This window comes from Hyunsoonleella jejuensis (genome assembly GCF_900111025.1).
GTDB classification, from domain to species: domain Bacteria; phylum Bacteroidota; class Bacteroidia; order Flavobacteriales; family Flavobacteriaceae; genus Jejuia; species Jejuia jejuensis.
The window spans coordinates 1-57671 of record NZ_FOFN01000002.1 but is presented as its reverse complement, the minus strand read 5'-3'; the positions used below and the strand labels follow the sequence as shown (position 1 = coordinate 57671).

Here is a 57671-nt window from a genome sequence, read left to right as displayed (position 1 = left end):
CCCGATTTTTAATAATCGAATCTATATGTGGTGAAATAGCGTTAGCTAGTAATATGGAATACATAACCCCTTCTGACAAACCACCCCAAATTCTGATAATAATAGTTAGAACACCAATAATGCCCCCATAAATCCACAAACCAAGTGGTGTAATTGGAGATGAAACCATATCAGTTGCCATATATACCGCACCAAGCATCAATCCTCCAGATAAAAGCATAAAAACAGGTGATGGATATAGTTCACTATTTAATAAATACAATACGCCACTTAATAAAAAGGCACTTAATAATACTGCTACTGGAATTCTCCAAGACATCATATTTCTTGCAATTAAATAGATACCACCCAAAGCAATAATTATGGCACAGGTTTCTCCTGTAGAACCACTTATCTGACCAAAGGCCAATTCTGCTGTTGATGTTGTTATGCCATCAAATTTAAAAGCCGAAAGTGGGGTCGCTCCTGAGACAGCATCATATTGAGGTTCCATAAATGGCCATGTAAGTATGGATTCTGAAATCGTTGAGAATCGGTTGGTTAGAAATGCAGGGTGCCATGTGGTAATCGCCACTGGAAAGGCGGCCTGCAAAACGGCTCTGGCCACAAGTGCTGGATTAAATACATTGTAGCCCAACCCTCCAAAAATATATTTACCCAATGCAATCCCGATAACACCACCTACAAAAGCCATCCATAACGGAAAACTTGGAGGTAAAGAAAGCCCCAATAGTAACCCTGTAATTACCGCTGAATAATCATTAACAGTAGTTTCTTTTTTGGAAATTTTACACAAAAAATGCTCGGTTAATACACTGGCAAAAGTTGCCGTAAATATGACAAGTAGCGCATTTAAACCAAAAGAATACACAGAGAAAAATACAACTGGCAATAATGCCCATACTACATTTTTCATGATGTCTTCTGTACTTCGCCCTTTAACTATATGGGGCGATGAGCTAATATCTAAGGTTTTTTTAAGCATCTATTTTTTCCTTTTTGTTAGCTTCACGCTTTCTTACAATTCGTTTTGCCAATCGAAAATACTGCACAAGTGGAATATGGGATGGACATACATAGGTGCACGATCCACATTCAAAACAATCCATAAGATTAAAATCTGAAGCCATTTCATTATAAGCTTCAAACTTGGCCAATATGCCTAATTTTGATGGATTTAATAATATTGGACAAGCATCTAAACAAGCTCCACATTTAATACAGGGATATACTTTAGGCGTTCTATAAACATCTTTATTGGTAAATACTAGAATTCCCGAAGTGCCCTTTACTATTGATATGTCGAGATTTGAAACGGCTACTCCCATCATTGGGCCACCCATATAAACTTCACTGATGTCTTCATCAACGCCCACTTGTTCAAGAACAAAGCGTAAAGGCGTGCCTATTGGAATAGTATAATTTCCTTTCTTTTTTACCCCAGGACCCGCAATGGTAATAACGCGCTCCTGAATACCTTGACCATGAGGCAATAATCTCCCTATCTCTGCAGTTGTTGCAACATTTACAACAACAACACCAACTTCTATAGGAAGCTTTCCTGATGGAATTTCTTTACCCAAAATGGCAGTGACCAACATTTTTTCTGCACCCTGTGGATATTTTACTGGGAGTACTTTTACGGTAACAGGTAAACCTTTAGGGATATGCTTTTTCAAATGATCAGCGGCATCTTGCTTATTAGCTTCAATACCAATAACAACTTTTTGTGTACCTGTAGCCTTCAATAAATATTTAATACCTGTAAAAATATCTTTTTCCTGTTCGAGCATAACTCGGTGGTCGGTTGTCAAATAAGGTTCACATTCAATACCATTAATAATCAAAGTGTCGCATTTTTTTCCATCAGGAACTTTCAATTTTACATGTGTTGGAAATGCTGCACCGCCAAGTCCTACGATACCAGCATCCTGAATGCCTTGTAAAATTTCTTCAGATGTAGCTGTATCAGGGTCAATTGGCTTTCCTTCAAGTACTTCCTGAGTTGAAAAAGGAAATGCTTCAAGGAAGATACCGGCAGACATTTTACCAGAAATAGTTGGGACATTGGCAATTTTTCGAATAGTCCCAGAAACTGGAGCATGCATAGGTACAGAAACATAACCACCTGCTTTTGCCAATAATTGCCCCCGATGTACTTCCTGACCCTCCCTCACAATGATTTGCGAAGGTGCACCAATATGTTGCGCCATTGGCAAAATAATGACTGGAGAAAAAGGAAATTGCTTTATAGCCAAACTACGAGTTTCGTCCTTGCTCTCAGGCGGATGGATACCATGTTTAAAAGTATCTTTATGAAAATTAAAAAATGCCATTATGCCATTTGTATATTAATTATACTTTTCACCTCGGCTTATCCATTTTTCCATATCCTTTGCCAATTGGTCAGCTGGTAATCCTGGATGAATAACACCAGCTGTACATTTTTCAGCAGCTTTAACCAGGTCTTCATAAGGTCCTGCCTTTGGGTTTTTTATGAATGCCTTATTGTCTTCGTTGTAAGCAAAAATATTTGGGTTAAGCTTAATGCACTCATCACACGAAGTACACTCGTCTGTTTCCAACCATGGCGCCATGTATTCTCCGTTTGAAGGCTTTTCTTCTACTGAAATCTCACCATTTGTTGCTGGTTTTTCCATTGCCATTTTAAGAATACCATCACCATTTCCACCGGCCAGTTTCATTAACCCTTGTGCTATATTTCCAACCACCTCGTTTCTTATTTTTTCTTCAAGGTTTTCTTCCTCTGGCTTTTCTGCTTCTACTCCGGCAATATCACGCAGCATTAACCAAAAATCGCGTCGTTCTTCGCATGAATCAACAATCGGTTTTGCTACCAAAACGCGGTTGAGCTTTTGATTTCTATCTACCGCCCAGATATAAGGGAATTTACCTTCACGTTCACTGTCATTCAATTCTAAAAATTCTGCCAATAGCATCATATTTTCATTCCACGCATTACGAGGCACTTTTCTAAAGTGTTTTCTAAATCTCGCTTCTGTTAATGCAAAGTCTGCAAACGTCATTGGTAATGTCATACTTTGTTCCTGACCATATTCTAGATATTTCAAATTATATGTTGGCCAAATTTGATCTAGTGCAGGGTTACCGGATAAGTCAAAAGCCTCTTTGGCTTTTATACCATTATCTGGATTGTACTTAAAAATTGGGTACGCTCTAGATTCTACAGCAAGTTTTGCCTGATGCACTCCTAAATCGTCGCCTACACCATGTTCAGGTTGGCACGTAGTATATAGATTGAAAAGCGCAGGGCGTTTCGTCATTAAACCATCAATAAACCCTTCAATCATTTGGCTTGTATTAGCTAATGTGCCTTGTAAAACGTAGGTGTTTCTGTGCGCCATTGCAATAAGACCAATCTCTTTTCTAGGTTCACTTTTACCTTTCCATACCTTACCGTATTGTGCCATGTCTGAAACCTGACCGATAAATCCTGAAGTACAAGCTTGCCCGCCTGTATTGGAATATACTTGCGTATCAACAACGATTACTTTTATTGGTTTTCCTGATGCCATTAAACGTGATAGATTTTGAAACCCTATATCGTACATGGCGCCATCACCGCCAAGTGCTACCACTGGCGGACAAAGTAGCCATTCCTCATCCGTAAATTGCTGCCAGTTGAAATACGTAAAGAATTCATCATGCTCGCTGGCATCGTATTTGCCTTCAAGTTCCAATTCTGCTTTACGAATAGCTCTAAAGCCATCTGCCATTTTAGCCATATGGCCTTCAAAGATTCCCATTGCCATTGAAGTGGAATCTTGGAATAAGTGGTTTGCCCAAGGGAATGGATACGGGTTAAATGGCCAAGTACTGCCCCAAACGGATGTACAACCCGTAGAGTTAAGCATACCCATATTGGATCTTCCTTTACCTGTGGCTCCATTGGTGTATTTCCACTTTAGCTTTTTTAATTGTGCTAAAAGCTGCGTTACATTACGTAGCCATTCTTGATCAACAGGTTCGCCACCTTGTTCAGATTCCAACCTACGGGTAATTTCAGCCATGGTTAAATCTGAATTTTGCATTTCTGCAACAATTTTAGACATGGTATCAGAATCTGTCAAATTTACCCGATTCATCAATTTAACTTGAATGTGTTTTTCGAGTTTATCCGTCAATTCTTCCAAATGAGCCATGTGTTTTGCAATACGTGGTTGCATGAGAGACTCTACTGTTGCAGTAAAAATATGTACCACTGATTTTTCAGAACAGCCCAAGCAAGCTCCATCGCCACTTGCAAAGTTCAAATAAGCCTCTTTGTTTAATAAAATGGTTTCGAGTGGACCGATTTTTTCCTCGAGGTCATCAATACGATTAAACTTTTGAGGGGTATTTGGTAAGTCTAACCAGAAGTCCCATTCCTTGTTCAACCTAGCAACAGAGCCTTCGGTTTGTGGAATTGTAATAAGTGCTCCGTCATTACAAACTTGCACACATTCCATACAACCTTTGCAGGTAGTTGGATTAATGGTTATACTGAATAACCCTCCACTATGTTCTTCTTTTTTCTCATGTAAATCATAATATGGTCGAGTTAAAGCAAATTTAAATTCTCCCAATTCCTCTTTAAACCAGTCAAATTCTTTTGTTAATTCTTTGCTGTTATCAAACTCGTCTAGGGTTTTATCAATGGCATGATGCATAAAATCATTCACTGTTGCTCCATTTTTTGAGCTTGAAAATAACTTTCTAACATGGCCTTCTAGTTTTCTAACAGCTTTTGGTAAATACTCAACTTTGCCGTGGTTCTTTTTAACCCGTTTTACAATGGTATCAAACACATCAGACACTTCACTTACCAGCCCTGGAATAGCTGTATCTGGACAAACAGTATAACAGTCTCCACAAGCCGTACAATTATTTGGAATCCATTCTGGATGTTCAAACCGAATACCTGTCATATCTCTAAATACAGATGAAACTGCTGGCATAACGCTTAGCCCGATAAACGGGTCGGTAAGGTTATCATTTCCCATACCTCTTAAATAGAAATTGCCTGTTTGTTCCCAAAAACGATGAATATCACTAAGTTTAGATTCACTTTGAGGCATTTCTTTTATCATTCTTGGAATGGGCACACTTTCAGAAACATTACCATTTGTTTTGTTTTTGGTGCTCAATTCCTTGTTGGTAATTTCATGAACTTCATCGAAGCCACGTTTTACTACGCGCATATTATCGTCAACCACACGTTGACCTTTTGAACCGAATTTATGCTGTAATTGATCTTCAATAGCTTTTAAGAGTTTTTCTTCTGAAAGACCAGATTTCTTCATTAGTGGAGAAGCGGCGAAAAATGCCCCTTGAAAAGCAATTCCTTGCATACGTAATTGCAATTCAGTGTCAGTAGCTTCTTCTCTTGCAATTTTAAATCCATCGATATAAAATATATGTATATCATTATCAATTATTATTTTTTGATAATGTTCAGGGATTTCAGCCCAAACCGCTTCTGGAGAATTTTTATCACTCTGAATAATAAAGCTACCTCCTTTTTTAAGTCCTGCAAGAGCATTAGTATGTTTAAACACATTAGGATCGGGCGATAGCACCACATCAACAAAGTAATATTCACAATTTATACGAATGGGTTCAGCCGCAGCGGCTAAATAATATGTGGTAGGTTGCCCTTTTTTCTCCGACCCGTATTTTGGGTTCGCTTTAATATTATATCCAAGTAATTCATACAAGGTCATTGCAAGGTTTTTACCTGTGGTAATGGCACCCCAGCCACCAATAGAGTGGAAACGTACCGTAATGGCATCTTTTGGCATAAGGTTAGGGTTCTCCGACCCCCGAACAGCTAATTCCTTAACCTTTGGATAAGCGTCTTGAATGGTTTCTTGATATGCTTTTTGTTTAGGGGAATTAGGTATTTCCTTAATAAAGTCTATGGACAGATAAAATTGCTTTTTTTGTTTGCCACTAGGCAACATGTTTTCAATTGCTCCAATAATACCTTCTGGTTGCAAGTCTCGGCTTCCCAAACCAAAGGCTCCTGAATAGATAGCAGGAATATCGCCTAAAGTGTAAGAAGTTAATTCAGGGTACGGTTTTTGTTTTTTATTTATACCATTTTCTATACATTTATTTAAAACAGAACGCACTTCGCGAGCAATCGGTGAATCAACAGCCAAAGGTTGGTCTAATCGTTCTAAAATTGTAACTGCTTTTTTACCTTTTAATATTTCTCCTAGCATGTCAGAAGGAAAAGGTCGGAACATCACCAAATCAACTACACCCACTTTAATACCTCGTGTTTCACGTAAATAATCTACAACTACTTCTGCGCTTGGTACCAGACTGCCTTGTCCTAAAATTAAATAATCAGCATCTTCTGCTCGGTACGTCATTACGCGTTGGTAGCGTCTGCCCGTAAGCTCATAGTATTCTTCAAAAGCGCGATCCGTCAGCTTTTCAATGTGATCAAAGAAAAATGGACGTTGTGCAGCAACACTTTGCATGTATGAATCTTGGTTTTGAACGATACCAGCCATCAATGGGTTGTCTACATCCCAAATTTCAGGAATACGGCGACGTGTATCCCCATAAATAATACGTTGCGCAGGTGTTGGCGTTTTTATAATATCGTCAGGCCGTCCTAGGTATTCTTTTATCAATTCACGCTCTGGCAAAAGAAATGATTCTATTAAATGCGTGGTTAAAAACCCATCTTGAGCTATTATTCCAGGTGTAAGTGCTAACTCAGCAATGCGATGTGCAATAATATTAAGGTCTGCTACATGCTGTGCTTTTTTTGCAAACATTTGAAAAAAACCAGTATCATCAACCGCATGGTAATCATCATGACCAGCATGTACATTTAGCGTAGATTTGGTCATTGCACGTGCACCAATATTCAAAACATAAGTAAGACGTTTGCCTACCGCTGCATATAGCGATTCGTGCATATACGCTATACCCTGGCCAGATGAGAAGTTAGCCGCACGCAAACCAGTCATAGATAAACCTGCGGTTACAGCAGCAGCGGCATGTTCACCCTCGGGTTCAATAAATATTAATGGTCTATCTGAAATATTCAAATGTCCTTTAGCAGCTGCATCTGCCCAATACTCACCCATTTGGGTAGAGGGCGTAATTGGATATGCGCCAGCCGCATCTGTAGATTCACGTTCGCACATAATTGCTGCGGTGTTTCCATCTGTGGCAATTGGCTTGCCTGGGTATTTAAAGGTTTTTGACTTGCTTTTCTTTTCTGTTTTTTTCTGAAATATGGACGTGCTCATGAGATGAGAAATTTTGATGTTCTTTTTTCGTAATACTTAATAAATTAATTCATTAGTGTAAATTATTAAATCGATACACTGTGATAATTAATTATATATGATATACTTATATCTTCTGTAAATGTTATTGACTAAAAATCAAATCATTACATTAACTTCAGATGGTTTTGCTTTTTAAGTAAAGCTTCTTTTTTTCCTCTTCAATGAACACCGCTTATTTAGAAGCTGCTTTTTAATATTTCGAATCGTTCTAAAAGAATTATAAATTCAAAATAATACTGATGTTAAAGCTACATGAATAGAAGGTCTTATAATATGACTTTTGTCATTAAAAATAATTATGAGCTATTAATAATCGTTTTAAACTAAAATGTGTAGCGTACTGAATTAAATTCACCTACATAAAAATATAGGTTAAACCATACTCTAAAATGAACAGGAGACTTAAATGAAATTTATTGTTTAAAAGTATTAGCAGAGGAAAATAACTGGAAATATTGCACTTACGTGTATTTGAGTTTTAGCCAGCAATTATTAGTTCGTGAAGACAAAACTAAAAATCGCTTATAAAAGGTTTATACTTAATTTAATATATGAGGGTTGTATGCGCAACTACAGGCACATCCATAAAAAGGTTTATATAAGGCTGGATATACTCAATAAAAAAACCTGAAAATCATAAGATTAACAGGTTTTTGGTAACAATTGATTGTTATATTGTCGGGGTGGCAGGATTCGAACCTGCGACCTCCGCGTCCCAAACGCGGCGCGATAACCGGGCTACGCTACACCCCGGGCTGAGCGTTTAAAAAATGTCTAGTAGACATTTTTAGCGAAAGAGCCAGCTGGCGCGCTGGAATTTCTAAACAACCCTTGCGGAGAGACCGGGATTCGAACCCGGGCAACACTTACGCGTTGACAGATTAGCAATCTGCTCCATTACCACTCTGGCACCTCTCCTATTCTTTAAAGAACTTTCGCAACCTAAAATTGCGGATGCAAATGTAATTTAAACATTATAAGAACGCAACTATTTATTTATATTTTTAAAAAATTTATTCTGGATATTCTATCCTTAAATGGTAAATATTTGCAAGCTTGTGTTTTAGCACTTTCTTTATAGATTGAATTTCCTTAAATGTAATATTTGCATTTAAAAATTGTTCCTCCTCAATCTGTTTATTGATAATGTTCTCAACAAAAGCATCTATTTTAGTAGAAGTAGGTTTTTTTAAGCTTTTTGATGCTGCTTCTACACTGTCGCACATCATTAAAATTGCTGTTTCTTTACTAAAAGGTTTAGGTCCCGGATATCTGAACAAATTTGGATCAATATCCTTATCCATTTCCTTAGCTTTCATATAAAAATAATACACAGTACTAGTGCCGTGATGTGTTCTAATAAAATCTATCACCCGGTCTGGTAAATTATTCTTTTTTGCTATTTCAATACCGTTAATCACATGGTCCGTTATAATCCTTGCGCTTTCTTTTGATGAAAGCTCATCATGTGGATTGATTCCTGTAGACTGATTTTCTATAAAATAGTTTGGAGTAATCATCTTACCAATATCATGATATAATGCCCCAACCCGAACTAACATGGCATTGGCTCCAATTTCATTAGCCGAAGCTTCGGCTAAATTTGCTACATTTAGGGAATGATGAAATGTTCCAGGAGCCACGTTAGACAACTCTTTTAAAAGTTTTGTATTCGTATCTGAAAGTTCTAATAAAGACACATCAGAAACCAAACCGAATAACTTCTCGTAGGCATAAATAAGCGGTTGCACAAAAAGTGTTGCAAGTCCACATAATATAAAGAGTAAAAATGTATTCCAATCAATAGTTTCAATACTACCTTCATGAATTACGAAAAACGCAAAATATGCCACAATATAAATTAAGGTAATTTGCCCTACGGAAATAAATAAATTTGCCCGTTTGTATAATTCTGAAACTGTTAAAATTGTTACAATTCCTGCAAGTATTTGTAAAAACATATACTCGTAGCTATTGGGTACTATCGAGCCTAATAACAGAACGGTGATAACATGTGCAAACATGCCTAATCGCGCATCAAAAAAGGCTTTTAGAACAAGCGGTAACACACAAATGGGAACTACATAAAGATATTCAGAATTATAATTAACTACTAGAGTGGTAATAAATACCATCAATAGAATATTGAAGAAAATAAATGTAACTTTTGTATTGTTCTCGAAAACTTCTATTCTATATTTTCTTAAGAATAATAGTAGCATTAATAATGCAAGTGCCACCAGTAAGGTATAAGCGAATAAAATCCAATTGTAGTTAGCTTCACTCCAAACCTGGGATTCATATTCAGACTGTAGCGATTTTAATTTTTGAAACTTATCACCTTCAACTACTTCTCCTTTTGAAATGATTAGCGTACCTCGTTCCACGCTACCTCTAGTATAGGATATTTTGTTCAGTTCGTTTTGGAGTACCTTTTCAGTAAACGATTTATTATACGTCAGGTTTGGCTCCACAACATCAAAAAATAAGGATGTAAACTTAGAATTGTAGTCTTGTATCCCTTCTGCCTTTAGCTTCTTTTCGATAAATGCTTTCACATCATCTTGCGCTACGAGATCGCCGTAAACGGCATTTTGCTTTTTTACATTACCGCTAAGTATTTCAACTATTCTATCGTTCTCAAAAGTATAGGTATCGGTAAGCACGCCATAATTGTATAAAGCTTGTAAAACTGCCTTTCCTTTTGTTTTCAGCTTTACTTTTTCAGATTTTGAAATAAGCGAATCTGCAAACGTATTATCAAATACATTGTCATAAGCATTTAATGCGTTTTCTGTAACGGCTTCATCAACATCAAAATATATAGGTGCTTGGTCTTCAATAGCTTCCTTCTCATTTTTAATCTCTTCTTCCGCTTTCTTTATTGCAAAATCGAAAGGCGCATATAGGTTTTCAGATTGCCATGGCTTACCTCGTTCAAAACTATATTTAAACTTTCCACTTTTTGGAAATAAATACACAATTAAAAACGTAGTACATACAAACAATAGAGCCTTGTAAATCAATGAATGATTTCTGTAGAGCTTATTTATAAAGTCTTTCATGTAAAGATTATATATTTTCAAATGTAATAAATTTAGGGGTTATCAAGAATCTTATAATCTAATTAATCCTTATCCTATCTGTCAAAAAATGATTATTTTCGCCTTAGCTAATTTTAAATTTTCATTATGAACTCAGAAGTTGTTATTGTCTCCGCAGCAAGAACGCCAATAGGCAGTTTTTTAGGTGCATTATCAACGGTACCAGCTACTAAATTAGGTTCGGTTGCCATTAAGGGTGCGTTAGATAAAATTAATTTGAAACCAGAAATGGTTGATGAAGTTGTTATGGGTAATGTTGTTCAAGCAGGAAATGGTCAAGCACCAGCTAGACAAGCTGCATTGGGCGCAGGCATACCCAATAGTGTTCCATGTACAACCATTAATAAAGTTTGTGCCTCTGGTATGAAAGCTGTAATGCACGGTGTACAAGCCATTCGCTTAGGAGATGCAGAAATTGTTGTGGCCGGTGGTATGGAGAATATGAGTTTAATTCCGCACTATTTATATGCTAGAACCGGTACTAAGTTTGGCCCAAATACATTAATTGATGGTTTGCAACGCGACGGATTGGTTGATGCCTACGATCAAAATGCTATGGGCGTATGTGCTGATGCTTGTGCTAATGAATATGCGTTTTCTCGTGACGACCAAGATGCTTATGCCATTCAGTCTTACAAGCGTTCTTCTGAGGCATGGAGCTCTGGAAAGTTTAAAAATGAGGTTATTCCTGTAGAAGTACCACAACGTCGCGGTGAACCTCTAATTGTTGATACAGATGAAGAATTTACCAAAGTAAAACTTGATAAAATCCCTAGTTTACGTCCTGCATTTACAAAAGAGGGTACTGTAACTGCGGCTAATGCCTCTACCATTAATGATGGTGCTGGGGCTGTAGTGTTAATGAGTAAAGCGAAAGCTGAAGCACTTGGGTTGGATATTTTGGCAACAATAAAAAGCTATGCCGATGCTGCACAAGAACCAGAATGGTTTACAACCGCCCCTGCCAAAGCATTGCCTAAAGCACTTGCCAAAGCTGGTATATCGCAAGATGATGTAGATTATTTTGAGTTTAATGAAGCCTTTTCGGTTGTAGCATTAGCTAACATGAAAATATTAGGATTAAAGGACCATAACGTAAATGTAAATGGTGGTGCCGTTTCTTTAGGACATCCATTGGGATGTTCTGGTGTTAGAATTATAATTACACTACTCAATGTTCTAGAACAAAACAATGCCAAAATTGGTGCGGCAGCTATTTGCAATGGCGGAGGCGGCGCTTCTGCTATGGTTATTGAACGCAACTAAACTAAGTGAATGCAATACGGAATTTGTAATTTAAGTATCGTTCCTTTAAGATTTGAGGCCTCTGATAAAAGTGAATTAGTATCACAAGTCTTGTATGGCGAATGGTTTAAAGTGATTGAAAAACGAAAAAATTGGAGTAAAATCCGATTGGCTTTTGATAAATATGAAGGCTGGATTGATAATAAGCAGTATTTGGAAATTGAAGCCGAAGATTACAATCAACTTGATACACAAACCCCTAAACTTTCTAAGGATTTGGTAGAATTTGTGCAAGATGAAAACCAACAACTTTATCCTATTCAATTAGGTGCTACCCTAAATGGCTTATCTATTTTAAAACATACGTTTGATGGTCACCTTATTGAAGGCGTGATTCATAAGAGTAACATTGTAGAAACTGCTTTTTTATATTTAAATAGCCCATATCTATGGGGTGGAAAAACACCATTTGGCATTGATTGTTCCGGTTTTACACAAATGGTATATAAATTGAATGGTTACAGGCTACTGCGCGATGCGTCTCAACAAGCTACGCAAGGTGAAGCCCTAAGCTTTATAGAGGAAAGTGAACCTGGAGATTTAGCTTTCTTTGACAATTCTGATGGTGATATCATTCACGTAGGTATTATTATGAAAGATAATTATATCATACACGCTCACGGCAAAGTAAGGGTAGATCGTCTAGATCATTCTGGAATTTATAATGTGGATAGAAAGCTTCATACGCATAAGTTGCGGGTGATTAAGAAGGTGGTTTAGAATAGCTTGTTTGAGGGTTTTCGTATGCGCTGAATGACAAAAATTACAAAAACCTAGCATGCCAACTTTCACTTGCAGGGACTTCCCAATTCTCCTTAAATTCAGCAATGTTATTCACTAGATTATTAAAAACTATGGTATTTTTTGAAACCGCACGTTGTTTTGCCATCTTTTTAAATTCTACTAATGGCTTATAAGCGATGAATTCTCCTTGTTTGTAAGATACATTCATTTTATCCATTAAATCAACATTATACTCTTTTTCTAACTGCTGAATAAAATGTACAGAGGCATCAATGGAACAGCCTGTGGCTACATTTAAGTTTTGATTTAAACCTAACACTATAAATCGCTTGTATTTAATAAGGTAGCCTGCTTGCAAGTCGCTACCGTGTGCTGTCCAGTTTTCAATAAAAACATTTAACTTATCTTCTATTTCAGCAATTTCTTCTGAAGTTAAAGACCGGTTGGCTTGATATATCCAAACTCTTGATTCTTCTGGTAATGTGTTAAAATCTACTAACATTATATGTATTTACGATTTTGGAATGTCGATTTATGATTTAAAAAACGCTTCGACTGCGTTCAGCGTGACAATATTTTACAAATTTCCTGTATTAGCAATTAATTCAGCAATATCTAAAACTTGAATTTCTGCCTCTTTTTCTTTAGCTTTAATACCATCTGTCATCATCGTATTGCAATATGGGCAGCCAGTTGCAATAATATTAGGATTGGTTTCTAGTGCATCTTCAGTTCTTAGTACATTAATATCCTTGTCCCCTTTTTCAGGTTCTTTAAACATTTGAGCTCCTCCCGCGCCGCAGCACAATGCCGTACTTTTATGGCGTTTCATTTCCACTAAGTCTGCCTTAGTGTTTTGCAAAACATCTCTTGGGGCGTTGTATTCGTTATTGGCTCTACCTAAATAACAAGGATCGTGAAATGTAATGCGCTTGCCTTTATAAGTGTCACCAGACACTTTTAATCGACCAGATGCTATTAAATCTTTGATGTATTGTGTATGATGTAATACCTCATAATTACCGCCTAAACTTGGATACTCATTCTTAATGCAGTTATAGGAATGTGGATCGCAGGTTACTATTTTCTTTATCTCATAGCCATTTAGCAATTCTATGTTCATTACGGCCTGCATTTGAAACAAAAACTCGTTTCCTGCACGCTTAGCAACATCACCGGTACTGCTTTCTTCTTGACCAAGAACTGCAAAATCAACATTTGCGGCATTAAGGATTTTTACAAAAGCTTTGGTTATTTTTTTAGCACGATCATCATAACTTCCAGCGGAACCTACCCAAAATAAAATTTCTGGTTGTTTACCTTCTGCCATGAATTCTGCCATTGTTTTTACTTTGAGTGTTTCGCTCATAGTGTATGCTTTTTAAAAGTTACAATATAAATATTGTAGCCGTTTGTGTTATGTTTTGGACGGTACTCGCGTTAGGGATTGAGGCATTTGTTGAAGCTCCTCGACGCAGGAGAGAGCGACTGCCGAAAGCCCGACCCTTTATGGGTAACGCCCTAATTATTCGTCCTTCCAGTTTAATCTGTCCATTTGATTATAAGGCCAAGGCGCACCGTTGTTTTCGATGTTAGACATCATATTATTTAATTCTGAAGGCGCTGCACTTTGCTCCATAACCAAGTAGCGACGCATGTCTAAAATAATAGACAATGGGTTGATGCTTACCGGACACTCCTCTACGCAGGCGTTACAAGTGGTGCATGCCCAAAGTTCTTCAGGAGTGATATAATCACCCAATAATTGTTTGCCATCGTCTTTAAATTCGCCGTTATTGCCATCGATATTTTTACCTACTTCTTCTAGCCTGTCTCTAGTGTCCATCATGATTTTTCTAGGTGACAATTTCTTACCAGTTAAATTAGCAGGACATGCTGATGTACAGCGGCCACACTCTGTACAGGTATAGGCGTTTAACAATTGTATTCTGCTTAAATCTTGCACGTCGCTCGCTCCAAATTTTGCAGGTATTTCGTCTTCTGCTCCTTCGGCTGGAGCAGCAAAAGGGTCGGCATCTGGATCCATCATAAGCTTCACCTCCTTGGTTACAGCTTCTAAATTATCAAACTGTCCTTTGGGTTTTACACTGCCATAAAAAACGTTTGGAAATGCCAAAAGGATATGCAAGTGCTTTGAAAAATAGAGGTAATTAAGAAATACTAAAATTCCAAGAATATGCAACCACCATGCACCACGTTCTATAATATGCAGCGTTCCTTCAGTTAATCCTGAGAACCAAGGTGCTATGTATTGGCTTATTACATTTCCTGAATTTAATGCTTGGAATTCTGTGTCGGTAGCATTCATGACTAAAAATAGCGTCATTAATACAACCTCAAAATATAAGATTAAGTTCCCATCTGTTTTCGGCCACCCTGTCATTTCGCTTTTCATAAAACGAGCCAACTTTAAAACATTTCTTCTCAACCAAAAGATAATAACTGTAATGAGCACCAGGCAAGCCAATATTTCGAATGTGCCGATTAAAAAACCGTAAACAGATACAGGCAATACTTTTAAACCTATACGGTGTGTACCAAACAACCCATCAACAATAATTTCTAAAACTTCAATGTTAATTACGATGAAACCGATGTATACAATTACATGCAGAAGGCCCGAAATGGGACGTTTTACCATTTTACTTTGCCCTAGTGCTATATTTACAAGGTTTTTCCAGCGTTCTGGTTTATTATCGCTAGCATCAACTTCTTGCCCCAATTTGATATTTCGAATAAGCTTTTTAACATTTTTGGTGAAATAGCCAACTCCTAATAAAAGTGCAATAGCAAAAAGTATATTGGGTAAATAGGTCATATTAAAATTTAGTTCTGTTTAGTATCAGCTGGTTCCTCATAAGGAATTTCTTTTTTAGACAAGATACGTCTATACCGTGCTGGATGTAATTTTATATCACGTATTAAAGCTTCCATTTCTCTTGATGCGCCTTCTAAGTTGTTATAGAGCGTTTTATCATTGAGTAACTTTCCGATTGACCCTTCACCTTGATTTATTTTACCACTAATACTTTTGAAATTTTGAATAGTAGCTTCAAGAGTTTCAATAGTTTGCTTTAAATCTGCTTCCGCAAGTTGTTCAGTTGTTTTTGATAAGTTTGAAGAAATATTATCTACGTTAGTAAGGGTGCTATTTAATTTTTTTTCATTGCTAGCGACAAGTAAATCAATTGATTTTGATGCTTCCTTGAAGTTTTGAATTATATCGTTTAAGCCTGATATGCTTGATCTAAGATTTGCTTTGGTTTGTGCATCAAAAACATCATTAATGTTGCTTAACAATGAATCCGTGCCTACCATCATAATTTCAATCTTTTCTTGTAGCGGTGTTAGGCGCCGGTTTACTAATTCTGTTAAACCCGGCTTGACTTCACCTTTAAGAAAATCGCCATCTTCGGCTTTTTCAGCTCCATCAAATGCGGGTATTATAGCAATAGCTTTTCCTCCTATTAAGCCGGTTTCGTATAATTCTGCCGTACTGTTTTTAGAAAATTCGAAATCGCTATTAACCATTAATTCAATAGTCAATTTACCTGTCCCATCTCCTTTAAATCCAATGCTAGTAACCTTTCCAACGCTAAGACCATTTATAGTTACGGGTGTAGAAGGTACTAAACCTTCAACATTACCATATTCGGTGTAGTAAGTGTCTGAAGCACTAAATAAATCTTTACCTTTTAAATAATTAAAGCCATAAATAAAGAGCACGATGCCAGAAATGACCAATGCTCCAACTTTTACTTCTCTAGAAATTTTCAAAATTTGCTTTCTTTTAAAAACAAATTTAAAATAAATTTAGTTAGTAACTTGTTAATTCTATCTTGTTTTTAGGACATCGGCAAGCGGAACTTTATTGCCGTCTTTAAAAGCAACGACAAAACTAGTGGCGTAACCTTTGGCTTTAGCGTCTTGAACTAACGATTTCGCCTTATTGTAGTTTGAAGTGCTGCCATAATAATATTTATAGATATTGCCTTGGTGGATTCTAGAAATATCTGAAAGCCCTTTAAAATTATACGGTTTAGGTTCTAATTTTCGAGAACTAGCGGCAATTTGCACTTTAAAGGTTATATCATCAAAGTTCAATTCGTCTTCATCAACCAAGTCCTTATTGTTTATTTCATTCACAATATTCAAATCAATGGATTTTTTATACTTTAAAATAGCATCGATAATAGATTTGGACATTTCTAATTGTCCTTTTCTGGAATTCAAATAGCTTCCTTCCCTATTATTTGTTAAAAAGCCAAGTTCTACCAAAACACTGGGCATCACGGTTTGGTGCAACACAATAAAACCTGCTTGTTTTACTTTTCTATTTTTGCGCTGCAGTTTAACAAAGTTATCTTGAATTAAACTAGCTAAATAAATACTTTGATCTAAATATTCTTCGAGACCTAATATAATAGAAATGGCATCTTCAGGTGCGTTAGGATTAAAACCGGCGTAGTTCTTTTTGTAATCTTCCTCCATAAAAATTACAGAGTTCTCTTTTTTGGCAACTTCAAAATTAGTTTTATTTCTATGCAACCCTAGAACAAAAGTACCCGCACCATAGGCTTGTGAGGTATGGGAATCGCAATGTACCGAAACAAATAAATCGGCCTTAGCCTTATTTGCAATTTTACCTCTAACAAATAAATCTACAAACACATCTGTTTTTCTTGTGTAAACGACTTCAATATCAGGATTCTTTTCTAGTTGCTTACCTACTTCTAAGACTACCTTTAATGCAATGTCTTTTTCCCTATAGCCATTCCCAAGATTTCCAGGATCTTTGCCACCATGGCCTGCATCAAGAACAACTACAAATTTATCCTTTGCCTGTGCATTAACAGTTGGGGCAAATGTTAATACTATTATAAAACATACGAAACCCAATAATGTCTTCGTTTTCATGTGGTATTTGTTAAATTTTAAATCAATAATTCAATTTTAACGAATAAGGCTTAGTTTTTGATTACCTGTAAAGCTTAAACGACTAAATAAATGGGTTTATTTCAAATGAAAATTTTCCATGTATTATAAATTAAACCCAAAAAAATATATGTAATTTTGGCGTTTCAAAAACCGAGCCATACTTTTACAAAAATACATTTAAAAGCGTTGCGTACAAACCAATTTAAAATACTTTTTGCTTTGAGTTTTACAGTGTTTATCAACACTTTTAGCTTCGCACAAGACATCCCAAAAAAGGGAGACCCCATTGAAGCCAAACCTGAAAAAAAACTTGATACTGTAGTTAAGCTTAAGGATAGTATTGTAAATTTAGAATTACCAAACGTAGAAAAGGACACAACGGTTACAGATTCTATAAATCCAAAAAAGAAAGAATTTCTAGATAATATTGTTACTTATAAAGCAATAGACTATACTTCTCTGAACCAAAAAAAGCAAAAGTTGTACCTCTATAATGAAGCTGAAATAACTTACGGCGACATAAATATTAAAGCAGGAGACATAACTATAGATTATAAGAAAAACGAAGTTTATGCTAGAGGAATCATTGATTCTTTAGGTGAGTATTTGCAAGCACCTGTGTTTGATCAAGGAGGCAATGTAGTAAAGCCAGATTCTATATTATTTAATACGAAAACCCAAAAAGCACTTATATACAACAGTCTCACAGAACAAGGAGAGGGTACTGTAATTGCCAAGTTAACAAAAAAGGAAAATGATTCGGTGTATTTTATTAAAGATTCTAAGTACACTACTGCCGAAAATTTAGATGACCCTGAGTATTATATACTTCTTAAAAAAGCTAAAATAGTACCCAAGAAAAAAATTGTGACAGGGTCTGCACAAATGTTTATATACGATGTGCCAACGCCTATATGGATGCCCTTTAGTTTCTTTCCGCAACGGCCTGCAAACACAGCGGCGTCTGGTGTGCTAATCCCTACATTTGGACAGCAGAACGAACGTGGTTACTTTTTACAAAATGGAGGGTATTATTTTGCTGTTAGCCCCCATGTAGATTTAGCACTTATGGGAGACTACTATACCAATGGCAGTTATGGTGTAAGAGCTGAAAGCACATACGCCTTAAAATATAAATTTAGAGGGAATTTTGGATTTAGATACGAGAACCTCATTACAAGTGAACGCGGTTTTCCAGATTATGCCAGAACTACAGTTTATAACCTCAGATGGTCACACAGTCAAGATGCAAAAGCAAGCCCTAACTCCCGTTTTTCAGCCTCGGTAAACCTTGGTAGTAGTACATTTTATAGAGCTTCCCTAAATCAAGCTACAACGGGAGCTTTTCTAAATAACACTTTGGCATCATCAGTTTCCTATTCAAAAACTTTTCAAGGTGAACCACAAGTAGATTTTAGTTTAACCGCTACGCATTCACAAAACACGCAAACCCAACAAATAAATATGACGCTTCCAACATTTCAAGGAAATATGGGTCGCGTCTTCCTCTTTGCCCCAAAAAGTGGCTCTAAAAAAGGACTTATTCAAAATTTGAGTTTTCAGTATAGCGTTCGGGGCGAAAATAGAATTCAAACGACAGACTCTCTATTCTTTAAAAAAGAAATGTTTAGTGATGCTAAAGCAGGTTTTCAACATTCGATTCCTGTTAGTACAAACTTTAAGGTTTTTAAACATTTTAGTGTTAGCGCGAGCACTAACTTTAATGAAGTTTGGACATTTAATACTATTGATAAACGCTTTGACTTAGAAAATAGAGAAACTATAACAGACACCATAAGAGGATTTGATTCTTACAGAACCTATAATTTCAGTACAAGTATTGGTACTACAATTTATGGTATGTTTAATTTTGAAAAGAAAGGTGAGGATAAAAAACTTAAAGCTATTAGACACGTGCTGCGACCTTCAGTTAGCTATAATATTAATCCTGCTTTTGATAAATATTACGATTCTTATGAAGGTGATTTTATTATAGATGCAGATGGTACTACAAACACCCAAAGAGAAATCGAAGAGTTTACGAGGTTTGAGCAAAGTTTGTTTGGGGTTCCAAATAAACGGTTTTCTAGCTCTATGGGCATATCTCTATCCAATAATTTTGAAGCTAAAGTAAGAGATAAAGACACTACGAAAACCGATCCGAAAAAAATTAAACTGCTGAATAACCTCAATTTTTCAACAGCTTATAATTTTGCGGGAGACTCTCTACAATGGAGTCCTGTTAGGATGAACGGTGGTACTCAGTTTTTCGATAATAAACTTAGTGTGAATTTTAACGCTACATTAGATCCTTATGCTCTTGATAACAATAACCGAAGGATTGATAAGTTTAATATTGATAATGGTGGAAGTCTATTCAGGCTTACCAGTGCAAATCTTAATGCGAGCTACACAATTTCAGGTGGATCTGGTGACAATAAAAAAGGTAGCTCTGAGAAAGAAAGAGATCCAGATATAGAAGAGAATATTAGAAATGGAGGAAGGGCCGATGATTTGTTTGGGCGCTCTGAGGATTTTACAAACAAACGCTTAGATGCCAATAAAGATAAAAATGATGAAAACAAGGAGTTTTATAATTTTAAAATACCTTGGAGTTTGAGGTTGGCTTATGCAGTAAATTACTCTAATCAAAGACGAAATAGCGAAATATCCTCTCATTCTTTAATGTTTTCTGGAGATGTTGAATTATCTCCAAAATGGTCGGTTGGTGGATCTTCTGGCTACGATTTTAAAAATAATGGATTTACGTTTACACAGTTGCGCTTTGAACGTGACTTATTAAGTTGGCGTATGAATTTTAGTTGGGTACCCTTTAGCGCTAGAAGTTCTTGGAATTTCTTTATTGGTATTAAATCTAACTTGTTAAAGGATTTAAAATACGAGCAGCGTAGACAACCAGATCAAATTCTAAGATAATATATCAAAATATAAAATACCTTAACATTGAAAAAAATAATTACTACAGATAAAGCCCCAGCACCTTTAGGGCCATACAATCAAGCTGTTTTGGTTGGAAATACGTTGTACATTTCTGGACAAATTGCCATAGACCCCATGTCTAATAAATTAATTTTAAATGATATTGAGTCTGAAACCTTGCAAGTGATGCAAAATTTAAAAGCAGTTTTAAATGCTGCAGACTATTCGTTTGAAGACGTAGTGAAATCCTCTATATTTATTAGCAATATGGATGATTTTTCATCCATTAATCAAGTATATGGAAGCTTTTTTGATAACGCTACGGCGCCAGCTAGGGAAACCGTACAGGTGGCAAAGTTGCCTAAAAATGTTAATGTAGAAATCAGTATGATAGCTGTAAAATAACTATTTAAGAAACCTGCTCTTCATTTTTTAGAGTATACTTTCGTAGCACATTAGTTAACTTATCATTATCAATAGGTTTGGCTAAAAACTCATCCATACCTGCTTCATTGGCTTTTATTATATCCTGCTCAAATGCACTGGCTGATACTGCGATAATAGGAATGTTATTTTTAGCATACTTATCAGAGTTTTTTATGATTTTAGTGGCCTCATAACCATTAATTTTTGGCATATAAATATCCATAAAAATCATATCATAATTAATAACTTTATATAAATTAACAGCATCTAAGCCATTTGTTACAAAAGTACATTCCGCGCCATGTTGCTCTAATAAAAATTTAATAACTTTTTGGTTCATAATATTATCTTCTGCAACAAGTACATTAAACCGGTAATCAAATTTATTTAGTAAAATCGGTTTTTCCTTAGGTGGCTCTACAATGACATTTAATGTTTTTTGTAACTGTAAACTAAAATAAAACGTAGATCCTTCATTTTCCTTGCTTTCAAACTTAAGCTCTCCTCCCATTAACTCCACAAGCTTTTTTGTCACGAAAAGACCAACGCCAGAACCTTTGTAATGTCTTAAATTATTTGAGCGACGTTCATGGAACGTTTTAAAAATCTGCTTTCTTTCAACATCACTAATTCCAACACCTGAGTCTTTAACGTAAAACGAAACTACCTGAAGATTATCATAAGTCACTGTATGATCTATCGTAATCTCTATTTTTCCGGTATTCGTGAATTTAATAGCATTATTAACTAAATTAATAAGCACCTGCTGAATTTTGGCAATATCGCCTAATAGCAAGAAATCATTCTTTTTATCAATCGAAAATTTGTAATTGAACTCTAAACCTTTCTCCCAAGCTTGATATTCAAATATTTTGAAAAGCTTAGTTAAATCAGATTCTAAATTAATAGGAACACTTTCTACTTTTAAGTTTGTATCAACACCTTTTGAGTTGTTGAGAATCATATTTATAAGTTGCAATAAATGTTCGGATGAGTATTCCGCAATCTCAACTTGCGCTTTTTGATCTAAATCTAAATCTGTATTCTTCAGCATTTTAATCATTCCTAAAATCGTGCTTAAGGGAATACGAATTTCATGACTTATATTTTCTAAATAAATAGATTTATGATCTGAGGTCTCTAACGTATTTTCAAGCTCTAATTCTAATTTATGAATTTTACTGTTTAAATAAGATTCTACTACATCATTATCTATTTGTGTTCTTATGGTGTACAATAGTGCCGCCAAAATAACAACTAAAAGAATTAAAAGTAATAAAGAAAAGATTGAGAAGTAATCTGGATTATCTGAAATGCCCTTACCAACAAAAAATAAAATCCCAAGAACAAATAGACCTATTGTAGAACCAATTGTCCAAAGTTTAAATCCTAATTTCGATTTTGGGGGAAAATCCATCAGTAATAATCAGTTAATTATTAAAGATACGAAAGAATATGAATTTTTAGCGCTTATCGAATATAATTTCGTTATAGTGATTAAAAACTCTAATTTTGATTTCAAAAAAAATAACTACTACATGCGCATTGAATATGATATTAAATTAGGGTTTAAAGATGTGATGATTCGCCCTAAGCGATCTACCTTAAAAAGCAGAAAAGAAGTGAGTTTAGAACGAACATTCAAACTCTTACACAGTCCTATAACTTGGTCTGGAATACCTATAATTGCAGCAAATATGGATACGGTTGGCACTTTTGAAATGGCAAAAGCCCTTTCCAAAGAAAAATTGTTTACCACCATACATAAACACTATACAACAGACGAATGGTCTAATTTCTTTAATAATGCACCAAGTAATATAGAAAATCGTGTTGCTATTAGCACGGGTATTGGTAAACAGGATACTATTCGACTTTCAAATCATATAAAATCTAATCCAAAACTTCAATATATATGTATTGATGTGGCCAATGGGTACTCTGAATATTTTGCAGATTTTGTAAAGAGCGTTAGAGAAACATATCCAGAAAAAGTAATTATAGCTGGAAATGTAGTAACTGGCGAAATGGTTGAAGAGTTGCTTTTATCTGGAGCAGATATCGTAAAAGTAGGTATAGGCTCTGGTTCAGTATGCACAACACGTGTAAAGACTGGTGTTGGATATCCACAACTTTCGGCCATTATAGAGTGCGCCGATGCAGCTCATGGTTTAGGTGGACAAATTATTAGCGATGGTGGTTGTACAACCCCAGGTGATATAGCCAAAGCTTTTGGAGCTGGAGCAGATTTTGTAATGCTCGGTGGCATGCTTTCCGGACATGATGAAAGTGGCGGAGAAACTATTGAAAAAAATGGCGAGAAATATAAGAAGTTCTATGGCATGAGTTCTTTTACGGCAATGGATAAGCACTCTGGAGGAGTGGCAGACTATAGAGCCAGTGAAGGTAAAACTGTTGAAGTACCCTATCGAGGTGCTGTTAAGCATACTATAAAGGATATTTTGGGTGGCTTGCGGAGCACCTGTACGTATGTTGGGGCTTCCCGTTTGAAGGAATTAACAAAACGTACTACTTTTATAAGGGTTGCTGAGCAAGAAAATAAAATTTATAACCCGTAGACTTACAATATTTTTTTATTTGGCAATTGCAAAGTTCTAAAAATTAAAATCTTTATTTTAAAATTTCATAAACTGTGTTTAATATTCTTTAATATCTCGTAAATCGTAAAACAGTTAGTTATTTAATCATTAGTACATATACATAAAACAGTTTATTATTAGTACTTTTCCAATGAAATTAGGTTTAAATACACTTTATTTTTATGGCTTTAAAAATTGTAATTTCTCATAAAACAGTATATAAATATGATAGGTTAGTATCGCTTTCCCCACATATATTTAGATTACGTCCAGCACCACATAGCAGGACACCAATTGAAGCATATTCTATAAAAATAAAACCTGAAAATCAATTTTTTAATTGGCAGCAAGATCCTTTTGGCAACTATTTGGCACGCTTAACCTTTCCAGAAAAAACGAAAGAACTCTCTGTGGATGTTGAAATTATCGCAGATTTAAAAACTATTAACCCTTTCGATTTTTTTGTTGAAAAATATGCTGAGGATTTTCCGTTTGAATACACCGAAACAACTAAAAAAGAACTGCTCCCCTATTTAGAAATAACAGATAATGGCCCCCTATTAAAAGAATTTCTTAAGACAGTTGATTTAACTTCAAGGAAAACAATATTTTTTTTAATCGATATAAACAGAAAAATTTACGAATACCTGAACTACAGTATTAGGTTAGATCCGGGTGTACAAAATTGTGAACAAACTTTAGAAAGTAAAATAGGTTCTTGTAGAGATTATGCGTGGTTATTTGTACAGGTAATGCGGCATTTAGGCTTTGGTGCCCGTTTTGTATCTGGTTACTTAGTACAATTAAAGTCTGATGAAAAATCATTAGATGGCCCCTCAGGACCAGAAGAAGATTTTACCGATTTACATGCTTGGGCAGAAGTTTATATTCCCGGTGCGGGTTGGATAGGTTTTGATGCTACTTCAGGGCTTTTAGCTGGTGAAGGGCATATTCCGTTGGCCTGTACACCTTCTTTTGAAAGCGCAGCTCCAGTTTCTGGGATGACAGATGTTTGCGAAACAGAGTTTCATTATGAAAATACTGTTAAACGTATATTTGAGTCACCAAGGGTAACAAAGCCTTATACTGATGAACAATGGGATGCTATTTATAGTCTTGGATTCAAAGTAGATGAAGAGCTAGAAAAAGGAGACGTTCGTCTTACTATGGGAGGAGAGCCAACATTTGTCTCCATTGATGATATGGAAGCTCCCGAATGGAATACAGATGCTGATGGCCCACATAAAAGAGAATTAGCCAAAGAACTATCTACGAGATTATACGAAGATTTTGGTAAAGGTGGAGTTTTACATCAAGCACAAGGAAAATGGTATCCTAATGAACCCCTTCCACGATGGTCAATTGAAATTTGCTGGCGAAAAGATGGCAAGCCTATTTGGCAAAATAAAAGGCTATTATCATTATTTTCTGAAAATAAAAAGCTGCCAAAAGATGCTGATAAAAGGTTTATAAAAACACTAACCAAATATTTAGGCGTTTCAGATAAACATATAAAACCTACTTTCGAAGATAGCTTTTATTTTCTTTGGCAGGAAGGACAAATACCTTTAGATATTGATCCTACAAAAGAAGATGGTAATTTATTGGTTAAAGAAAAACTTCAAAATATTTTAAAGGACGGTACAACCAAACCTGTTGGCTATGTGTTGCCTTTAAATAATTCTGAAGGAAAATGGTATAGTTGCAACTGGGAATTTCGAAGAAAACACTTGTTTTTATTACCGGGAAACTCCCCTATTGGTTTGCGTCTACCATTGAGCTCTCTTATACAGAAACCAAAACAAAAAGAGTTTCCTAATTTTCAACCAGATCAGTTCTCAAAACAAGATGAATTACCAATTTATACTGATATTGTTTCGAAACGTTTTCAAGAGAAAAGAAAATCTAGTAAAGTTGAATATTTTATAAGAACTGCCTTGTGTATTGAGGTTAGGGATTATAAATTACATATATTTCTTCCGCCGTTAGATGCTATCGAATATTATCTAGAATTGGTATCAGCTATTGAAGCCACATCAAAAACACTTAATATACCAGTAGTTTTTGAAGGCTATGACGCACCTTTTGATAATCGTGTTCAGTCCATGAAAATAACACCAGATCCTGGCGTTATTGAGGTGAACGTACATCCTTCTAAAAATTGGCAAGAATTAACAGATAATACACTCGCTTTATACAAGCATGCGAAATTGTCTCGATTGGGTACTGAAAAATTTATGATTGATGGAAAGCATACTGGAACTGGTGGTGGAAATCATGTAACTTTAGGTGGTATAACCCCTGCAGATAGTCCTCTACTTAGAAAACCAAGTTTATTAAGAAGTTTGCTTACATTTTGGCAACACCACCCAGGGTTGTCCTATCTGTTTTCAGGTGCTTTTATTGGAGCAACAAGTCAAGCTCCTCGCATCGATGAAGCACGTATGGAAAACTTATACGAACTTGAAATTGCCTTTAGTAAAATACCTAAAAACGGGGATGTTCCTTTTTGGTTAACCGATAGACTATTTAGACATTTATTGACCGACTTAACAGGGAATACGCATCGTGCTGAATTTTGTATTGATAAATTATATTCACCAGACTCTAGCAGTGGTCGTTTAGGTATTTTAGAATTACGTGCTTTCGATATGCCGCCTCATCCACAAATGAGTTTAATGCAAAACTTATTGGTTAGAACACTAGTAGCATGGTTTTGGAAAACACCTTATGAACATGATTTGGTAAGATGGGGTACAGAATTACACGACAAATTTTTAATAGAACATTTTGTTAGAAAAGACATAAATGGAATAGTAAAAAAATTGAACAAGGCAGGGTACGCATTTAAAGAGGATTGGTTTAATCCATTCTTTGAATTTAGATTTCCGTTGCATGGCATGGTCACAATTAACGATATTCATATTGAATTACGAGCAGCCATAGAACCTTGGAATGTACTAGGAGAAGAAATGAGTGGTAGCGGTACCGCAAGATATGTAGATTCTTCTTTAGAGCGTATCCAAATAAAAGTAGCCAACTTTACAAATGAAAGATATGTTATAACTTGCAACGGTGTAAAAGTACATTTAAAACCTACTGATATAAAAGGAGAATACGTGGCTGGTATACGATATAAAGCTTGGAATCCCTATTCTTCACTACACCCTACCATAGGTGTAGATGCGCCTTTGGTTTTTGATGTAGTAGATACATGGAATAAACGATCTATTGGCGGTTGCACTTATTTTGTAGCACATCCTGGAGGTAGATCCTATGAATCATTTCCAGTAAATAGTTTAGAGGCCGAATCAAGAAGAATAAATAGATTTTGGAGTTTTAACCATACACAAGGAGATATTCTTCCAGATAAAAATGACACTATAAGCAAGGAAGAATTCAAAACTATAAAGAAGCAAACTAACCCTAAGAAATTTAAATATAAAGAACTGCCTGTAAATAACGAATTTCCTGTTACTCTAGATTTAAGAAAGAAATAACATATGCCCAATAATTCAAACATACTATTTCAAAATTATTTTTCAAACTTTAAAAATTACGATGAAGTTTTGAAATCTGATATGAGCATTAATCCTAATTGGCAAAAACTACTTGAAAACCTTACACATTTAGGAAATGATAATCTTAGAGAAAAACAAAACGAAATTAATTGGCTATTAGAGGAAAATGGGGTTACCTATAATGTTTATAATGATCCTGAAGGGATGCATCGCTCATGGCGTTTAAATATTGTTCCATTTCTAATTCATCAAATTGAATGGCAAACTATTGAGCGCGGTTTAATTCAACGGGCAGAGCTTCTCAATCTTATCCTTAAAGATATCTACGGTAAACGAGAGCTTATTACCAATGGCATCGTACCACAAGAAGTGGTATTTGCACATCGTGGTTTTTTAAGGCAGTGTGATCAAATTCAATATAAAACATCTAAACAACTATTAATTCACTCTGCTGATTTAGCTCGGGGACCTGACGGGCGTATGTGGGTGGTTAACGATCGTACACAAGCACCTTCAGGAATGGGATATGCTCTAGAGAACAGATATTCCTTAAGCAGAATGATGCCAAATTTGTTTAAAGGTATCAATGTAATACAACCAACGCATTTTTTTAACGAGCTTAATCAAATGCTTTTAGATGCTGCACCTTATAATACAAACAACCCAAGCATAGTTATTCTAACACCAGGACCGCTTAATGAAACCTATTTTGACCATGCTTATATGGCTTCGTTTTTAGGTTACCCATTGGTTACAGGAAATGATCTTGTAGTGAGAAATGGTAAGTTATGGATGAAAACCCTTAAAGCACTAAAACAAGTTGATGTTGTACTAAAACGTGTGGATGATGCTTTTATGGACCCTCTAGAGTTACGTGAAGATTCCTATTTGGGTGTAGCAGGTTTGCTAGATGTAGTAAGAAATAAGCAAGTTTCTATAGTAAATCCTATTGGCGCCGGTGTTTTAGAAAATTCAGGACTAATTCCATTTATGAATGGTATTTGTAATTATTTTTTAAATGAGGATTTAATATTACCACAAATAGCATCGTGGTGGTGCGGACAAGAAAAGGAGCGTAACCATGTACTTAACAATATCAAGGAATTCGTAGTAAAACGAATTGATCGCTCTAATAGAGAACACATTTATTTTTGCGAGTTTTTAGACGATGTTGCATTAAATAACTTAAAAAATGAAATCCTTTTAAAACCTTATAAGTTTGTGGCGCAAGAGAAAATATCTTTTTCAACAGCACCAGACTTTCAGAATGCAGCTTTAGAACCTCGTAAAGTAATGTGCAGAACATTTGCTGTTGCTAAAAAGGAAAGCTATAGTATTATGCCAGGGGGATTAGTAAGAGTTGCCGCTGAACGCGAAAATTTATTTGTTTCAAATCAACGCGGTGGTGTAAGTAAAGATTTTTGGATTATTTCAGATGAATTTCAAAATAGTATTCAAAATTACTCTTGGGACAATAGCTGTAAATTATCTTTTTCCGATGTAAATGATTTACCCAGTAATACTGCTGAAAATTTATATTGGTCAGGTAGATATTTAGGTCGTGCCATTACAACTGCTAGGTATTTACGCATGGTTTTAAACCGAATGAATGATGAACAATACAATAACGAATCTGCTGAATCTATTAGTTTAGTTTACCTGTATAAATCCATAACTAATATTACATCAACTTTTCCTGGATTTGTTGGTAAAGATTCTGATAAAACCCTGCAAGACCCACTTTTAGAAATCATTTCACTACTATTAGACGAAGACCGTTTAGGTGGTTTTGCACAAACAATGTTTAGTTTTGATCACTCGTACTATTCTCTACGTAGTTTATGGTCTAAAGATATGTGGCGCGTTTTCGATGGTATCAAAAAACTTTGGACAAAGTTTAAGGCAATCGAAAATTATACTGTAGCAGATCTTACCAAATTTTTAGACCGTATTATCACTAGACTTATTGCCTTTATGGGGCTTATTGAAGAAAGTATCCTAGTAAGTCAAGGACTTCTTCTCTACTTTATCGGTTTGCAAACTGAACAAGCTATGATGAATATTGCAAAATTAAGAACACTTCTAGTTTTTAATTATGATGAACAATTACAATATGAAATCTTAGAATCTTTTTTAACTAGTAACGAAAGCTTAAACATTTACAGATACAGTTACCGTTCATATTTAAGCATCGAAAATGTAATACAGCTTATGGTTTTAAATACTGAATATGCAAAATCATTGGCATACCAACTGCGAAGAATTCAAAAAGACATAGACAGATTACCTAAATCGGAAAGTAATTCAGAAATAAATTCAAGTAGTTTTTATATTTCAAAAGCTAATAAAATTCTAGAAAAAGCAACAATTAGCGATTTGTTGCAATTAGATGATATTGAAAGTTTACGCATAAAATTAGAAGATGTTTTGGCTGAAATAAGCAATAACTTACACAAAAGCTCAATTGCACTTTCAGACACCTACTTTAATCATGCCTACCGTCAAAAACAGTTGGTAAATCAAAATTTTCCGATGCCTTAAATGATTTATCAAGTTTCACATACAACATCCTATAATTATGAACATGGTGTATCATTTTGTCATAATATAGCCACTTTAAAACCAAAAAATGTTTTAGGTCAAACACTTTTGGAATATGATTTGCAAATAACGCCAACTCCAGACGAATTATCAGAGAAAATAGATTTTTTTGGAAATACAATTACCCGCTTTTCGATACAGAAACAGCATACTGAGCTTAAAGTTAAAGCTATAAGTAAAGTACAACGAAACTGCAACGAAATCCCAAATATTTACGATGATATTGAAGCACAAAATATTACTTTAGAAAAGACTTTAAAAATCTTGGATACTACTTCTAGCGATATCCTTGAAGCAAAACAATTTTGTCTAGAATCTGTTTTAATTGCAAATATTTCGCCAGAAATTAAAGCATATGCGCAAGTTTCGTTACAACCAAATCGTTCTGTGTTCCAAGCTTCATTTGAATTAATGCAGCGTATTTTTCAAGATTTTGAATTTAATTCTAAAGTAACCAATGTTGCTACCCCCATTAATGAGGTTATGAAATTGCAAAAAGGCGTTTGTCAAGATTTTGCGCAAATAGCAATTGCATGTTTACGCTCGGTTGGATTAGCCGCTCGATACGTTAGTGGCTATATAGAAACCTTGCCTCCTCCAGGACAAGAAAAGCTTATTGGTACTGATGCTTCTCATGCTTGGTTTTCGGTTTATATTCCCAATTTTGGATGGGTGGATTTCGATCCTACTAATAATCAAATCCCTTCAAATCAGCATATTGTAGTTTCTTATGGTAGAGATTATTATGATGTGCCACCTCTAAAAGGAGTTATTTTTAGTACAGGTAAAAATAAATTAAAAGTTGCAGTTGATATTAGGCCTGCAGTTTAGAGTAATTATTTTTGAAAGCGCATTTCGCCTATAGAACCTACTTCGCTAGGAATGAGTTCAAAAACAAAATCTGGGGTAATATATTCTTCTTTTCTATGTGAAACATAAATAATTGAAGTACTACTTTCTTTAGCAATTTTATTAACTAGTTCCGAAAAGATTCGCGCATCATTATCGTCTAGCCCATTTGTGGGTTCATCTAAGATTAATAGTGGCGGATGTTTTACCATGGCTCTAGCTATTAGTACCAAGCGTTTGTGCCCACTAGATAAAAAATGAAAGCTTTTATCCTTAATCTTCGTCATGTTTAATAAGGTTATCCACTCACGAGCGATTTTTAGTTGAACATCGGTTGGATATTTGTAAAGCCCTATAGAATCCAAAAAACCAGAAACTATCATACTTTCTATAGAATCTTTACGCTTAAAACCTCTTAACATTTCAGATGAATAAAAACCAATATGTTTTTTAATATCCCAAACGGTTTCACCACTCCCCTTTTTCATACCAAATAAGGTCATATTTTGCATGTAACCTTTTGGATTGTCTCCAGAAATCAATGATAATATTGTACTTTTCCCAGACCCGTTAGGTCCTATTAATTGCCAAAATTCATTTGGCCTTATATTCCACGAAATGTTATTTAAAATAGGTCTTTCGCCATAGCTTAGATTTAAGTTGTTTAAGGAAATTAAAGGATCAAAATACCCAAATTCTATTTTGTAAGGTTGCGGTAATGCTTTAATGAAATACTCTCTACTACTCGATTCCTTATTAGTATATTCCTTTAAAACACTATTCTCAACAGTATATATCTTATCAATAAATGATAAGAAATCACGTTTTCTTGTAGTAATTTGAATAACTTGAGTTTCTCTAGATATTTCAGTCAGCATTGACTGAATTTTAGATTGCGTATCTATATCCAAACAATCAAATACATTGTCTAAAACTAAATAATCATGATTTTTTGCTGATAAAATATGATTTAGCAATGCCCTTTTTCGTTCACCTTCAGAAGAATTTTTTAGACTATTATTGGTTGCAGTTTTAACATCATAGCGTCCGTGTCGCGTTTCTTCATCAATAAATTTATTAATAGTGATTTCAGAAAAAATGGCACCTTTAAAAGATGCCAGTTCTGGGAAAAACTTACCCGATGTTATATATTTTATGAGTTTCTTTTTATTCTCATTATTTGAAATATAAACTATTGCATGTTTATGCACAACGCTGTCTTTTACTCGATAAATTATAAATCCTTTGTATGAAAGGGTACCAAACCATCAATAGGTCTGCGCTCAAAATTACCAACTTTAAATCCCATTTCTTCTGCTACTTCCCTAATTTCCTTCTGTGAAAAATATGCAATAGATCCAGCAAAATGTACAGGAACAGTTTTTAGTTCTTCCTTAAATTGCATAATCATATTTTTGGCAAACAGCCTAACCCCTTTTTTAATAAGTTCTATGGTATATTCTGAATCTTTATGTAAAAACATGAATTCGGCAAAATTAGCAAGATATGCATTTGGACTTGGTTGCTTGTAAAGGTTATATTTAATGTAGTCTGAATCCATGTTGTATTTTGCACCAAATGCTATTTTTACATTCTCTGGCATATGATTAAAATAATAATCCCTTATTAATTGCTTACCATAATAGTTGCCTGAGGCATCATCCATAAGAATGTATCCTAAAGAGTTAACGCGTTGGTGTAGTGTATTGCCATCATAATAACTACAGTTAGAGCCAGTACCCATAATACAAACAACTGCAGCTTCATTAGGATGATTTATTGGCGCATAAACTGCCGCAAGAGTGTCTTCGTTTACAGAAACCTCAGCATTTGGAAATATATCTTCCAACACTTCTTTTAATAATGCCCTCGGGTTTTCTGTTCCACAGCCTGCTCCATAGAAAAAAATATGGGTTACCTTTTGGCTGTTGGAAATAAGTTCTTCACTTTTATTAATTGTTTTATATAGTTTTTTTTCACTTAAAATAGCTGGATTAAGTCCTTTGGTGCGCACCTTTTCCATCAATTTATTTCCGTTGTTATCTACAGCCAACCAATCGGACTTTGTAGAACCACTGTCAACAATTAAAATCATAGTTATATGGTAAAAAAAACTCCACAGAATACTGTGCTATAACACAATAACTCTGTGGAGTTATTATTAATTTAAATTCTCTAATTATACAGTCGCAATGTATTGAGCTAAGTCAACCAATTTAGTTGAATATCCAAACTCATTATCATACCAAGATACTAGTTTAAAGAAATTATCATTTAAAGCAATACTAGCGTCAGCATCAAAAACACTTGTTAATGGTTCTGATACAAAATCTTGAGATACAACTTTCTCCTCAGTGTATCCTAGAACACCGTTTAATTCTCCTTCAGAAGCTGCCTTTAAAGCTGCTTTTACTTCATCCCAAGACGCTGCTTTTTCAGTTTTAACTGTTAAGTCAACTACTGAAACGTTTGGAGTAGGCACTCTAAATGCCATACCTGTAAGCTTTCCATTTAATTCAGGAATTACTTTACCTACCGCCTTTGCAGCACCAGTAGATGAAGGAATGATATTTGCTAATGCACTTCTACCGCCTCTCCAATCTTTTCTAGAAGGCCCATCTACTGTCATTTGTGTGGCAGTTGTTGCATGCACTGTTGTCATTAATCCTTCTACAATTCCGAAGTTATCATCAATTACTTTAGCTAAAGGCGCTAAACAATTTGTAGTACATGATGCATTAGATACAATTGTATCGTTTGCAGTTATTTTCTTATGGTTTACCCCCATAACAAACATTGGTGCATCAGCAGACGGTGCAGAAATAGCTACTTTTTTAGCTCCTGCTTTAATATGTGCTTGTGCTTTATCTAATGTTGTGAAGATACCTGTACAGTCCAGAACAATTTCTGCTCCAACAGCATCCCATTTTAAATCTTCTGGGTTACGTTCTGCAGTAATTCTAATTTCATTACCGTTCACTACCAAGTTGCCGTTTTTGGTATCTACAGTACCGTTAAATCTACCGTGAACAGAATCGTATTTCAACAAGTACGCTAAATGCTCAACGTCTAGTAGATCGTTGATTCCAACTATTTCAATATCAGGTCTAGAAGCTGCTACTCTAAAAGCGATTCTACCTATTCTTCCAAATCCGTTAATTCCAATTTTTAATTTTGACATGTTCTTATTTATTAATGTTATGTGCTCATAATGTCTGAGACACGAAGTAATTCTAAGTTAATTTTTGATTTTCCTTTAATGGCTTTATGTAAAGGTGTTAATTCCATTGCGTTGTTTTTTAGACCTACCATATAGTTTGTTTTGCCTTCAATTAAAGACTCTACCGCTTTAACCCCCATTCTACTTGCTAAAACCCTATCAAAACAAGATGGTGAGCCTCCTCTTTGCATATGCCCTAATACAGAGACTCTAACATCGTAACCTTCCATGTTTTCATCTACATACTCTTTAAGTTCGAAAATGTTTTTTCCAATTTTGTCACCTTCTGCAACAATAACAATACTTGACGATTTTCCAGATTTACGACTTTTATTTAAAGATTCTTTTAAACGGTCCAGCCCTAAATCCTCTTCAGGTATAAGTATCTCTTCAGCACCACCAGCAATACCTACGTTAAGTGCTATATGCCCAACATCTCGTCCCATAACTTCAATAAAAAATAATCTGTTATGCGAACTTGCAGTATCCCTAATTTTATCAATAGCTTCAACCACCGTGTTTAATGCTGTATCAAACCCTAAAGTATGTGTGGTTCCAAAAATATCATTATCAATAGTACCCGGTATTCCCATCACTGGAAAACCAAACTCCTCATTAAAAATCATCGCTCCGGTAAACGTTCCATCACCACCAATGGCTACGAGTGCGTCTATCTCAGCTTTTATTAATTGCTGAAAAGCTTTTTTACGACCCTCTTTGGTTCTAAACTCTTTAGATCGCGCAGATTTAAGAATTGTACCTCCTTTATTAATAATGCCTTTAACACTCCTTGGTCCCATAACCTCAAATTCGCCATTCATGATACCTTCATAGCCCTTGTATATCCCTATACATTCTACACCATGATAAGCACATGTTCTAACAACCGAACGCACCGCAGCATTCATTCCAGGAGAATCTCCTCCTGAAGTAAAAACACCTATTTTCTTTATTTTTGTAGACATCAATTTTCTTTTTTCGAGGTAAAATTACTAAACAAAAACCATTTTTTTATAACATATGTCATATTTTAATACTATAACAAAACTATAACGTTTTAGTTGATAACAAAGTGGGACTTAGTAATAATATTAAAGGTTAAGACGTATTTTAATCTTATTTTTTTAAAGATTTTACCGAAATAAAATCAGGTAGTGCTTCGGCTTCGACTTGTTCGTTATCCTTGTTTAAAACTTCTTTGGATTTGGGTTTCTTTTTAAATAAACTCCTTATTAGTTCTTGGAAGGTATCAAAATCTACATTATATGATAGACCAACCCCCTGCTTATAACCAATATCTTGTCCGAAACTTTGTATATCTACTTCCCTGTTAAATACTTTGGCAGATAGCGTACCCTCTTCATTTAGTAAAAAGTTTATTTCTAAATCTCCGGCAACAACTGTTTGCGACTCACTTGCACCGCCAACTGGCACCCCAACACTTCCATTAAAAAATACTTTGTCATTAATTTGGGTTTGAAACGTAGCTACTACTCTATCATCGGTTTGGTAATCTGGCCTATTCTGACCTGCTTCATAATTGAATCCGAAATTTATTTTACCATCCTCGCTTGTAAAAATACCATTTACAATACCGTTTAAGCGTTCTGCAATAGTACCAGATACATTTAATTGGCCCGAACCTCTATTTTGAAAAGAACCACCGGTTGCCAAAAAATATAATGCTTGGTTTTCTTTTTCGGAATCAGAATCCAGTCTGTACTGCAACTCCGATTTTATAGTAGAATTTGCATTAGGGAATTCAAAATCAAAACTTGGTTGCGGCCTTTCAAGATCGCCCGTAAGTGTAATATTTAATTCTACGGGAATACTTCTATTTATTGGGTTGTCTAATAATGGAGACGGATTGGTTTGTGTTCTATATGTGGCAAGCATATTTATTTGTGCCTTTAAAGGGTCTCCTTCCCAAGCCACAGTACCACCTGGTTGTACAATAAATTGTTTTTGAACTAAACCACCATAAGCAAAATTATACACACCTTCAAAAACCGAGAAATCACCCCACATATCAAACTTTCCGTTAGTATTTATTTCGACCAGTAAACCGCCAACACCTCTTCCTTTTAAGGCATGCCCTGTTTCTTTATTAATAATTATCTCTAATTCTGCATCTTGCGTTACATCTAAATCAAAATCTAGCTCTAAACCTTCAACATCGTTTAAAACAAATTCTTCACCTTTTTCCCTTGCTTGTTTTTGCTCTGGTGTTATAAAATGTATAAAGGAATTATCTCCAAAAGACTCCGTATCGCTTAAAGGAATCTTAAATACTGTGCCTCTCTTAGTTTCACCCACTACGCTAATTACCAATTCTTCAGTAGGACCAAAAATACTGGCAGAGCCTCCAACAAAACCGGTACCGTAATATAAGGACTCTTCGGTTTCTTTCGTATCTAAAACCAACAATCTTTCGGTTGATAATCCTAAATCTAGTCTCCAGTCTGATAGATTATTATGGCTTAGCTTACCATTTAATTGCGCTGTAGAATTATATTTTGTGTCTGTTAGTTTTATTTCACTGAACAAGAAACTCTGCTCTTCTAAACCTACCTTTACATTATTGTTGAATTGATAATCCACGTTAAGATAAGGTATTGTAAACCCGCCATTATTTAAGTTTAATTGACCAATAATATCAGGTTTAATTAGGTTTCCTACAACATTTGCTGTACCCGTTGCTTCTCCCCTAATATTTGATAACACACCTGACAAGAGCGGATTTAATGGGCTAAGGTTAAATCTGTCGAATTCTAAATCTACATCAATTTTAGAACGATTTCTACCTACATCAATATTACCAATTGCAGAAAATGTACTTTTAACCTCATCTATTATACTTACATCTACATTATAGGTTGTTAAGTCTTCGTTACCAATAATTTGAGCATTAAAATCTCCCAGCGGGAAATTATTCACTTTAAAATTTTCAACAATCACTGTGGAGTTAGGTAGATAGCTTCCATTCTTTTGAAGAATATCAAGCTCCCCATTTACGATACCATTAAGCTTTAAACTATCAATATCTGGAGTGATTTTAGAAAGCCTTACATCTTTAAATTTTAGTTTTAAATCTTTTTCGGTTGAATCTTTAATAAACCCTGAAAGGGTAACTTCCTCTCTACCATGATTAATATTTAACCTATCTATTTCTATAGAAGATAAATCCTTATTAAACGAAATTTTATTAAACCTATCATCACTACCATTAATGTACCATTTATAATCTTTTACTATTACATCTGATGTTTTAAACCCAACTACAGAGTTGTTCTCTTTATTTATGGTGTGATAAAAACTTAGGTTAAACTTATCGTTATTGCGCTTTCCTCCCGAGAATTCTGAACGCATAAATAATGTGTCGTTAACCGTAACGTTAATAAGACTAAACTTTGATGCATTGTAATATTTTGTATTAATACTGTCTACCTCTACATAGGTGTTAAAAAGCGGATTGCTATTATCTACCTGCAACTCAATATCCTTTACAAAGTTATTTAGCAGTTTTATTTGGGGCGACTTAAACGTAAGCTTAAATTTATCGGCTTCACTATGAATACTTCCTCGAATAAATGTGTTTTTACCCAATTCAACTTCTGGATAAATTACCTCAATAATTTTATTATAAATTTTAAAATTAAAATTAATACGCTGATTATCGGCTACTACATGCGGTTTGTAATTTGTGTAAATATTACCTACCGAGTTCTCTAAAAGCTTAATAATATCTCTTACCGAAAACTCTCCGTGTATGCCACCTTCAATAATATCTGGAGAATCTATGTCTACGTATCGCGTGCTACCTTGAAAACGCGATGCAATCTTAAAACTTTTAAAATTATAAATGTCATGTTCATTCCTGTAGGATGTATTTCTAAAAGTAATTCTGCCATAGGCATCATCAAGATTACTACTGTTCATGTTCATATTTACAGTACTCTTAAAAATAGAAATACTATCCTTTTTCACGAAATTAAGCCTGTTAAGATTGGCATAATCTATATCGGCTTCAAAATCATATTTGTTTATAGTCTCAGAATAATCAATTAATCCGTTAAACTTTAATTTTAAATTATCATCGTTTACCAAAAGAATACCATCAAAAATCTTGTTCCGTATTTTTCCCGAAACCTGAGTTTTATTATAATTGTAATTATTGTAGTTTAGCTCATATATATCGCCCTTAACTTCAGTATCAATAGTTTCGGCTAATAATCCCCTTCCGTCAACATTTAAATCTAAAGATACTTTACCAACTTTAGAGTCTTCTATAAACGTGCCTAAATTAAAAGTATCTAGAACAATTCTTCCTTTATACGAAGCGTTATCTATATCATTTATATTGGTAATGTGTAGGTTTGAATTTACAAAGCCTAATTCCGTATCCATCTTAATATTCGCCCTTACTTCTGACGCCGTAATTTGAGAATTACCTTTGATTTTAAATTTACCCAACCTATCAAACGATGAAGGTATGGCATCGCCTAATACATTTGGCAACAACGCTTTTAAATCTTTATAGGTAGACGTAAGATTGGTAAATTTACCATCCATTAAAAAATCATTAGCTGCCTTACTAAACAAGTTTTTAAAAACAATATCACCATACACTTTTGTGTGGCTACTTGTGCTTAAAACCAAATCTTCTGCTTTTAGATCGTTTAAGGTTCCAGACAGTTTTACGTTAAAGTTTGTGTATTGATTTTTACCGAACTCATCATAAAACGTGTTTAATTCATCCATTAAAACACTAGAGTCTTTAAATGATGCCTCCAATAATACCTTATCTGTAAAATATTGCAGGTCTTCTCTTTTGTAGAGGAATTTTAAGCCGCCCTTTAAGGTGGAATTTTCGGTTTTTAGTTCAAGTTTATCAAACGTCATACTTGAAAGAGTGTACTTAAAATTGGTCATTAAATTTTTAACAGCTACACCCCTGCTATCACGAAACGATAATGTGTTTATTCGTGTGCTTACATCACTACCACTAATTAAAAAATTGGTTGCGTTAATATTTAAATCTTCCAACTCTAATACTTTGGTAGTCTCCCTGTTTTCATCTAATAGCCTAAACGTACTTTCGTAAATTGAAACGTCACTAGAGGATAGCAAGAAACTGCCATCGCTTTTTTCAGAATTATCACCTTCCAGTTTAGCTACGAACACATCAAGATTGGTGTCTTTGTAACCTTCATAAGTTTTAATATTAAAGATTAAGTTTATAATATCAATATCTCCAAATACCAATTGCCCATTAATTAAATTTGAAAAGCTTAGAATAGAAGTGTTTAGTTCCCGAATACTTATGAGCGTTTCTTTCTTAAAATCTTCAACATAAATATTTTTAAGTTCTACATCACCATTAAATTGAAGTCCTACTTTTTCAATATTTATATTTGTTTTAAACTCATCGTTTAGGCGTTTGGTAGCATAATTGCCCAAAGATGTTTGTACCGATGGAATGGAAAGAATTAGCACCAAAATAACAAACAGCAATACTAATATTGCTACTATCTTATATAGTATTTTAAGGGCCTTTTTAATGGTTTGTCTAATTACATTATGTTACACAGAAACACAAAACTTAGGCTAGTTAACATTAAAATTATACCTAGTTTTGTATTTTAAAATTTCTAAAAGAAAAACGGGTGTTTAACTTGTTTTCAAAATTAACAATTATTGTGCCTAATATTAAGTAATGGCAGAACAAAATATTTTTATCCTTGGTATTGAATCTTCTTGCGATGATACTTCGGCTGCTGTAATACATAACGGCAAGGTATTAAGCAATGTTGTAGCAAGCCAAAACATACATGAAGCTTATGGTGGTGTGGTACCAGAATTAGCCTCACGTGCCCACCAGCAAAATATCGTGCCAGTAGTACATCAAGCATTAAAAAAAGCTGGTATAACTAAAGACCAACTTAGTGCTGTGTCCTTTACAAGAGGGCCTGGATTAATGGGGAGTCTTCTAGTCGGTACATCCTTTGCGAAATCTTTGGCCTATGGTTTAAATATTCCGTTGATTGATGTTAACCATATGCAAGCCCATATTTTGGCTCATTTTATAGAGGAAAACGATTTTATAAAACCACCGTTTCCATTTTTGGCAATGACCATTTCTGGAGGCCATACACAAATTGTTAGGGTAGACGATTATTTTAAGATGACCGTAATTGGTGAAACCATTGATGACGCTGTAGGTGAAGCTTATGATAAAAGTGGAAAAATCTTGGGAATGGGCTATCCTGCTGGCCCTGAAATTGATAAACGCGCACAACTGGGCAACCCAAAGGCATTTAAGTTTACCAAGCCCAAAGTTGATGGCTTAAATTTTAGTTTTTCTGGTTTAAAAACCGCTATTCTGTATTTTATACAGAAGGAAACAAAAGCAAATCCTAACTTTGTTCAGGAAAAATTAAATGATGTTTGTGCTTCAATACAGTACACCATTATAGGAATTTTAATAGATAAACTAAAGAAAGCTACCAAAGAAACCGGAATAAAGCATGTGGCTATAGGTGGCGGTGTTTCTGCAAATTCAGGCATTAGGAAAGCCTTAAAGGATGGGGAACAAAAATTTGGATGGACCACATATATACCAAAGTTCGAATATACCACCGATAACGCTGCTATGATTGCTATTGTAGGCTATTTAAAATTTTTAGAGGGCAGTTTTGCGGACCAAGATATTATGGCTTCGGCTAGATTGAAGATTTAAGATTACAGTTTGCTTTAAGCAGTATCTAATAAGTCAAATATTGTAAATTTAAAATGCAACTATTTTATAATAAAGACATTAACGAAAAAACCTCGCAATTCGCTTTTCAAAAAGAAGAAAGCAGGCATATCATAAAAGTGTTGCGCAAATCTGTTGGAGACCAACTACATATAACCAATGGAAATGGTTGGTTGTTTATTGCTGAAATCGATTTTGTTTCCAACAACAAGTGCACTGCCCAAATTATTTCAAAAGAAAAGCAGCCAAAACGAGAGTACAGCTTGCATCTCGCTGTTGCACCTACTAAAATGAATGACCGCTACGAATGGTTTTTAGAAAAAGCCACAGAAATTGGCATAGACACCATTACTCCAATAATTTGTGACCATAGCGAGCGTAAAGTCATTAAAAAAGAACGTTTTGAGCGTATTTTGCAATCTGCCATGAAACAGTCGCTCAATTGCTATTTACCTAAATTGAATGATGCTGTAGGTTTTGGAGATTTCATATCTCAAGATTTTGATGGGCAATTGTTTATTGCACACTGCGAAGAGACTAACAAAAAAGTGTTGAAAACACTATTGCAGGCTAAAACCGACATAACGATTCTTATAGGGCCCGAAGGCGATTTTAGTGTTAAAGAAATTGAAATAGCTATGGCCAACAAATTTATTCCCGTAACTTTAGGCGAAACTAGACTGCGAACCGAAACTGCTGCTATAGTTGCTTGCCATTCGGTAGCATTTGTAAATGAAATGTAAAAACGTTGTATTTATGAAGTATCTCTTGTCCCTTATCTCATGTTTATTGTTTTTTGTTTCTTTTGCGCAAGAAGTGGCTGTATTAAAATATAAAGGTGGTGGCGATTGGTACAGTAACCCAACAGCACTGCCAAATCTTATTAAATTCTGTAACGAGACTATTAAAACTAAAATTTCAAGTCAACCACAAACAGTGGAAGCTGGTAGTTCAGATATTTTTCAATACCCTTTCTTACATATGACAGGACATGGAAATGTATTTTTTAGTGATGATGATGCCGAAAACCTGCGCAATTATTTAATTTCTGGAGGATTTTTACACATTGATGACAATTACGGTATGGAACCCTTTTTGAGAAAAGAACTGAAAAAAGTATTTCCCAATAACGATTTAATTGAAATTCCAGAAAACCACCCTATTTTCAATATTACCTATAAATTCCCCAAAGGCTTACCAAAAATACACGAGCACGACGGAAAGCGACCGCAGGCCATGGGTATTTTTCATGAAGACAGGTTAGTGCTTTTGTTTACGTTTGAAAGCGATTTAGGTGATGGTTGGGAAGACCCCGAAGTACATAACGACCCTGATGATGTCAGGCAAAAGGCCCTTAAAATGGGTGCTAATATTGTGAAGTATGCTTTTGAGCATTAATAAAAGCCCCCTAACCCCCAAAAGGGGAACTCTTACTCAAACGCAAAACTTTTACTGCTAACGAAAATGCAACTCACCCACTACACGACACATTTTAAAAAACACAAATTCCCAATTATTGTAGTTTGTGATAATGTTACTAATGCTCCAAATATTGGAAGTCTCTTTAGAATTTCGGATGCTTTTGGCATTGAAAAGCTTATTTTGTGTGGCGACCATATCCCCTTTGGAAGGAAAATGACAAAAACTTCAAGAGCAACTGAAAAAGTTGTTGATTTTCAAATAGCTAAAAACGCTATTGATAGCGTATTGACCCTAAAAAAAGAGGGCTATTATATTGTTTCACTTGAAATTACCGAAAACAGTATGCCTGTTCATAACCATAATTTTTCAAAAGAAAAACCAATTGCTTTAATTGTTGGTGATGAAAATTTCGGAGTTTCAGAAGATATACTGAACCTATCTGACCAAATCATTCATATTGATATGTTTGGACAAAATAGCAGTATGAATGTAGTACAAGCCACTAATATCGCACTTTACGAAATCACTAAACAATTGTTGTAAATCTTCATATATTTACTTCATGAATTCAAAAATTATAGCTAACGGAATTTTAAGGGCAGTAGCCATCATCTGTGGGGTGTTAGTACTACTCTATTTTCTTTTTAAAATTCAATCGGTTATTGGTTACATTGCCATTGCCGCCGTTATTTCATTAATTGGGCGCCCAATAGTACTGTTTTTAGAGCGAAAGCTAAAATTTAGAAACACCATAGCTGTTGTTGTTACAATGGTTCTATTGCTGGGTCTTTTTTCTGGGTTGGTAGGTCTTTTTATTCCATTGATAATTGAACAAGGACATAATTTATCACTTTTAAATATTGATGAACTTCAAAGTGATATTGAAAATCTTTACACAGAAATTGTAACCTATTTTGATTTGCACCATATTGATGTGGAGCAATCGCTTAAAAATTCTAATTTACTTTCAAAAATAGACTTTGCGCTAATCCCCAATTTCTTAAATTCAATTTTAAGTGGTTTAGGTAGTTTTAGTATCGGGCTGTTCTCTGTATTGTTTATTTCGTTTTTCTTTTTGAAAGACAGCCGATTGTTTGAAAGCGGTCTTTTAATTTTTATTCCTGATAATAAAGAGTCACGCTGGAAAACATCTTCAACCAAAATAAAAGATTTATTATCGCGCTATTTCGTTGGGTTGATATTTCAAATATTGATTTTATTTATTATTTATATGATTGGATTGTTAATCATAGGTGTAGAAAATGCGGTAGTTATTGCATTTTTGTGTGCGCTTCTAAATTTAATTCCTTATGTGGGGCCGGTTATAGGCGCAATTTTGATGCTTACATTAACTATGACCAGTAATTTAGGCGAAAGCTTTAGTGAAATAATTTTACCAAAAACCTATTGGGTCTTATTGGTTTTTGCTATCGGACAATTGGTAGATAATTTTGGTAGTCAACCTATTATTTTCTCTAAAAGTGTGAAATCCCACCCTTTAGAAATCTTTTTGGTTATCCTTATTACAGGAATTTTATTTGGAGTTATAGGTTTAATAATTGCCATACCCGCTTACACTGCCATTAAAGTAATTCTAAAAGCATTTTTATCTGAAAATAAGATTGTTAAAAAACTCACTAAAGACTTATAGTTTTTATTTGAATAAATATATTTTAAATACTGAAATACAGAATTTTATAAATTCAAATATTAATTCTGATACAAATGCTTTACTTCTGAAAGGCACCAACTTTTCAAATGTAAAAACTAATGAAATAGTAGAGCAAATTGAAGCTAAAAAACGCTGCCAAAAGAAGCTTCCAACTTGGTTTAAAACTAAGAATATTTACTACCCCAATAAGCTTAATATTGAACAGACCTCATCTGAAACTACTGCAAAATATAAATCTGAATTAATTAGCGGAAATACCCTTATTGACATTACTGGAGGTTTTGGAGTTGATTCTTTTTACTTCTCTAAGCAGTTTGAAAAGGTTGTACATTGCGAAATTAATCCAGAACTATCAACAATTGTAAAACATAATTATCAGCAGTTAAAAGTTGATAAGATTGAAACTCATAATACTGATGGTTTAGGCTATTTACAGCAGAATGATGATCTTCATTACTCTTGGATTTATATAGATCCATCTAGACGACATGATTCCAAAGGAAAAGTGTTCTTTTTAAGAGACTGCCTACCTAATGTTCCTGAAAATTTAGAGTTATTATTCCGCCACAGCAGGAATGTGATGATTAAAACATCGCCCTTATTAGATATTTCCGCTGGTAACAACGGATTGAAATATGTAAAAACCATTCATGTTGTTGCCATAAATAATGAAGTAAAAGAATTGCTCTGGATATTAGAAAATGGATTTAATGGTGTCATTTCAATTGAAACTGTCAATTTAAAAAAAGCCTCTATTGAAAGATTTGGTTTTAAACTAGAAGAAAAACATTTAACAAAAACAACTTACAGCAAACCACTCACATACTTGTACGAGCCGAATACTGCTATTTTAAAATCTGGTGGTTTTAACCAAGTATCGCTGCAACTAAATGTAAATAAGCTACATCAACATTCGCATTTATACACCTCAGATAATCTTATTGATTTTCCTGGAAGGTGCTTTATAATTCAAAAGATAGCGCCTTATAACAAAAAAGAAATTAAGCAACTCAACATTAAGAAAGCAAACTTAACAACAAGAAATTTTCCCCAAACCGTTCAGCAACTTCGTGAAAAATTTAAAATTCAAGATGGCGGGAACGATTACTTGTTTTTTACGACAGATGCAAACGGCAATAAAATAGTAATACACTGCCAAAAAGCGCTAGCAACAAAAAAACCTCACTAAAAATAGCAAAGGCTTCTGTAATTGCAAGAGGATTGTATATCCTGAAAACATTCCGTTTTGAAAACAGAAAAACCGAAAACAATTTTTTGAGCAAACTCAATTTCGTTTTCGGCTTTTCTATTTATTCGTGATCGCGACAGGATTCGAACCTGTGACCGTCTGCTTAGAAGGCAGATGCTCTATCCAGCTGAGCTACGCGACCATTAGCATTTTAAAACTTAATTTAAAAGCGGTGCAAATATAAAACATCTTACCTATAAAACAAGATAAATGTTTTTTAATTTACACGAATTTTAGCTATTCAAAATAACTAAAACTATCACCGTCTTTAATCTTTAATATGCTTTCGTAAATTAATCTAATTACATTTTCTACATCCTCTTTATGCACCATTTCTACAGTAGTATGCATATAACGTAATGGCAATGAGATTAATGCCGAAGCCACACCGCCGTTACTGTAGGCAAAAGCGTCTGTATCAGTACCTGTTGCCCTTGATAATGCAGAGCGTTGAAATGGTATTTTTTTCTCTTCTGCGGTATCCGTAATCAAATCACGTAATTTTTGTTGCACTGCTGGAGCATACGCTACCACTGGCCCCTTACCTATTTCTAAATGCCCCTCCTTTTTCTTGTCAATCATTGGGGTTGTTGTGTCATGGGTAACGTCAGTAACTATGGCAACATTAGGTTTAATGGTTTCTGTGATCATTTGTGCCCCACGTAAACCTATTTCCTCTTGTACGGCATTGGTAATGTATAAACCAAAAGGTAGTTTCTTTCTGTTTTCTTTTAATAAGCGCGCTACTTCCGCAATCATAAATCCGCCCATGCGATTATCAATAGCGCGACATACAAATTTATCTTTGTTCAAAATGTGAAACTCGTCCGGATAGGTAATTACACACCCTACATGTACCCCAAGTTGTTCTACTTCTTCTTTGGTTGCACAACCACAATCAATAAAAATATTGTCTGGTTTTGGTGGCTCTTCTTTAGATTTATTTCGTGTATGAATTGCTGGCCACCCAAATACACCTTTCACAATACCATTTTTAGTGTGTATGTTCACCACCTTACTAGGTGCAATTTGGTGGTCGCTACCTCCATTTCTTATTACGTAAATTAAACCGTTATCGCTTATATAGTTTACGTACCAAGAAATTTCATCAGCATGCCCCTCAATAACTACTTTATAGGTTGCTTTTGGATTGATAACGCCTACAGCCGAACCGTATGTATCCGTTATAAACTCATCAACATAGGGTTTTAGGTAATCCATCCATAAGTTTTGGCCGCTCCATTCATAACCCGTAGGAGCCGCATTATTTAAGTATTTCTCTAAAAATTCTAATGATTTTTTGTTTAAAATCGACTTTTTCGCCATGTGTTCAAGATTTTGCACTAAAATAATAATATAAATACAAAATGAATGTTTAAGAGAATGTAAATTATTAATTTTGAAACCGTAATTGCTCCAACAAACTTAGCATGAAGCTTTTAATATACATATGCTTGTTTTTCCCTTTTTTAACCTTCTCACAAATAAACAAGGTTGAGCAAGACAGCACCAATGTAACTTATATTGTTATAGAGGGCGACTCTATACCCAAAACGGCGATTGATTTAAATGAAGTAATGCTGCTGCATAAGTTAGAATTCAACAGTAAAGAAGATCGTATTCGCTATTTAATTTTACGCCGAAAGACCATTAAAGTATATCCTTATGCTAAAATGGCCGCAGAACGTTTAGACTCCTTAACCAAACGTTTAAAAACCATAACTAAAAAGCGACAAAGAAAACGCTACACCAAGCGTGTGCAAAAATATATTGAGGGTGAATTCTCAGATGAGCTAAAAAAACTAACCCGTACCGAAGGACAAATTTTAGTAAAACTAATTCATAGGCAAACGGGGCGTACCGCCTTTGATTTGGTAAAGGAGCTGCGCAACGGTTGGCGCGCCTTTTGGTACAATACCACGGCGAACGTTTTTGATATTAAACTAAAAAAGGAATACGACCCTTGGAATAACAAGGAAGATTATTTAATCGAGGACATTTTACAGCGCAACTTCCAGAGTGGGCGTTTAGAACGACAGCAACCTGCGCTAGATATCAATTTTTTAGATCTGACCGATAAATGGATTTACGGAAAAACTAAAGCGCCTTAAGTATGAGGGTTCAAACAGCTTTTGAAGAAAAACTGAACACTGCAAGTCATGCCATTGGTGCTATTTTTGGAATTGTTGCACTGATACTTCTGGTTGTTTTTGAAACCAAGAAAACGGCATATAGCCTGGGAAGTGTCATTATTTATGGTGTTTCAATAATCGTACTTTTTATGGCCTCTACGCTATACCATGCTGTTAGAAACGAGTCTAAAAAACATTATTTCAGAATTATAGATCATGTAAGCATTTATTTATTGATTGCCGGCACGTATACCCCTGTACTTCTTATTACCTTAGAACAAAGTTTAGGCTGGCCCCTGTTTTATGTGGTTTGGGGCATTGCGGCATTTGGCATTGTTCTTAAATTATTTTTTACAGGAAAGTTTGAGGTGTTCTCAACCTTGCTCTATTTAGCTATGGGTTGGTTAATTGTCTTTGATTTTACCAATTTATCCAACCTCATGCACAGTAATGGTATTTTGTTGTTATTTGCTGGCGGATTAGCTTATACAGTTGGCATTATCTTTTATGCTGTTGAAAAAATACCATACAATCATGTTATTTGGCATCTTTTTGTTTTGGCTGGTGCTATATTTCATTTCTTTATGATATTTTTATATGTGATATGATTGCATTTTTAAAAGCCGCTACATCCGAACATTTTACGTCAGTTGAAATGTTAGCTGAAGCCATATGGCGAGAGCACTATACCTCCATTATTGGGAAACCCCAAGTGGATTATATGCTGAATAAGTTTCAGTCGGCTAAAACCATTAAACAACAGGTTTTAGAAGGGTATCACTATTATATTTTAATGTTTGATAACAAAGCGGTTGGTTACATAGCGATTAAGAAAGAAGATCAAGATTTATTTCTAAGTAAAATTTACCTATTAAAATCTCAACGCGGTAAAGGTTTTGGTAAAAGTGCCATAGTATTTATTGAAAACAAAGCCAACGAATGGGGCTGTAATAGCATTTCGCTTACTGTAAATAAAGGCAATACCAACTCTATCAAGGCTTATGAAAACTTAGGTTTTAAACATTTAGGGGCGATTGTAATTGATATCGGTAATGGATTTGTGATGGATGATTATAAAATGAAGAAGGTACTGCTATAAAAAGCCTTGCGTTATTAAGGGTAAAGCGAAAAATATATTATATTAAATGAGATTCTTTGCTGTAACTTAAATGATAACTAGCTCCTAGCCTCAAAAATCTTTAAATGAATAAAAGTTGCCATTTTTCGGGCGCGCCGTTTAGCGTTTTCAGCATAATCGCCTTCAAAATGTTCGTTTATAGTTTCAAACCATAAATTGAGCCAAATACCAAAATGCATTTCAGAAATACTATGGTTAAAGGCCTTATCAATGTTTACATGCGCCTGCAGTGGATCTCCAGAATAACGAGTTTTTAAAAACAAGTTCGATTCCCAAAACGTTGTGAGTACTTCCAAGTGCGCATCCCAATCCTTAATAGTTTCATTAAAAAAAGGTCCTAAAATTTCATTTTTCCTCACCTTATTGTAGAAAGCACACACTAAAAGATGTACGTCTTCCCTGGTTTTCAAATCGCGTTTTGTCATATTTCAAAAGTATAGTTTTAAATCGTATCAGGTCATCAAAAAAACATAAAACATAAACTGTAAATCGTAATTCTTGCTTATTTTAGCATTATGATTTCAGTAACACTTATAGGTGCTGGCAATGTTGCTACACATTTATTTAAAGCTTTTAATAAGTCTAATCAAATATTTGTAAAACAATGGTTTAACCGGGGTATTGATTCTATATCTCAATACCAAAACCTAGTAAGCATTACTGATGATTTAAATACTTTAGAAGATGCCGATGTGTATATTATTGCCGTTAGCGATAATGCCATTGCAAACCTATCCAAAGTCTTACCTTTTAAAAACAAGTTAGTAGTGCATACCTCCGGCAGCCTTAACATTCATAGTTTAGATAAGAAACACAAACGCGGTGTATTTTATCCTTTACAGTCTTTTAGCAAAACCGCAGAACTTAACTTTAAAGATGTGCCCATTTGTATTGAAACTATAGATAAGAGCGATTATCAAATCCTAAAAAATATCGCCAAAAGTATTGGTAGTCCTGTTAAAAAAGTAAATAGCGACCAGCGCAGAGTATTGCATTTGGCAGCAGTTTTTGTTAATAATTTTACAAATCAACTATACAGAATTGGGCATGAGATTACAGAATCGGAAGCTGCGGAATTTGATTTGTTAAAACCACTAATTTTAGAAACCGCAAAAAAAGTTCAAGAGATTTCCCCTTATATGGCGCAAACAGGGCCTGCAAAACGCAACGATACCAAGACCATTGCAGCACATTTAAAACTTTTAAATAAAAAGCAACATAAGGATATTTATAAATTATTAACCAAGTCTATTCAAGACACCCATGGCACATCAACACGATAGTGCAACAAAAAACAACTTATGGAAGACAAAAGCTACAAAGAATACTTACACCAAATTACCACCTTCGTTTTTGATGTGGATGGTGTGCTTACCGATGGTACAGTGCACATAACCTCTTCTGGTGAGATGTTGCGCACCATGAATATAAAAGACGGTTACGCCCTTAAAACTGCGGTTGATAAGGGTTATAATATTTGCATTATTTCTGGGGGTACAAATGAAGGGGTGCGCCTACGTTTAGAAGGTTTAGGCATTACCGATATTTATTTGGGTGCGCACCATAAAATTGAGCAGTTGGATGATTATTTTTCTAAAAAGAATGTAACATCGGAACAGGTGCTTTACATGGGCGACGATATTCCGGATTATCCCGTAATGAAAAGTATTGGTCTCCCCTGCTGTCCGCAAGATGCGGTGCCAGAAATTAAGGCCATAGCCAAATATGTATCTCACAAAAACGGAGGTAATGGCGCTGTTCGCGATGTCATTGAACAAGTATTGAAAGTTCAAGGAAAGTGGAGTGGCAATTTTAATGCGAAATATGATTGAGTTCAGTAATCGTGTGCAGTAGCAGTAGGTAGTAACGCAATTCAATATTTTATTTTTGAAATTTAGTTTTTGGAATTTATTTAACCTTATGCGATGGAAAAACCTATTGATGATTGCTCTTGTGCAATTGTTAATTAAGTACGCGCTACTTGAGCCTTTTGGAGTGCACACTGCTTTAGATGGGTTTGAAATTACTTTATTAATTCTCGCTACTATTTGTATTGCCGCAGCAGGTAATATTATTAACGATATTTATGATATTGAAACCGATGCTATCAACAAACCAAACAAGCTCATTATAGGGGAAGCCATTTCAGAAAAAACAGCATATAACCTATTTATCGCTTTTAATGTTATTGGGGTTTTAATTGGCTTTTACCTGTCGTATCGTATTGGCAAAAGTCCGTTTTTTACCATTTTTGTTGTGGTTTCGGCATTGCTTTATATTTATGCGTCCTATTTAAAAGGCATTTTACTTATTGGAAATATTACGATTTCTGCCTTAGTGGCCTCAAGCATCCTAATAGTTGGGTTGTTTGAACTTACCCCTAACCTCACCGAAATCAATAGAGACATTCAGCTTACATTTTTTAAAATTATTTTGGATTACGCCATTTTTGCATTTATGATGACACTGCTAAGGGAAATTACAAAAGATATTGAGGATACGGATGGCGATTACAAAGCAGCACTAAACACCTTGCCTATTGCGATTGGAAGGGAGCGTAGCAAAAACCTGCTTATAGTTTTAAATATCATACCGCTATTTGTTATTACACATTATACGGTTACGCAATTGTACAAGCACCAAATCATGCTAATTTACTTTTTAGTATTGGTTATTGCACCGCTTATCTATGCTATTATTACATTGGTTAACGCCACATCAAAAGCGCATTTTCATCATATTTCATCGCTGTATAAATGGATTATGCTATTCGGAATGCTTTCTTTACTTTTATACAAGTTTGTTATACTCAATTAATGCTCAAAGAAAAACTCAAACATCATCATATTATTTTAGCGTCTCAATCTCCGAGACGTCAGGCTTTTTTTAAAGATTTAGATGTTGCTTTTGAGATACGATTGAAACCCGTAGAAGAAGAATATCCCGCACGTTTAACCCATTTTGAAATAAGTAATTATTTAGCACAGCTCAAGGCGTTACCGTTTAAAAATGAACTACAGCCCAACGATATACTTATTACGAGCGATACCATTGTTTGGCATCAAGATAAAGCCTTAGGGAAACCTCGAAATGAAGACGAAGCGTTTTCAATTTTAAAATCCTTGAGCAATGCCACTCATGAAGTAATTACATCGGTGTGCTTTACAACGCCACAGTACGAAAAAACACTGCATGATATTACCAAAGTAACGTTTAAACGGCTTACGGATGAAGAAATTGAGTATTACATCAGCACTTGTGAACCCTTTGATAAAGCTGGTGCGTATGGTATACAAGATTGGATTGGGCAAATAGGCGTTACCAAAATAGAAGGCTCGTATTTTAACGTTATGGGGCTTCCTGTTCACCTTGTTTACAAAACGTTAAATACCATTGCGGACCTTTAGCTAGTTTGTAATTTTACAAAAAATAGACTCTTATGAAAAAGATTGCTGTATTAGGCACAATTACGTGCGTACTTATCTCTGCGCTAGCCACACTTCAAAGTTGTAAAAAAGTTAAAAAAACCGACCATCTCTTAGCTTCAAATAGCACACAACAACATACAAAAGTAGCGGAACCCTTATCTCAGGAATTTAAAGATTATTGGTATGCAGGCGAAGCGGAAATTTCATCCTATACATTAGAACAGGCACGCTATGGTGAAATGCGAGACGGAAAAGCAGTTTTAATTTATGTTACCGAGGATTTTCTTCCAGACGTTCAGGTAAAGGCAAATAACCAGAATGCTACAAACATTCCTGTATTAAAACTTAATGCCACCAAAAAATTTAATACCGGCATTTACCCCTATTCTATAATGCAAAGTACGTTCTATCCGGTTGCTAATAATCAGCATGCTTTAAAACTATCAAGTTCTATTCAGGAATGGTGCGGGCAGATATATGCACAACTGAACAACAGGGAGCAATTCAATATTATGTCGCATTCATATTTTGAAGGGGAAGCCGATAAAAACTTCAAACTTGAAAAAACCATATTGGAGAACGAATTATGGACCCAGTTACGCATTAATCCTAAATCGCTACCTACTGGAGATATAAGCATTATACCATCGTTTGAGTATTTACGGATGAAACATAAAACCATTAAACCTTATATTGCCAGCGCAACACTAACGAATAATAGTTATGCCTTAACTTACGGAAGTTTGGGCAGAACTTTAATTATTAATTTTAATCCTACATTCCCTTATGAGGTTTTGGGATGGAAAGAAACATTTAAGAGTGGCCCTAAAACCATGACGACTACGGCGAGTAAATTAAAAACCCTAAAATCTCCTTATTGGCAAAAAAATGATAATGCTAGTGAAGTTTTAAGAGATACATTACAATTAAACTAATTTGCGTGTATCTTTGTATCATATTTACCCTTAATTATGATTATTAAATTTTTTGAAACGTACCAGACGCAATTTATAAAAACTGGTATTGTAATCGTTGTTTTACTTATTATTGGTTTACTAACCAATACGCTTATACAACAAATAGGCAGAAAAAGCGGTATAAACGATGCTAGAATACGGTTAATGCGCAGGTATGTGAGTGTATCGTTACTTATTATTGGTGTTTTAATTGAGTGTTTTGTATTTGGTGCACAATTCCAGGACATAGCCGTTATATTTTCCTCTGTTTTTGCCATTCTAGGTATTGCGCTTTTTGCTATTTGGTCTATTTTAAGTAACGTAACCTCTGGCATTATTATGTTCTTTAATTTCCCTTATAAAGTAGGCGATAAAATTGCTATTCACGACAAGGATTTTCCTGTAACAGCCATAATTGAAGATATTAGGGCTTTTCAACTCCATTTAAGATTAGAAAACGGAGATTTGGTTACTTATCCTAATAACCTCATGCTCCAAAAAGCAGTAACATTGGTTGAAAAAGATGCCATTGAAAGTGAAAACACTGACGACGATGGTGCAGATGCTGTTTAAATTTGTTTATCTTTAGACTAACCATTGTAAAATGCCAAGAAAAAGAATCTATAGGTCTAAAAAAAAGCTAGGACAAATCCCGGGGAGTGTAGTTTATACTGGAGAACGTTCTAAATCTAAACTGGTTCTTGAGGCTTTTGATTATACCAAAGAAAATTGCACCGAAAAAGAACTTCAAAGTATTGAGGAAAGCTTTGAGTTCGTGCATTCAGATTCTGTTACATGGTTAAATATAAACGGTCTCAATTATGTAAATGATATTGAAAAACTTGGGACCAACTACAATATTCACCCACTAGTAATGGAAGATATTGTGAATATCGCCCAACGTCCAAAAATAGATGAGTATGATGACTATCTATTCGTTGTACTAAAAATGCTGTATTATGATGAATTTAAAACTATAGTATCGGAGCAAGTAAGCTTTATTTTAGGTAAAAATTACGTGCTAACGTTTCAAGAAGCAGAAGGTGATGTGTTTGATGCCATTAGAGATCGTATTCGTCATGCCAAAGGGCGTGTACGAACTATGGATGCCGACTATTTGTTATATACCCTTATTGATGCAATAGTTGATCATTATTTTGGCGTAATAGAAGTACTTGGGGATAAAATTGAGGATTTTGAAACTAAAATCTTCTCGGGCCAAATTGAAGAAGATGCCAGTAGAAGCATTCAAGAGTTAAAACGAGAAATACTTAGAGTGCGTCGCGCCATATTTCCATTACGGGAGGTGCTTAACCGTATAGAAAAAAATGAAAGCAACCTCATACATGCCAAAACACTTACTTACTTTAGGGATATCTATGACCATCTTATTCAAGTCTCAGAAAATATTGATATTTATCGTGAAATGATTTGGAGTTTAATGGATATGTATATGACCACTATTAGCAATAAAATGAACGAAGTAATGAAGGTGCTTACCATTATGGCCTCTATTTTTATTCCGCTCACTTTTATCGCAGGTATTTATGGCATGAATTTTCAGTATATGCCAGAATTACAATCTAAATATGGGTACTTTGTTGTGTGGGGCGTTATGGTTCTTATTTTTCTTGGGCTACTCTATTATTTTAAACGCAAAAAGTGGTTGTAAGTTTTTTATACAGCCAAACATCACTTTTATTAGCTTTAAATTAATTTCGCAGCAAAAGTTTTAAGGATGCCTATATCCCTAATAACTTAAATTAAAGGGTATCTAGCGGGCTAATAACTTTATGAAGTGCTTGGGTGGTTACCTTTGTATATACCTGCGTTGTTTTTATAGAATTATGCCCTAACAATTCTTGTATAAAACGCATATCGGCACCAGATTCCAACAAATGGGTTGCATAAGAGTGGCGTAAACCATGTATGCCTATATCTTTTTTAATTCTTGCTTTCTTCATGGCTGTTTTAAAAACTTGTTGCACACTAGATTTTGCATAGGCTCCGCCATATTGCCCTTCTAAAAGAAATACTTTTGGTTTATAAGAAATGTAATATTCCCTAAGGTCTTTAAGCAAACTTTTAGGTAAGGGCACGTAACGATCTTTTTTGCCCTTTGCCCCTCTTACATGCACTAGCATGCGTTTGCTATCTATATCCTTAATTTTTAAGTTTACAACCTCAGATACCCGAAGTCCCATGCCATAAGATAGCTTTAAGGCAATTTTATGCTTAAGGTTTGATGTAACAAGGAGTATTTTTTTTACTTCATATTTACTTAACATTTTAGGCAAGGTAATAGGTTTCTTGGGTCTGGGAATATCAAAGAACATTTTAGGGCGGTGCAATACTTGCTCAAAGTAAAATTTTATAGCGTTAATTTTCCCATTAAGCTTTCTCTCACTCATTTTTTCCACCTTTACACAATATAAAAAGTAATCCTTAAGGCGTTTAGGCGATAAATCATCTACAAAAAAGTCTCCTAACAAACTTAAGAGATGCAGAAACTCGCTCATATACATGCGCTTTGTGTTGCTGCTATATTTTTTAAGTGTAAGTTGTTTGTGCAGATTGCCATAAGCTTCCTTGTTTATAGGATGAATTATAGAAATTTTTTCTAACATTCTATCTTGTGCCTCTAATTTAAGCGCCGTTCTCACCGAAGGTAAATCTGGTAAGTACCAAGATTTTTTAGTGTTACTCCATCTTGCGGAAGGAAATTTTTTTCGTAGGTCGTTTTTTAAACGCTCGTTAAAATCAAACTTTATTAAGATTATTTTTTTCTGGCGAAGCACATTAGGCTCAAAAGTATAATTCTGTAAAACCATACGGGTATTTTATATATCAAACCATGCAAAAATAACAAATTTGATATACAAAATGCATGACTGTTGAAAACTTGTAGTACAGCATGTACAGCTAGATTAGAATAATTTGCACAAATTTTCTATCTTCGTATTAACTGTATATATATACGAGTTGTAAACAATGCTGACCAAACCAAAAACCAATGAATGAATTTTACGTTTTAGATGTTGAAACAGCCAATGCGGACTATTCAAGTATTTGTCAAATCGGACTTGCCAAATTCGAAAACGGAGAGCTAACCGAAAAATGGGAATCGCTGATTGACCCAGACGATTACTTCGACGGAATGAACATTTCAATTCACGGAATTACAGAAGAAATGGTTCAAGGCTCACCGACTTTTGACCAAGTTTATCCGAAATTAAAAGAGGTTCTGGAAAATAAAGTAGTCGGACATCATATGCCATTTGACAGAATTGCAATCAATCGTGCGTGCGAACTTTACGAATTGGATTTAATAGAAACTAATTGGCTTGATTCAGCAAAAATCGTGAGACGGACTTGGGAAGAGTTTGCTTACTCTGGTTATGGACTTGCCAATGTTGCTGACCATTTAGGAATTGAATTTGAACATCATAATGCCCTCGAAGATGCAATTGCAACTGGAAAAGTAATGCTTCAAGCATTCGACAAAAGCGAAATGAATTTAACGGATTGGATTTCGAGAGTAAGAAAACCCATTAATATTTACGCAAGCGGTTCCACAAGTATAAAATTAGACGGAAATCCTAATGGACCTCTTTACGGAGAAAATATTGTTTTTACTGGAGCTTTATCAATGCCAAGAACAGAAGCAGGAAAATTAGCATCTGAATTAGGCTGTAATGTTGGAAATTCCGTGAGTAAAAAAACAACAATGCTTGTAGTTGGAATTCAGGACACAACAAAACTCGCAGGTTATTCCAAAAGTTCAAAACACCGAAAAGCTGAAGAACTAATTGAAAAAGGAACTGACATTAGAATATTATCCGAGAAAGATTTTATAGCAATTACAAATGACTAAAAAAGCACAGTTTACAACAACGTGTATAGCTCATTGCGGCTGAATTCCTAATCGGAATTCATTGCAATTTGCTATCTTTCGGTTACGGCGGAAAATCATAGCTGATTTTCCGCAACGAGCCATACACAAAACCGTTGTGCTTCATTATCAGAAACCGCTAACCAATGATAAAATTCTTTAGAAAAATTAGACAAAAAATGCTGACTGAAAACAAATTCAGTAAGTACTTGATTTATGCAATCGGAGAAATTATCCTTGTTGTTATTGGGATTTTAATTGCGCTTCAAGTAAATAATCAAAATCAAGTCAGAAATGAAAAACAAGCACTCAAAAATTATTTAGATAAAATTGCTAAAAATGTAGAAAGTGATTTAAAAGTTAGTGAGCTTATGATTAAAACACGAACTGAACAATCACAATTGTGTGCTAATGCAACAGAATTGATTTCAAATAAAAACTGGAATGACCAAAAAGCCATAACCTCTGCTGTATTTGTTATGATTATTGAGCAACCCTTGAATTATAATCGTAGTGGATTTGAATCGTTAAAGAATTCTGGTTATTTACAACATCTTGACAATCCAAAAGTTGAAGAACTGATTTACAATTATTACAATGCAGTAGATAAAGTTATATTTGAGGAAACAAGTCTACAAGTTTGGGCAAATGATTTGGATTTAGAATTACACAAAAGTGGCTTCTTTTCAGAATGGATTGAACTTGAAAAAAGGCCAAATCAAAAACTTAATGAAGTTGTTGGGAATTATACAGATGAACTTTGTGAGCATAAAGGAAATGATATTGTATTGTCCCTTTTATATAGAGGTTTCTTATTTACTGCCGACTTGACAAGTTTCTATAAAGAACAAGTAACTTTTGGAAATGAATTATTATTAGCAATAGAGAATTACGATAAAAAATAACGAAAGCACAACAACGTGTATAATTCATTGCTAGTTATAGCCTACTTACGAAAGTCCTCGCGGACTTTCTATCTGTGATTTATTTGCTAAATTTAGTGCTTAAACCACGCAACGAAATCATACACAAAACCGTTGGCGTTAATGTTGCAACGCGTCGTAGCAGTACGCAAACAATGCTCTCAATGGACCCTTTAAAATCAGTTTCCAACAACGCGGACAAAAAGCCTAACGAATTTTCATCAACACGAATCCAGACCCAAATAAACAGCACGCAACGGACATCACGCTTGCCCGCAAAATTCGGGTGAACTATAATTGGGCTAGGCACGCCGGCTCTACTCCTGTGCCGACTGATGCGTAGAAATGAGTCCGTCGCAATAGCAGATCCAAAGCAGATCGTAGATTAAAAACACTAACGCCAACAAAGAACTGAGTTAAAAAACAAGTATTATTGAGCTAATTTTGAAACAAAGTTCTCATCATAAGGCAATCCACTTTTTGCAATAGCAAAGGC

General features: G+C 34.8%; 44 protein-coding genes and 3 tRNA genes (1 of these 47 running past the window's edge). 26 read left to right on the top strand and 21 right to left on the bottom strand.

Features of this window, described 5'->3' with window-relative positions; genetic code table 11:
• The 6 genes from BMY39_RS06880 to BMY39_RS06855 form a co-directional block, all read right to left on the bottom strand.
• A protein-coding gene (locus tag BMY39_RS06880) for an RnfABCDGE type electron transport complex subunit D (RefSeq protein WP_092577914.1) crosses the window boundary here: on the bottom strand, positions 1–985 show its 5' portion. Its footprint begins 35 nt before the window's first position; only the first 985 of its 1020 coding nucleotides appear in the window; its start codon is at positions 983–985; its stop codon lies off the left edge, out of view.
• Positions 978–2336 carry an electron transport complex subunit RsxC gene (gene rsxC, locus BMY39_RS06875; protein WP_092577912.1) on the bottom strand — a complete coding sequence of 453 codons (1359 nt, stop codon included), beginning with the start codon at positions 2334–2336 and terminating at the stop codon, positions 978–980. The genes BMY39_RS06880 and rsxC overlap by 8 nt, the downstream gene beginning before the upstream one ends.
• A 15-nt stretch (positions 2337–2351) precedes the next feature.
• Positions 2352–7295: a 2-oxoacid:acceptor oxidoreductase family protein gene (locus BMY39_RS06870; RefSeq protein WP_177176563.1), complete on the bottom strand. Its 4944-nt coding sequence runs from the start codon at positions 7293–7295 to the stop codon at positions 2352–2354.
• 720 nt (positions 7296–8015) lie between these two features.
• A tRNA-Pro gene (locus BMY39_RS06865) sits at positions 8016–8090 on the bottom strand.
• Between the two features lie 81 nt (positions 8091–8171).
• Positions 8172–8255: transfer RNA gene (locus BMY39_RS06860), tRNA-Ser, on the bottom strand.
• A 95-nt stretch (positions 8256–8350) separates the two neighbouring features.
• Positions 8351–10402, bottom strand: coding sequence for an HD family phosphohydrolase (locus BMY39_RS06855; RefSeq protein WP_092577910.1), 2052 nt, complete (start codon positions 10400–10402; stop codon positions 8351–8353).
• Positions 10403–10528: 126 nt separating this feature from the next.
• On the opposite strand from BMY39_RS06855, the gene BMY39_RS06850 reads away from it, so the two are divergent.
• Both BMY39_RS06850 and BMY39_RS06845 read left to right on the top strand, forming a co-directional pair.
• Positions 10529–11707 carry an acetyl-CoA C-acyltransferase gene (locus BMY39_RS06850; protein ID WP_092577908.1) on the top strand — a complete coding sequence of 393 codons (1179 nt, stop codon included), beginning with the start codon at positions 10529–10531 and terminating at the stop codon, positions 11705–11707.
• A gap of 9 nt (positions 11708–11716) precedes the next feature.
• Entirely contained in the window at positions 11717–12466 is a 750-nt protein-coding gene (locus tag BMY39_RS06845) for a C40 family peptidase (protein ID WP_092577906.1), read from the top strand.
• Between the two features lie 43 nt (positions 12467–12509).
• On the opposite strand, the gene BMY39_RS06840 is transcribed toward BMY39_RS06845, so the two are convergent.
• The 5 genes from BMY39_RS06840 to BMY39_RS06820 all read right to left on the bottom strand — a co-directional run bounded on the left by BMY39_RS06840 (position 12510) and on the right by BMY39_RS06820 (position 17428).
• On the bottom strand, positions 12510–12992 hold the full coding sequence (locus BMY39_RS06840) for an ABC transporter ATPase (protein WP_092577904.1): 483 nt from the start codon (positions 12990–12992) through the stop codon (positions 12510–12512).
• Positions 12993–13067: 75 nt separating this feature from the next.
• Complete coding sequence (locus tag BMY39_RS06835; RefSeq protein WP_092577902.1) at positions 13068–13859, bottom strand: (Fe-S)-binding protein; 792 nt, start codon at positions 13857–13859, stop codon at positions 13068–13070.
• 156 nt (positions 13860–14015) lie between these two features.
• Positions 14016–15329, bottom strand: a complete 1314-nt coding sequence (locus BMY39_RS06830) for a 4Fe-4S dicluster domain-containing protein (RefSeq protein ID WP_092577900.1) — start codon at positions 15327–15329, stop codon at positions 14016–14018.
• An 8-nt stretch (positions 15330–15337) separates the two neighbouring features.
• Entirely contained in the window at positions 15338–16288 is a 951-nt protein-coding gene (locus BMY39_RS06825; protein WP_092577897.1) for an MlaD family protein, read from the bottom strand.
• Between the two features lie 57 nt (positions 16289–16345).
• On the bottom strand, positions 16346–17428 hold the full coding sequence (locus BMY39_RS06820) for an N-acetylmuramoyl-L-alanine amidase family protein (RefSeq protein ID WP_092577894.1): 1083 nt from the start codon (positions 17426–17428) through the stop codon (positions 16346–16348).
• A gap of 156 nt (positions 17429–17584) precedes the next feature.
• On the opposite strand from BMY39_RS06820, the gene BMY39_RS06815 reads away from it, so the two are divergent.
• Together BMY39_RS06815 and BMY39_RS06810 are read left to right on the top strand one after the other, a co-directional pair.
• Positions 17585–20386, top strand: coding sequence for a putative LPS assembly protein LptD (locus BMY39_RS06815; protein ID WP_092577891.1), 2802 nt, complete (start codon positions 17585–17587; stop codon positions 20384–20386).
• 27 nt (positions 20387–20413) lie between these two features.
• The gene (locus tag BMY39_RS06810) at positions 20414–20794 is read left to right on the top strand and encodes a Rid family detoxifying hydrolase (protein ID WP_092577889.1); all 381 of its coding nucleotides are present in this window, start codon (positions 20414–20416) and stop codon (positions 20792–20794) included.
• Positions 20795–20798: 4 nt separating this feature from the next.
• On the opposite strand, the gene BMY39_RS06805 is transcribed toward BMY39_RS06810, so the two are convergent.
• Positions 20799–22232: an ATP-binding protein gene (locus BMY39_RS06805; protein ID WP_092577886.1), complete on the bottom strand. Its 1434-nt coding sequence runs from the start codon at positions 22230–22232 to the stop codon at positions 20799–20801.
• 121 nt (positions 22233–22353) lie between these two features.
• Between BMY39_RS06805 and BMY39_RS06800 the strand changes: the two genes are divergently transcribed.
• From BMY39_RS06800 to BMY39_RS06785, 4 genes are all read left to right on the top strand, one after another.
• Positions 22354–23394: a GMP reductase gene (locus tag BMY39_RS06800; RefSeq protein ID WP_092579133.1), complete on the top strand. Its 1041-nt coding sequence runs from the start codon at positions 22354–22356 to the stop codon at positions 23392–23394.
• A gap of 203 nt (positions 23395–23597) precedes the next feature.
• Entirely contained in the window at positions 23598–26915 is a 3318-nt protein-coding gene (locus tag BMY39_RS06795; protein ID WP_092577885.1) for a transglutaminase family protein, read from the top strand.
• 3 nt (positions 26916–26918) lie between these two features.
• Entirely contained in the window at positions 26919–29477 is a 2559-nt protein-coding gene (locus tag BMY39_RS06790; protein ID WP_092577883.1) for a circularly permuted type 2 ATP-grasp protein, read from the top strand.
• A complete protein-coding gene (locus BMY39_RS06785; protein WP_092577881.1) occupies positions 29478–30368 on the top strand; it encodes a transglutaminase family protein in 891 nt (296 codons plus the stop codon).
• A gap of 5 nt (positions 30369–30373) precedes the next feature.
• Here the strand turns inward: BMY39_RS06785 and BMY39_RS06780 are convergent, their stop codons facing one another.
• From BMY39_RS06780 to BMY39_RS06760, 5 genes are all read right to left on the bottom strand, one after another.
• A complete protein-coding gene (locus tag BMY39_RS06780; RefSeq protein WP_092577879.1) occupies positions 30374–31597 on the bottom strand; it encodes an ATP-binding cassette domain-containing protein in 1224 nt (407 codons plus the stop codon).
• Between the two features lie 23 nt (positions 31598–31620).
• Positions 31621–32481 carry an N-acetylglucosamine kinase gene (locus BMY39_RS06775; protein ID WP_092577875.1) on the bottom strand — a complete coding sequence of 287 codons (861 nt, stop codon included), beginning with the start codon at positions 32479–32481 and terminating at the stop codon, positions 31621–31623.
• Between the two features lie 84 nt (positions 32482–32565).
• Positions 32566–33567, bottom strand: coding sequence for a type I glyceraldehyde-3-phosphate dehydrogenase (gene gap, locus BMY39_RS06770; protein ID WP_092577872.1), 1002 nt, complete (start codon positions 33565–33567; stop codon positions 32566–32568).
• Between the two features lie 17 nt (positions 33568–33584).
• Positions 33585–34571, bottom strand: coding sequence for a 6-phosphofructokinase (gene pfkA / locus BMY39_RS06765; RefSeq protein ID WP_092577868.1), 987 nt, complete (start codon positions 34569–34571; stop codon positions 33585–33587).
• A gap of 151 nt (positions 34572–34722) precedes the next feature.
• Positions 34723–39120, bottom strand: coding sequence for a translocation/assembly module TamB domain-containing protein (locus BMY39_RS06760; protein WP_092577863.1), 4398 nt, complete (start codon positions 39118–39120; stop codon positions 34723–34725).
• Positions 39121–39322: 202 nt separating this feature from the next.
• On the opposite strand from BMY39_RS06760, the gene tsaD reads away from it, so the two are divergent.
• The 6 genes from tsaD (at position 39323) to BMY39_RS06730 (ending at position 44646) form a co-directional block, all read left to right on the top strand.
• Complete coding sequence (tsaD, locus tag BMY39_RS06755; RefSeq protein WP_092577861.1) at positions 39323–40345, top strand: tRNA (adenosine(37)-N6)-threonylcarbamoyltransferase complex transferase subunit TsaD; 1023 nt, start codon at positions 39323–39325, stop codon at positions 40343–40345.
• Positions 40346–40398: 53 nt separating this feature from the next.
• On the top strand, positions 40399–41106 hold the full coding sequence (locus BMY39_RS06750) for a 16S rRNA (uracil(1498)-N(3))-methyltransferase (RefSeq protein WP_092577859.1): 708 nt from the start codon (positions 40399–40401) through the stop codon (positions 41104–41106).
• Positions 41107–41119: 13 nt separating this feature from the next.
• Positions 41120–41761 (top strand): DUF4159 domain-containing protein, encoded by a 642-nt coding sequence (locus BMY39_RS06745; protein ID WP_092579131.1) that lies wholly within the window; start codon positions 41120–41122, stop codon positions 41759–41761.
• Positions 41762–41827: 66 nt separating this feature from the next.
• A complete protein-coding gene (locus BMY39_RS06740) occupies positions 41828–42328 on the top strand; it encodes a TrmH family RNA methyltransferase (protein WP_092577856.1) in 501 nt (166 codons plus the stop codon).
• A gap of 19 nt (positions 42329–42347) precedes the next feature.
• Positions 42348–43436: an AI-2E family transporter gene (locus tag BMY39_RS06735; RefSeq protein WP_092577854.1), complete on the top strand. Its 1089-nt coding sequence runs from the start codon at positions 42348–42350 to the stop codon at positions 43434–43436.
• A gap of 7 nt (positions 43437–43443) precedes the next feature.
• Positions 43444–44646 (top strand): THUMP-like domain-containing protein, encoded by a 1203-nt coding sequence (locus tag BMY39_RS06730; RefSeq protein WP_092579129.1) that lies wholly within the window; start codon positions 43444–43446, stop codon positions 44644–44646.
• Between the two features lie 128 nt (positions 44647–44774).
• Here BMY39_RS06730 and BMY39_RS06725 read toward each other — a convergent pair.
• Positions 44775–44848 (bottom strand) — tRNA-Arg (locus BMY39_RS06725).
• Positions 44849–44943: 95 nt separating this feature from the next.
• Positions 44944–46032, bottom strand: coding sequence for a M42 family metallopeptidase (locus tag BMY39_RS06720; protein ID WP_092579127.1), 1089 nt, complete (start codon positions 46030–46032; stop codon positions 44944–44946).
• A 104-nt stretch (positions 46033–46136) separates the two neighbouring features.
• Between BMY39_RS06720 and BMY39_RS06715 the strand changes: the two genes are divergently transcribed.
• From BMY39_RS06715 to BMY39_RS06705, 3 genes are read left to right on the top strand one after another with little or no spacing between them, the layout of a single operon-like run.
• Positions 46137–46817, top strand: coding sequence for a DUF4294 domain-containing protein (locus BMY39_RS06715; RefSeq protein ID WP_092577852.1), 681 nt, complete (start codon positions 46137–46139; stop codon positions 46815–46817).
• A 2-nt stretch (positions 46818–46819) separates the two neighbouring features.
• On the top strand, positions 46820–47446 hold the full coding sequence (trhA, locus tag BMY39_RS06710; protein ID WP_092577850.1) for a PAQR family membrane homeostasis protein TrhA: 627 nt from the start codon (positions 46820–46822) through the stop codon (positions 47444–47446).
• Positions 47443–47937 (top strand): GNAT family N-acetyltransferase, encoded by a 495-nt coding sequence (locus BMY39_RS06705; protein ID WP_092577846.1) that lies wholly within the window; start codon positions 47443–47445, stop codon positions 47935–47937. Before trhA ends, BMY39_RS06705 begins: the two co-directional genes overlap by 4 nt.
• A 77-nt stretch (positions 47938–48014) precedes the next feature.
• On the opposite strand, the gene BMY39_RS06700 is transcribed toward BMY39_RS06705, so the two are convergent.
• Positions 48015–48401, bottom strand: a complete 387-nt coding sequence (locus tag BMY39_RS06700) for a group III truncated hemoglobin (RefSeq protein WP_092577844.1) — start codon at positions 48399–48401, stop codon at positions 48015–48017.
• A 90-nt stretch (positions 48402–48491) separates the two neighbouring features.
• Here BMY39_RS06700 and BMY39_RS06695 point away from each other — a divergent pair, with 90 nt between their 5' ends.
• From BMY39_RS06695 to corA, 7 genes are all read left to right on the top strand, one after another.
• On the top strand, positions 48492–49259 hold the full coding sequence (locus BMY39_RS06695; protein WP_092577842.1) for a Rossmann-like and DUF2520 domain-containing protein: 768 nt from the start codon (positions 48492–48494) through the stop codon (positions 49257–49259).
• Between the two features lie 18 nt (positions 49260–49277).
• Positions 49278–49808, top strand: coding sequence for a KdsC family phosphatase (locus tag BMY39_RS06690; protein WP_092577840.1), 531 nt, complete (start codon positions 49278–49280; stop codon positions 49806–49808).
• Between the two features lie 88 nt (positions 49809–49896).
• Positions 49897–50793: a geranylgeranylglycerol-phosphate geranylgeranyltransferase gene (locus tag BMY39_RS06685; RefSeq protein WP_092577838.1), complete on the top strand. Its 897-nt coding sequence runs from the start codon at positions 49897–49899 to the stop codon at positions 50791–50793.
• Complete coding sequence (locus BMY39_RS06680; protein ID WP_092577836.1) at positions 50793–51383, top strand: Maf-like protein; 591 nt, start codon at positions 50793–50795, stop codon at positions 51381–51383. The genes BMY39_RS06685 and BMY39_RS06680 overlap by 1 nt, the downstream gene beginning before the upstream one ends.
• A 32-nt stretch (positions 51384–51415) precedes the next feature.
• Positions 51416–52339 carry a septum formation inhibitor Maf gene (locus BMY39_RS06675; RefSeq protein ID WP_092577833.1) on the top strand — a complete coding sequence of 308 codons (924 nt, stop codon included), beginning with the start codon at positions 51416–51418 and terminating at the stop codon, positions 52337–52339.
• Positions 52340–52375: 36 nt separating this feature from the next.
• Positions 52376–52933, top strand: a complete 558-nt coding sequence (locus BMY39_RS06670) for a mechanosensitive ion channel domain-containing protein (protein WP_092577829.1) — start codon at positions 52376–52378, stop codon at positions 52931–52933.
• 31 nt (positions 52934–52964) lie between these two features.
• Positions 52965–54032 carry a magnesium/cobalt transporter CorA gene (corA, locus tag BMY39_RS06665; protein ID WP_092577824.1) on the top strand — a complete coding sequence of 356 codons (1068 nt, stop codon included), beginning with the start codon at positions 52965–52967 and terminating at the stop codon, positions 54030–54032.
• Positions 54033–54123: 91 nt separating this feature from the next.
• On the opposite strand, the gene BMY39_RS06660 is transcribed toward corA, so the two are convergent.
• Positions 54124–55191, bottom strand: a complete 1068-nt coding sequence (locus BMY39_RS06660; RefSeq protein WP_092577818.1) for a tyrosine-type recombinase/integrase — start codon at positions 55189–55191, stop codon at positions 54124–54126.
• 182 nt (positions 55192–55373) lie between these two features.
• On the opposite strand from BMY39_RS06660, the gene BMY39_RS06655 reads away from it, so the two are divergent.
• Positions 55374–56234: an exonuclease domain-containing protein gene (locus BMY39_RS06655; RefSeq protein WP_092577815.1), complete on the top strand. Its 861-nt coding sequence runs from the start codon at positions 55374–55376 to the stop codon at positions 56232–56234.
• Between the two features lie 164 nt (positions 56235–56398).
• Positions 56399–57157, top strand: a complete 759-nt coding sequence (locus BMY39_RS06650) for a hypothetical protein (protein WP_092577808.1) — start codon at positions 56399–56401, stop codon at positions 57155–57157.
• The last annotated feature ends 514 nt before the right edge of the window (positions 57158–57671 follow it).

Excerpts from the sequence above, each read along its gene's own strand:
- BMY39_RS06735 (WP_092577854.1), top strand. The coding sequence starts at position 42,348 with ATGAATTCAAAAATTATAGCTAACGGAATTTTAAGGGCAGTAGCCATC.
- BMY39_RS06740 (WP_092577856.1), top strand. The coding sequence starts at position 41,828 with ATGCAACTCACCCACTACACGACACATTTTAAAAAACACAAATTCCCA.
- BMY39_RS06795 (WP_092577885.1), top strand. The coding sequence starts at position 23,598 with ATGGCTTTAAAAATTGTAATTTCTCATAAAACAGTATATAAATATGAT.
- BMY39_RS06850 (WP_092577908.1), top strand. The coding sequence starts at position 10,529 with ATGAACTCAGAAGTTGTTATTGTCTCCGCAGCAAGAACGCCAATAGGC.
- trhA (WP_092577850.1), top strand. The coding sequence starts at position 46,820 with ATGAGGGTTCAAACAGCTTTTGAAGAAAAACTGAACACTGCAAGTCAT.
- BMY39_RS06800 (WP_092579133.1), top strand. The coding sequence starts at position 22,354 with ATGCGCATTGAATATGATATTAAATTAGGGTTTAAAGATGTGATGATT.
- BMY39_RS06855 (WP_092577910.1), bottom strand. The coding sequence starts at position 10,402 with ATGAAAGACTTTATAAATAAGCTCTACAGAAATCATTCATTGATTTAC.
- tsaD (WP_092577861.1), top strand. The coding sequence starts at position 39,323 with ATGGCAGAACAAAATATTTTTATCCTTGGTATTGAATCTTCTTGCGAT.
- BMY39_RS06820 (WP_092577894.1), bottom strand. The coding sequence starts at position 17,428 with ATGAAAACGAAGACATTATTGGGTTTCGTATGTTTTATAATAGTATTA.
- BMY39_RS06805 (WP_092577886.1), bottom strand. The coding sequence starts at position 22,232 with ATGGATTTTCCCCCAAAATCGAAATTAGGATTTAAACTTTGGACAATT.
- BMY39_RS06680 (WP_092577836.1), top strand. The coding sequence starts at position 50,793 with ATGCTCAAAGAAAAACTCAAACATCATCATATTATTTTAGCGTCTCAA.
- BMY39_RS06750 (WP_092577859.1), top strand. The coding sequence starts at position 40,399 with ATGCAACTATTTTATAATAAAGACATTAACGAAAAAACCTCGCAATTC.
- BMY39_RS06785 (WP_092577881.1), top strand. The coding sequence starts at position 29,478 with ATGATTTATCAAGTTTCACATACAACATCCTATAATTATGAACATGGT.
- BMY39_RS06695 (WP_092577842.1), top strand. The coding sequence starts at position 48,492 with ATGATTTCAGTAACACTTATAGGTGCTGGCAATGTTGCTACACATTTA.
- BMY39_RS06775 (WP_092577875.1), bottom strand. The coding sequence starts at position 32,481 with ATGATTTTAATTGTTGACAGTGGTTCTACAAAGTCCGATTGGTTGGCT.
- BMY39_RS06685 (WP_092577838.1), top strand. The coding sequence starts at position 49,897 with ATGCGATGGAAAAACCTATTGATGATTGCTCTTGTGCAATTGTTAATT.
- BMY39_RS06870 (WP_177176563.1), bottom strand. The coding sequence starts at position 7,295 with ATGAGCACGTCCATATTTCAGAAAAAAACAGAAAAGAAAAGCAAGTCA.
- BMY39_RS06715 (WP_092577852.1), top strand. The coding sequence starts at position 46,137 with ATGAAGCTTTTAATATACATATGCTTGTTTTTCCCTTTTTTAACCTTC.
- BMY39_RS06705 (WP_092577846.1), top strand. The coding sequence starts at position 47,443 with ATGATTGCATTTTTAAAAGCCGCTACATCCGAACATTTTACGTCAGTT.
- BMY39_RS06690 (WP_092577840.1), top strand. The coding sequence starts at position 49,278 with ATGGAAGACAAAAGCTACAAAGAATACTTACACCAAATTACCACCTTC.
- BMY39_RS06720 (WP_092579127.1), bottom strand. The coding sequence starts at position 46,032 with ATGGCGAAAAAGTCGATTTTAAACAAAAAATCATTAGAATTTTTAGAG.
- BMY39_RS06700 (WP_092577844.1), bottom strand. The coding sequence starts at position 48,401 with ATGACAAAACGCGATTTGAAAACCAGGGAAGACGTACATCTTTTAGTG.
- BMY39_RS06660 (WP_092577818.1), bottom strand. The coding sequence starts at position 55,191 with ATGGTTTTACAGAATTATACTTTTGAGCCTAATGTGCTTCGCCAGAAA.
- BMY39_RS06745 (WP_092579131.1), top strand. The coding sequence starts at position 41,120 with ATGAAGTATCTCTTGTCCCTTATCTCATGTTTATTGTTTTTTGTTTCT.
- BMY39_RS06840 (WP_092577904.1), bottom strand. The coding sequence starts at position 12,992 with ATGTTAGTAGATTTTAACACATTACCAGAAGAATCAAGAGTTTGGATA.
- gap (WP_092577872.1), bottom strand. The coding sequence starts at position 33,567 with ATGTCAAAATTAAAAATTGGAATTAACGGATTTGGAAGAATAGGTAGA.
- BMY39_RS06650 (WP_092577808.1), top strand. The coding sequence starts at position 56,399 with ATGATAAAATTCTTTAGAAAAATTAGACAAAAAATGCTGACTGAAAAC.
- BMY39_RS06675 (WP_092577833.1), top strand. The coding sequence starts at position 51,416 with ATGAAAAAGATTGCTGTATTAGGCACAATTACGTGCGTACTTATCTCT.
- BMY39_RS06845 (WP_092577906.1), top strand. The coding sequence starts at position 11,717 with ATGCAATACGGAATTTGTAATTTAAGTATCGTTCCTTTAAGATTTGAG.
- corA (WP_092577824.1), top strand. The coding sequence starts at position 52,965 with ATGCCAAGAAAAAGAATCTATAGGTCTAAAAAAAAGCTAGGACAAATC.
- BMY39_RS06790 (WP_092577883.1), top strand. The coding sequence starts at position 26,919 with ATGCCCAATAATTCAAACATACTATTTCAAAATTATTTTTCAAACTTT.
- BMY39_RS06655 (WP_092577815.1), top strand. The coding sequence starts at position 55,374 with ATGAATGAATTTTACGTTTTAGATGTTGAAACAGCCAATGCGGACTAT.
- pfkA (WP_092577868.1), bottom strand. The coding sequence starts at position 34,571 with ATGTCTACAAAAATAAAGAAAATAGGTGTTTTTACTTCAGGAGGAGAT.
- BMY39_RS06835 (WP_092577902.1), bottom strand. The coding sequence starts at position 13,859 with ATGAGCGAAACACTCAAAGTAAAAACAATGGCAGAATTCATGGCAGAA.
- BMY39_RS06670 (WP_092577829.1), top strand. The coding sequence starts at position 52,376 with ATGATTATTAAATTTTTTGAAACGTACCAGACGCAATTTATAAAAACT.
- BMY39_RS06830 (WP_092577900.1), bottom strand. The coding sequence starts at position 15,329 with ATGACCTATTTACCCAATATACTTTTTGCTATTGCACTTTTATTAGGA.
- rsxC (WP_092577912.1), bottom strand. The coding sequence starts at position 2,336 with ATGGCATTTTTTAATTTTCATAAAGATACTTTTAAACATGGTATCCAT.